45 protein-coding genes (1 of these 45 running past the window's edge) are annotated in these 49,450 nt (G+C 65.1%); 29 read left to right on the plus strand and 16 right to left on the minus strand.

What is annotated here, in order from left to right:
- The 3 genes from QX124_RS24685 to tyrS form a co-directional block, all read right to left on the minus strand.
- Positions 1-453, minus strand: the start of a protein-coding gene (locus QX124_RS24685) for a methyl-accepting chemotaxis protein (protein ID WP_315737798.1). It extends 1,245 nt beyond the left edge of the window; only the first 453 of its 1,698 coding nucleotides appear in the window; the start codon lies at positions 451-453; the stop codon falls past the left edge of the window.
- A 149-nt stretch (positions 454-602) separates the two neighbouring features.
- A complete protein-coding gene (locus tag QX124_RS24690; RefSeq protein ID WP_315798538.1) occupies positions 603-1,862 on the minus strand; it encodes an MFS transporter in 1,260 nt (419 codons plus the stop codon).
- A 55-nt stretch (positions 1,863-1,917) separates the two neighbouring features.
- The gene (tyrS, locus tag QX124_RS24695; RefSeq protein ID WP_315737800.1) at positions 1,918-3,171 is read right to left on the minus strand and encodes a tyrosine--tRNA ligase; all 1,254 of its coding nucleotides are present in this window, start codon (positions 3,169-3,171) and stop codon (positions 1,918-1,920) included.
- Between the two features lie 193 nt (positions 3,172-3,364).
- Here tyrS and QX124_RS24700 point away from each other — a divergent pair, with 193 nt between their 5' ends.
- Positions 3,365-4,468, plus strand: a complete 1,104-nt coding sequence (locus QX124_RS24700) for an anhydro-N-acetylmuramic acid kinase (protein WP_315798539.1) — start codon at positions 3,365-3,367, stop codon at positions 4,466-4,468.
- 81 nt (positions 4,469-4,549) lie between these two features.
- Positions 4,550-5,233 carry a glutathione S-transferase family protein gene (locus tag QX124_RS24705; protein ID WP_315774655.1) on the plus strand — a complete coding sequence of 228 codons (684 nt, stop codon included), beginning with the start codon at positions 4,550-4,552 and terminating at the stop codon, positions 5,231-5,233.
- Positions 5,234-5,553: 320 nt separating this feature from the next.
- Here the strand turns inward: QX124_RS24705 and QX124_RS24710 are convergent, their stop codons facing one another.
- Positions 5,554-6,201 (minus strand): alpha/beta hydrolase, encoded by a 648-nt coding sequence (locus QX124_RS24710; protein ID WP_008971476.1) that lies wholly within the window; start codon positions 6,199-6,201, stop codon positions 5,554-5,556.
- Positions 6,202-6,519: 318 nt separating this feature from the next.
- A complete protein-coding gene (locus QX124_RS24715) occupies positions 6,520-7,311 on the minus strand; it encodes a LytTR family DNA-binding domain-containing protein (RefSeq protein WP_315798540.1) in 792 nt (263 codons plus the stop codon).
- A gap of 172 nt (positions 7,312-7,483) precedes the next feature.
- Here QX124_RS24715 and QX124_RS24720 point away from each other — a divergent pair, with 172 nt between their 5' ends.
- From QX124_RS24720 to QX124_RS24755, 8 genes are all read left to right on the plus strand, one after another.
- Entirely contained in the window at positions 7,484-8,647 is a 1,164-nt protein-coding gene (locus QX124_RS24720; RefSeq protein ID WP_315798541.1) for a cysteine desulfurase family protein, read from the plus strand.
- Positions 8,648-8,731: 84 nt separating this feature from the next.
- Complete coding sequence (sufB, locus tag QX124_RS24725; protein WP_315798542.1) at positions 8,732-10,228, plus strand: Fe-S cluster assembly protein SufB; 1,497 nt, start codon at positions 8,732-8,734, stop codon at positions 10,226-10,228.
- Between the two features lie 113 nt (positions 10,229-10,341).
- On the plus strand, positions 10,342-11,094 hold the full coding sequence (sufC, locus tag QX124_RS24730; protein ID WP_315712154.1) for a Fe-S cluster assembly ATPase SufC: 753 nt from the start codon (positions 10,342-10,344) through the stop codon (positions 11,092-11,094).
- 22 nt (positions 11,095-11,116) lie between these two features.
- Positions 11,117-12,430 carry a Fe-S cluster assembly protein SufD gene (sufD, locus tag QX124_RS24735; protein ID WP_315798543.1) on the plus strand — a complete coding sequence of 438 codons (1,314 nt, stop codon included), beginning with the start codon at positions 11,117-11,119 and terminating at the stop codon, positions 12,428-12,430.
- Positions 12,427-13,674 (plus strand): cysteine desulfurase, encoded by a 1,248-nt coding sequence (locus QX124_RS24740; RefSeq protein WP_315798544.1) that lies wholly within the window; start codon positions 12,427-12,429, stop codon positions 13,672-13,674. Before sufD ends, QX124_RS24740 begins: the two co-directional genes overlap by 4 nt.
- The gene (locus QX124_RS24745) at positions 13,671-14,042 is read left to right on the plus strand and encodes an SUF system Fe-S cluster assembly protein (RefSeq protein WP_315737808.1); all 372 of its coding nucleotides are present in this window, start codon (positions 13,671-13,673) and stop codon (positions 14,040-14,042) included. The genes QX124_RS24740 and QX124_RS24745 overlap by 4 nt, the downstream gene beginning before the upstream one ends.
- 61 nt (positions 14,043-14,103) lie before the next feature.
- Positions 14,104-14,505 (plus strand): iron-sulfur cluster assembly accessory protein, encoded by a 402-nt coding sequence (locus QX124_RS24750; RefSeq protein ID WP_315737809.1) that lies wholly within the window; start codon positions 14,104-14,106, stop codon positions 14,503-14,505.
- Positions 14,506-14,622: 117 nt separating this feature from the next.
- Complete coding sequence (locus QX124_RS24755; RefSeq protein WP_315737810.1) at positions 14,623-15,174, plus strand: TfoX/Sxy family protein; 552 nt, start codon at positions 14,623-14,625, stop codon at positions 15,172-15,174.
- A 33-nt stretch (positions 15,175-15,207) separates the two neighbouring features.
- On the opposite strand, the gene QX124_RS24760 is transcribed toward QX124_RS24755, so the two are convergent.
- Both QX124_RS24760 and QX124_RS24765 read right to left on the minus strand, forming a co-directional pair.
- Complete coding sequence (locus QX124_RS24760; RefSeq protein ID WP_315798545.1) at positions 15,208-16,275, minus strand: diguanylate cyclase; 1,068 nt, start codon at positions 16,273-16,275, stop codon at positions 15,208-15,210.
- 348 nt (positions 16,276-16,623) lie between these two features.
- On the minus strand, positions 16,624-18,084 hold the full coding sequence (locus QX124_RS24765; protein ID WP_315755582.1) for a DEAD/DEAH box helicase: 1,461 nt from the start codon (positions 18,082-18,084) through the stop codon (positions 16,624-16,626).
- Between the two features lie 485 nt (positions 18,085-18,569).
- Between QX124_RS24765 and QX124_RS24770 the strand changes: the two genes are divergently transcribed.
- Complete coding sequence (locus QX124_RS24770) at positions 18,570-20,069, plus strand: caspase domain-containing protein (RefSeq protein ID WP_409997746.1); 1,500 nt, start codon at positions 18,570-18,572, stop codon at positions 20,067-20,069.
- Positions 20,070-20,077: 8 nt separating this feature from the next.
- On the opposite strand, the gene QX124_RS24775 is transcribed toward QX124_RS24770, so the two are convergent.
- The 4 genes from QX124_RS24775 to parE all read right to left on the minus strand — a co-directional run bounded on the left by QX124_RS24775 (position 20,078) and on the right by parE (position 24,340).
- Positions 20,078-20,845, minus strand: coding sequence for a glucose 1-dehydrogenase (locus QX124_RS24775; protein WP_315737814.1), 768 nt, complete (start codon positions 20,843-20,845; stop codon positions 20,078-20,080).
- Between the two features lie 28 nt (positions 20,846-20,873).
- Positions 20,874-21,059 carry a hypothetical protein gene (locus tag QX124_RS24780; protein ID WP_315712631.1) on the minus strand — a complete coding sequence of 62 codons (186 nt, stop codon included), beginning with the start codon at positions 21,057-21,059 and terminating at the stop codon, positions 20,874-20,876.
- A gap of 202 nt (positions 21,060-21,261) precedes the next feature.
- A complete protein-coding gene (locus tag QX124_RS24785; protein WP_315751666.1) occupies positions 21,262-22,038 on the minus strand; it encodes an outer membrane beta-barrel protein in 777 nt (258 codons plus the stop codon).
- Positions 22,039-22,276: 238 nt separating this feature from the next.
- Positions 22,277-24,340, minus strand: coding sequence for a DNA topoisomerase IV subunit B (gene parE, locus QX124_RS24790; RefSeq protein ID WP_315798546.1), 2,064 nt, complete (start codon positions 24,338-24,340; stop codon positions 22,277-22,279).
- 270 nt (positions 24,341-24,610) lie between these two features.
- On the opposite strand from parE, the gene QX124_RS24795 reads away from it, so the two are divergent.
- The 10 genes from QX124_RS24795 to QX124_RS24840 all read left to right on the plus strand — a co-directional run bounded on the left by QX124_RS24795 (position 24,611) and on the right by QX124_RS24840 (position 34,502).
- Positions 24,611-25,141 carry a DedA family protein gene (locus QX124_RS24795; RefSeq protein ID WP_315737817.1) on the plus strand — a complete coding sequence of 177 codons (531 nt, stop codon included), beginning with the start codon at positions 24,611-24,613 and terminating at the stop codon, positions 25,139-25,141.
- 250 nt (positions 25,142-25,391) lie between these two features.
- Entirely contained in the window at positions 25,392-26,057 is a 666-nt protein-coding gene (locus QX124_RS24800; protein ID WP_315798547.1) for an FMN-binding negative transcriptional regulator, read from the plus strand.
- Positions 26,054-27,046, plus strand: coding sequence for an N-acetyl-gamma-glutamyl-phosphate reductase (gene argC, locus QX124_RS24805; protein WP_315780621.1), 993 nt, complete (start codon positions 26,054-26,056; stop codon positions 27,044-27,046). Before QX124_RS24800 ends, argC begins: the two co-directional genes overlap by 4 nt.
- 117 nt (positions 27,047-27,163) lie before the next feature.
- A complete protein-coding gene (locus QX124_RS24810) occupies positions 27,164-28,390 on the plus strand; it encodes a threonine ammonia-lyase (RefSeq protein WP_315798548.1) in 1,227 nt (408 codons plus the stop codon).
- Between the two features lie 247 nt (positions 28,391-28,637).
- Positions 28,638-29,897, plus strand: a complete 1,260-nt coding sequence (locus QX124_RS24815) for an extracellular solute-binding protein (RefSeq protein ID WP_315798549.1) — start codon at positions 28,638-28,640, stop codon at positions 29,895-29,897.
- Position 29,898: 1 nt separating this feature from the next.
- The gene (locus QX124_RS24820; protein WP_315737822.1) at positions 29,899-30,840 is read left to right on the plus strand and encodes a sugar ABC transporter permease; all 942 of its coding nucleotides are present in this window, start codon (positions 29,899-29,901) and stop codon (positions 30,838-30,840) included.
- The gene (locus QX124_RS24825) at positions 30,833-31,681 is read left to right on the plus strand and encodes a carbohydrate ABC transporter permease (protein WP_315798550.1); all 849 of its coding nucleotides are present in this window, start codon (positions 30,833-30,835) and stop codon (positions 31,679-31,681) included. The genes QX124_RS24820 and QX124_RS24825 overlap by 8 nt, the downstream gene beginning before the upstream one ends.
- A 22-nt stretch (positions 31,682-31,703) precedes the next feature.
- Positions 31,704-32,801: a Gfo/Idh/MocA family oxidoreductase gene (locus QX124_RS24830; protein ID WP_315798551.1), complete on the plus strand. Its 1,098-nt coding sequence runs from the start codon at positions 31,704-31,706 to the stop codon at positions 32,799-32,801.
- Between the two features lie 10 nt (positions 32,802-32,811).
- Entirely contained in the window at positions 32,812-33,456 is a 645-nt protein-coding gene (locus QX124_RS24835) for a ThuA domain-containing protein (protein WP_315712128.1), read from the plus strand.
- Positions 33,453-34,502: a LacI family DNA-binding transcriptional regulator gene (locus tag QX124_RS24840; protein WP_315798552.1), complete on the plus strand. Its 1,050-nt coding sequence runs from the start codon at positions 33,453-33,455 to the stop codon at positions 34,500-34,502. Before QX124_RS24835 ends, QX124_RS24840 begins: the two co-directional genes overlap by 4 nt.
- Positions 34,503-34,511: 9 nt before the next feature.
- Here QX124_RS24840 and QX124_RS24845 read toward each other — a convergent pair whose 3' ends face one another.
- Positions 34,512-34,910, minus strand: a complete 399-nt coding sequence (locus QX124_RS24845) for an MAPEG family protein (RefSeq protein WP_315737826.1) — start codon at positions 34,908-34,910, stop codon at positions 34,512-34,514.
- A 73-nt stretch (positions 34,911-34,983) separates the two neighbouring features.
- Positions 34,984-36,789 (minus strand): class I poly(R)-hydroxyalkanoic acid synthase, encoded by a 1,806-nt coding sequence (locus tag QX124_RS24850; RefSeq protein WP_315798553.1) that lies wholly within the window; start codon positions 36,787-36,789, stop codon positions 34,984-34,986.
- 369 nt (positions 36,790-37,158) lie between these two features.
- On the opposite strand from QX124_RS24850, the gene QX124_RS31935 reads away from it, so the two are divergent.
- The 5 genes from QX124_RS31935 to QX124_RS24875 all read left to right on the plus strand — a co-directional run bounded on the left by QX124_RS31935 (position 37,159) and on the right by QX124_RS24875 (position 42,210).
- Complete coding sequence (locus QX124_RS31935; RefSeq protein WP_409997747.1) at positions 37,159-37,347, plus strand: hypothetical protein; 189 nt, start codon at positions 37,159-37,161, stop codon at positions 37,345-37,347.
- Between the two features lie 234 nt (positions 37,348-37,581).
- Positions 37,582-38,802 (plus strand): LL-diaminopimelate aminotransferase, encoded by a 1,221-nt coding sequence (locus tag QX124_RS24860; RefSeq protein ID WP_315737828.1) that lies wholly within the window; start codon positions 37,582-37,584, stop codon positions 38,800-38,802.
- Between the two features lie 39 nt (positions 38,803-38,841).
- On the plus strand, positions 38,842-40,161 hold the full coding sequence (locus QX124_RS24865; RefSeq protein ID WP_315798554.1) for a homoserine dehydrogenase: 1,320 nt from the start codon (positions 38,842-38,844) through the stop codon (positions 40,159-40,161).
- 204 nt (positions 40,162-40,365) lie between these two features.
- Positions 40,366-41,367 (plus strand): class II fructose-bisphosphatase, encoded by a 1,002-nt coding sequence (glpX, locus tag QX124_RS24870; protein ID WP_315737830.1) that lies wholly within the window; start codon positions 40,366-40,368, stop codon positions 41,365-41,367.
- 123 nt (positions 41,368-41,490) lie between these two features.
- Positions 41,491-42,210, plus strand: a complete 720-nt coding sequence (locus tag QX124_RS24875; protein WP_315798555.1) for a haloacid dehalogenase type II — start codon at positions 41,491-41,493, stop codon at positions 42,208-42,210.
- A 10-nt stretch (positions 42,211-42,220) separates the two neighbouring features.
- Here QX124_RS24875 and QX124_RS24880 read toward each other — a convergent pair whose 3' ends face one another.
- A complete protein-coding gene (locus QX124_RS24880; protein WP_315737832.1) occupies positions 42,221-43,309 on the minus strand; it encodes a methyl-accepting chemotaxis protein in 1,089 nt (362 codons plus the stop codon).
- A gap of 309 nt (positions 43,310-43,618) precedes the next feature.
- On the opposite strand from QX124_RS24880, the gene recJ reads away from it, so the two are divergent.
- Positions 43,619-45,460, plus strand: a complete 1,842-nt coding sequence (recJ, locus tag QX124_RS24885) for a single-stranded-DNA-specific exonuclease RecJ (protein WP_315798556.1) — start codon at positions 43,619-43,621, stop codon at positions 45,458-45,460.
- Positions 45,461-46,330: 870 nt separating this feature from the next.
- The gene (locus QX124_RS24890) at positions 46,331-47,338 is read left to right on the plus strand and encodes a serine hydrolase (protein WP_315798557.1); all 1,008 of its coding nucleotides are present in this window, start codon (positions 46,331-46,333) and stop codon (positions 47,336-47,338) included.
- A 121-nt stretch (positions 47,339-47,459) separates the two neighbouring features.
- Here the strand turns inward: QX124_RS24890 and QX124_RS24895 are convergent, their stop codons facing one another.
- The gene (locus QX124_RS24895) at positions 47,460-47,861 is read right to left on the minus strand and encodes a hypothetical protein (protein ID WP_315737835.1); all 402 of its coding nucleotides are present in this window, start codon (positions 47,859-47,861) and stop codon (positions 47,460-47,462) included.
- Between the two features lie 295 nt (positions 47,862-48,156).
- Here QX124_RS24895 and QX124_RS24900 point away from each other — a divergent pair, with 295 nt between their 5' ends.
- Positions 48,157-48,948, plus strand: a complete 792-nt coding sequence (locus tag QX124_RS24900; protein ID WP_315737836.1) for an NYN domain-containing protein — start codon at positions 48,157-48,159, stop codon at positions 48,946-48,948.
- A 190-nt stretch (positions 48,949-49,138) separates the two neighbouring features.
- Here QX124_RS24900 and QX124_RS24905 read toward each other — a convergent pair.
- Positions 49,139-49,450, minus strand: a 312-nt coding sequence (locus QX124_RS24905; protein ID WP_315798558.1) for a peptidoglycan-binding domain-containing protein, incomplete at its 5' end; no start/stop codon positions are given.

The raw sequence follows: 49,450 nt of genomic DNA on the forward strand, positions 1-49,450 counted from the left end.
GGGATAGAGATAGGACGTCGTGCTGCCTTCGGGTTTCTGCTGCGCAGCCTTGATCTGCGCATCGGCGATCATGACGCCGTTGGCGTCCTTGGTGCCGAGGATCTTGCCTTCCAGCTTCTCGTTGGCGGCGTTCAGAAGAAGCGCCGAATCGGACGCGTTGTAGGCGATCGGATATCCCTGGCCGTTGTTGAACGTCATCCGACGCGCAAGATAGCGGAACTTGTTCTTGGCCTCGTCCACCGACATCTTTCCTGCCGCGACCTCCGTCTGCAGCGTCTCCGCGAGGCCGTAGACGAGGTCGACCGCCGTATGCATCTGGGTGATGCGGTCCTCCAGCATGCGCGCGCGGCTGAGCCAACCGGAGACGGCCACGATCGCGATCACCGTTGCGATCGCAAGGATCACCATGCTTGCAAGCTTGGTGCGGAACTTCATGCGGCTGAGCAGTGTCACGGCGTCCTCTTCGTTGTTGTTGCCGGAACAACTATCATCAAGCTGCTTACTAATCATGAATGCGGCTCTGTCGAGCCGAGTCCACTATGTGGACTGACGCGGCAATCAGGCGCGTCCCAGCACATCGTGCGCGGATGGCCCGACCGCAACTACGTGCGGAGGGCAGGAACCACGAGGAACGGGATCATCCCGATGACGACGCTCACAAGCGCGAGCAGAATGACGGCATCGTAGCCGTGGGTGAGATCGTGGATGACGCCGCCGCTCCACGATCCCAGCGCGGATCCGAGCCCGCTGCCGATCGTGATGGTGCCGTAGATGGTGCCGAGCCGCTTGCCGCGGAAGATCTTCATCGCGGTGGCCGACAGGAGTGGCCCGCGCGAGCCGATCATGCTGCCGAAGCAGACGACGAAGCCGGTGAGCAGGAAGATGTTCGGCGAGAATTGCAACGCCCACAGCATCAGGATTCCTGCGATCGATACGGCGTAGGAGAACAGCACCGACGGCCGCCGGCCGATCAACCCATCGAGGGCCGAGACGCCGAGCATGCCGAACAGCAGCACCACGCCCGAGAAGCCCCAGGCGGTGGCGGCCTGCAGCGGCGCGAAGCCGGCGTCGATCAGATAGGCGACGACCTGCGGCGCGATCGCATACATGCCAACGGCGGTGAAGAAGAAGGTCGAGAACAACGCCCAGAAGGCGTGATGACGTAGCGCCCGCGACAAGGTCCAGGCATCGTCGGCGAGCTCGTCGGCGACGGGCCTGGTGATGTGGGGCGCGCCGGCGGCAAACAGCCGCCAGGGCAGCAGCGCCAGCGGCACCAGCAGAATGAAGGCGGCGGCGCCGAACGCCTGATATGTGCTGCGCCACCCGATCGCGTCGATCAGGAGTTGCGAGCCCGGCAGCAGGATCAGCACGCCGGCGCCGGTGGCGGAATAGATCACCGCCATCGCGGTCGGCAGCTTCTTGCCGAACCAGCGGCCCAGCAGGATCGAGTTGGGGACGTTGCCGATCAGCGCGATGCCGATGCCGACGCACAGGCCGATGCTGATCTGGAACTGCCACAGCGCCTGCGCGTGCGCGGCGGCCGTGAAGGCTGAACCAAGCAGCAGGAGGCCGAGCGCATAGACGGCGCGTGGTCCGGAGTGGTCGAACAGCCGCCCGATCAGCGGAGCGGCGAGGCCGCCGGCGAGCGCCGTCAGCGAATAGATCGAGACGACCTCGGAACGATCCCAGCCGAAGCTGTCGGAGATCGGCTTGAGAAAGACGGTGAAGCTTTCTCCCAGCCCGCGGCCGATCACCGACAGCGCAAAGCAGAGACCCAGCACCACGAACGCCATGCGCACTCGTGGTGGAGTTGTCGGGGTTTCCTCGGCTTGCGCAGGCTCTCGCGGCGCGCTGATCGTCATGCCGTCAGGGAGCGCCTTTCGGCCTTCCCTGACAAGCAGGCAAAAACGAATGCGGCTATGCAGGCTTGACCAGCACGTGGCGCTTCTTGCCCAGCGACAGCTTGATCACGCCCTCGCTGGTCAGCGCCGCCGGCGTCAGCGCCATCTTCTCGTCGGTCACCGCAACGTCGTTGACGCGCAGGCCGCCGCCCTTGATCTGCCGCCGCGCCTCGCCGTTGGAGCCGACGAGCCCGGCCTTGACGAAGGCGTTGAGCACGCCAAGGCCAGCGTCGAGCTCGGCCTGCGGCACCTCGACCGTCGGCAGGTTCTCGGCGATGGCGCCTTCCTCGAAGGTGCGGCGGGCGGTCTCGGCAGCGGTGCGCGCCGCCTCTTCGCCATGCAGCAAGGTGGTGGCCGCATCGGCCAGTGCCTTCTTGGCCTCGTTGATCTCGGCGCCCTGCAGTGCAGCGAGCTTCTCGATTTCGGACAGCGGCAGCGTGGTGAACAGCTTGAGGAACTTGACGACGTCGGCGTCCTCGGTGTTGCGCCAGTACTGCCAGAAATCATACGGGCTGCACTGGTCGGCATTGAGCCAGATCGCGCCCTGCGCGGTCTTGCCCATCTTGGCGCCGGACGCGGTGGTCAAGAGCGGCGTGGTCAGCGCGAACAGCTGCTCGGTGCCCATGCGGCGGCCGAGCTCGACGCCGTTGACGATGTTGCCCCACTGATCGGAGCCGCCCATCTGCAGCCGGCAGCCGGTGCGCCGCGCCAGCTCGACGAAGTCGTAGGCCTGGCAGACCATGTAGTTGAACTCGATGAAGCTCATCTCCTGCTCGCGCTCGAGCCGCAGCTTGACCGAGTCCATGGTCAGCATGCGGTTGACCGAGAAGTGCCGGCCGATGTCGCGCAGCATCTCGATCCATTTCAGCTGCGTCAGCCATTCGGCATTGTCGAGCATGATGGCGTCGGTGGCGCCATCGCCGTAGCGCAGCACCTTGGCAAACACGCCGCGGATCGACGCCTTGTTGGCCTCGATCTCCTCGACCGTGCGCATCGCGCGGGTCTCGTCCTTGCCGGAGGGATCGCCGACCATCGTCGTACCGCCGCCCATCAGGGTGATCGGCTTGTTCCCGGTCTGCTGCAGCCAGTACAGCATCATCATGGTCAGGAAGTTGCCGATGTGCAGCGAGCGTGCGGTGCAGTCGTAGCCGACATAGGCGGTCGCCTGGCCCTTGGCGGCGAGGGCATCCAGCCCCTCGAAATCCGAACACTGATGAATGAACCCGCGGCTCTGCAGCACGTTCAGGAAATCAGACTTGAAGCCAGTCATTGTCGGCGACTCTGAGCATTTGTTTACGGTATTGACCGCTTGTCGCGGGGACGTGCGGGAGGCACATGCCACGGATACGGGCGTTGTGGCATTATAAGATGCGCCGGGCTTGTACAAGCATGTGCACGGCCTGGGCGGGACCTCAAATCGGCCGTACTTGGCAAGCAGGGCAGGGTTTTTAGGTTCGACTGCAATGATTCTGACCGCACTTGGCCTCATGAGTGGCACCTCGCTCGACGGGGTGGACGTGGCCCTGATCGAGACCGATGGGCGGCAGATCAAGAGCCTCGGTCCCTCGGGCTACCGGGCCTATAGCGCCGCGGAGCGCAGCCTGCTGCGCGAGGCGCTCGCCGATGCGGTGCAGATCGAGCGGCGCGATGCGCGCCCCGGACGGGTGCGCGACGCCGAGCGCGTCGTGACGGTGGCGCATGCCGAGGCGGTCGCCGCGTTCCTGGCGCAGCACCGGCTCAAGCCCGAGGACATCGATATCATCGGCTTTCATGGCCAGACCGTGCTGCACCGCCCCGAACGCCGCCTGACCGTGCAGATCGGCGACGCGGCCGCGCTCGCCAAGTCCGTCCATATCCCGGTGATGCACGATTTCCGCGCTGCCGACGTCGATTTCGGCGGGCAGGGCGCGCCGTTCGTGCCGGTCTATCACCGCGCCCTGGCGCAATCGCTGTCGCGCGCGGGGCCGATCGCCGTCGTCAATATCGGCGGCGTCTCCAACATCACCTATATCGACGGCGACGACGTGCTGATCGCCTGCGACACCGGTCCCGGTAATGCGCTGCTCGACGACTTCATGCACCGGACCACGGGACAGGCATTCGATCAGGATGGCCGCGTGGCGGAGCAGGGCAACCCGGACGAGGCCTGGATCACCAGCGCGCTGGAAATGCCCTTTTTCGCGCTGCCGCCGCCGAAATCTCTCGACCGCAACGATTTTTCCGCGCTGAAGCTGGGCGATGTGAAGCCGGCGGACGGGGCCGCGACCCTGACGGCGTTCACGGCCGCAGCGATTGCCCGCATCATCCCGCTGCTGCCGAAGCCGCCGGCGAGCTGGATCGTCTGCGGCGGCGGCGCCCGCAACCATACCATGATGCGGATGCTGCGCGAGCGTGTCGCGCCGGCGAGCGTCGAATCGGCCGATGCGCTGGGCTGGTCGGCGGACGCCATCGAGGCCCAGGCGTTCGGCTTCCTGGCCGTCCGCGGCATGAAGGGCCTGCCGCTGAGCTATCCCACCACCACCGGCGTGCCGTTTCCGATGACCGGCGGGGTGATTGCGCGCCCTTGATTCATGCAATTGCATGAACCTTGACAGTTCAATGCGCGTGCATCTAGTTTGATGCATCTGCATCAAACTGTCGAGGATGTCATGGCGCCTGTCCTGAAGCTGATCAGCCACAAGCTCTGCCCCTATGTGCAACGCGCCGTCATTGCGCTCACCGAGAAGGGCGTCGCATTCGAGCGGATCGACATCGATCTCGCCAACAAGCCCGACTGGTTCCTGAAGATCTCGCCGCTCGGCAAGGTGCCGGTGCTGGTGCTGGTGGTACCCTTAGGCCAGGGCGAAGTCGCGCTGTTCGAGAGCAACGTGATCTGCGAGTACATCGAGGACACGCAGCCGGCTGTGAGGCTGCATCCCGAGGACGCGCTGGTCCGCGCGCAGCATCGGGCCTGGATGGAGTTCGGCTCTGCGATCCTCGGCGATCTCTGGGGCCTGGAGACGACGCAGGATGCCGCATTGTTCGCGGCCAAGCGCGAGGCGTTGACGGCGAAGTTTGCTCGCGTCGAGGATGCGCTGGGCGAGGGGCCGTATTTTGCCGGCGCGCGTTTCAGCCTGGTCGACGCCGTGTTCGCGCCGATCTTCCGCTACTTCGATGTGTTCGATGCGTACGGTGATCTCGGCATCTTTGCGTCCACGCCGAAGGTTCGGGCGTGGCGCGATCAACTCGCGCAGCGGCCGAGCGTGAGGACGGCGGTCAGCGCCGACTATCCGCAGCTGCTGCGCGCGTTCCTCGCGCGGCACGATGCGTATTTGTTGAAGCAGGCGGCGTAGAGAGGCACGACGTTGTCATGGAAGGTGCCGGCTCCACTCACAGCGTCATCGTCCGCGCAGGCGGACGATCAAGTATTCCGAGACGCCGGTGACGAACTGAGAAGCCGCGGCGCACTGGATCACCCGCCTGCGGACGATGACGGCGGAGAATGTGGCGGCAGTTCGTAGTTCGTAGGGTGGGCAAAGCCGCAGGCGTGCCCACCATTGTCTCCGAGCCGCCAAATGAAGATGGTGGGCACGGCGCGTTGCGACCATCCGCGTTGACGGAGCGCGCCTTTGCCCACCCTACAGACCGAGGGCTTTGCAACGACGCGCCGACCTCACCTCACATTGGCGAGGCGCATGTCCAAATAGGCGGTGATGGTTTCCATCAGTGGCTCGAGCTTGCCGTCGAAGAAGTGGTTGGCGCCGGGGATGACCTGCTGGTCGATCACGATGCCCTTCTGCGTCTTCAGCTTCTCGACCAGCGTATTGACGTCCTTGGGCGGCACCACCGCGTCGCGCTCGCCATGCACGATCAGCCCGGAGGACGGGCAGGGCGCGAGGAACGAGAAGTCGTAGAGGTTGGCGGGCGGCGCGATCGAGATGAAGCCCTCGACCTCCGGGCGGCGCATCAAAAGCTGCATGCCGATCCAGGCGCCGAACGAGAACCCGGCGACCCAGCAGGCGCGTGCCTCGGGGTTGATGGTCTGCGCCCAATCGAGCGCGGAGGCCGCATCGGACAGCTCGCCGGTGCCGTGGTCGAACGAGCCCTGGCTGCGGCCGACGCCGCGGAAATTGAAGCGCAGCACCGAGAAGCCGCGATGCGCGAAGGCGTAGTAGCACTGGTACACGATCTGATGGTTCATCGTGCCGTGGAACTGCGGATGCGGATGCAGGATCATCGCGATCGGCGCGTTCTTCTGCTTCGCCGGATGGTAACGGCCTTCGAGGCGGCCGGCCGGACCGTTGAAGATGACTTCAGGCATCAGAGAATCCTTGGCAGAGCGTCGACCGACTTCGTCCGAGCTTCATCTGGCGCCTCGCCGACGAATTCCGCAGGAGAAGTGGTGATCGAGCGCCATCCGTTCGCTTGGACGGAGCAGCGCTGGCGTGACTGGAAGTTGGCCTTCTAGCATGGAGCGCGGGGCAAAAAGCAAGGATTTTCAACGCCCGGCAAGGCGGCTGCGGCAGGGATGCAGACCGGGCCGCCGACACAGCGGCGGGGCGAAGCGGCCGCGGAACGTGATCCGAATGCGCCTGCAATTCGATGAAAATACTGGCGTTTTCGTCTGCAGCCCGGCCGTTCAGTGCAGCGACGCCGTGTGCTCCAGCTGCGCAACGGCGCTGCGATAGCGGCGGCTGCCCTGCACGGATTGTCCGCTGTCGAAGGTCAGGCCGAAATCGCCCGTTGGCAGGACCGAAAGCGCGGCGACCCGGGCCATGTTGACCAGCCGGCCGCGGTGGATGCGGACGAGCGCGAAGCGGGCGAGCTCGACCTCGGCGGCCGACAAGGTGCCGCGGATGAGATGCCGCCTGCCGTCGGCCATGGCATATTCAACGTAGTTGCCGGCCGCGGCCACCCACAGGATGTCGGCCGGCGAGATGCGGATGCGGCTCGGGCCGTCGCGCAGCCAGAGCGTGGCAGGGGCAGGAGGCTCGGATCGCCGTGTCGGCTCTCGGACAGCGCTCGCGCGATAGCCGTCGTGCAGCCAGAGCGTGCCACCGATGAGCAGCGCCGTCATGACGTCCTTGCGGAACTCGTACACGATGGTGGCAAGGGAGAGCTGGAAGTCGTACGCGCCGCCCGCGGTCCACATCAGCAGCTTGCGCAGCGTCACCATGCCGATCATGTGAAGCGCAGAGAAGGCGACGACGGCGGCGACGGCGAGCGCGATATGACGTGCCATGGCGGCCGGGCCCAGCCGGATGGAACGAACGGTGGCGACCGGCAGCGGCGCCAGCAGGATGATGACGACAATGCTCGTCATTTCCCACAGCAACTGCTTTTCCAGATCGTAGGCCGCGCCCCGCCTGACGGCATCGTGGGCGGCGGAAAGGGCGTTGACGACGCCGATGCCGAGCGAGAGCCCGGCCATGATCGCGTAGAAGGTACGATCATTCGGACGCAGCATCGAGCCGACAAGCTTGTTCATGGCACCGGACCCGCTATCTCAATCTCGCGCCCGACGATATCACGCTGGCCGTCGCGCATCATCATGGCGCGGGCGAGCGATGGTCGTTCGTGTCCCGAGTTGATAAGAACGAGCCATGGCCGACAGGATCTATCTCGACTGGAATGCGACGACCCCGCTGCGACCGCAAGCGCGCGCGGCGATTCTCGCCGCCATGGATCTGGTCGGCAATCCCTCGTCGGTTCACGCCGAAGGCCGCAAGGCGCGGCGGCTGACCGAGGAGGCCCGCGAGGTGATCGCCCGGGGGCTCGGCACCGTCGCGCGCCGCGTGGTGTTCACCTCCGGCGGAACCGAGGCCAATGTGCTCGCCTTGAGCCCAGGCCTGCGCGCGCCGGCCGGCCCGGTCGAGCGGCTGCTGGTGTCTGCGGTCGAGCATGCCTCGGTGCTGGCCGGCGGCCGGTTCGCGCCATCAGCGGTGCAGACGATCCCGGTCGACTCCTCCGGCGTGGTCGATCTCGGCCGCCTGGAAGCCCTGCTGGCCGGCGGGCCGCCGGCGCTGGTGTCCGTCATGGCCGCCAACAACGAGACTGGGGTGCTTCAACCGGTTTCGAAAGTCGCCGAGATTGTGCACCAGGCGGGCGGCGTGCTGCACGTCGATTCGATCCAGGCATTCGGGAAAATACCCCTCGATATCAAGCAGATGGGCGCGGACCTTGTGACCATCTCTGCGCACAAGATCGGCGGACCCAAGGGCGTCGGCGCTCTGGTCCTGGGCGCCGGCGTGGAGGAGCCGATACCGGTTCTCCGCGGTGGTGGCCAGGAGCGCGGTCGCCGGGCTGGAACCGAAAACGTGGCCGGAATTGCCGGATTTGGCGCCGCGGCCGGCGCTGCCCTGGCTTCGCGCGAGGTGGACCTGACCCGGATCACGGCGCTGCGCGACCGGCTGGAAGCGGGCCTTCGTCAGACCGCTGGCGTAACGGTATTTTCGTCCGAAGCGGCGCGGCTTCCGAACACGACGCTGTTCACCGCACCGGGGCTCAAGGCCGAGACGGCCGTGATCGGCTTCGATCTCGAAGGGATCGCGGTGTCTTCCGGCTCGGCGTGCTCGTCCGGCAAGGTCCAGCCGTCCCATGTGCTGGAAGCGATGGGCGCCAGTTCCGCAGCGGCCCAGGGAGCGGTGCGCCTCAGTCTGGGCTGGTCCACCACGGAGGCGGAGGTCGATCGTTGCGTCCAGGCTTGGCGAAAGCTGTCATTGACCCTACTTAAAGGAGGCGACGAAACCGTGCTTGAGCGATTCTAAGGGCGTGATTTCGTCGAGGAAACGTCGTAAGACAGTTCCAGAAGATGTCCACCGCGGTCCTTGAAACCGCGAGCGGAGGATGGAATGCCAGCCGTACAAGAGACGGTCGACCGCGTCAGGCGGATCGACGTCGACCAATATCGCTATGGGTTCGAGACTGTCATCGAATCCGAGAAGGCTCCGAAGGGGCTTTCCGAAGACACCGTCCGCTTCATCTCGGGCAAGAAGAACGAGCCCGCCTGGATGCTCGAATGGCGCCTCGAGGCCTATCGCCGCTGGCTGACCATGACCGAGCCGACCTGGGCGCGCGTCGACTATCCCAAGATCGATTTCCAGGATCTCTACTACTACTCGGCGCCGAAGCCGAAGAAGCAGCTCTCCTCGATCGACGAGATCGATCCTGAGATCCTGAAGACCTATGAGAAGCTCGGCATTCCCCTGCGCGAGGTTGCGATCCTCGAAGGCGTCGAGCCGGTGCCCGGCGCTGGCAGCCCCGAGACGCGCAAGATCGCGGTCGATGCCGTGTTCGATTCGGTGTCGGTCGCGACCACGTTCAAGGAGGAACTGAGGAAGGCCGGCGTGATCTTCATGCCGATCTCGGAAGCCATCCGCGAGCATCCCGAGCTGGTGCAGAAATATCTCGGTAGCGTGGTGCCGACCTCGGACAATTTCTATGCGACGCTGAATTCGGCGGTGTTCTCCGACGGCTCGTTCGTCTACGTGCCGCCGGGCGTGCGTTGCCCGATGGAGCTGTCGACCTACTTCCGCATCAACGAGCGCAACACAGGCCAGTTCGAGCGCACGCTGATCATCGCCGACAAGGGCGCCTACGTTTCCTATCTCGAGGGCTGCACCGCGCCGCAGCGCGACGAGAACCAGCTGCACGCGGCCGTGGTCGAGCTGGTCGCGCACGATGACGCCGAGATCAAGTACTCGACGGTGCAGAACTGGTATCCGGGCAATTCGGAAGGTGTCGGCGGCATCTACAATTTCGTCACCAAGCGTGGCGACTGCCGTGGAAACAATTCCAAGATCTCGTGGACCCAGGTCGAGACGGGATCGGCGATCACCTGGAAATATCCGAGCTGCATCCTGCGCGGCGACAATTCCCGTGGTGAATTCTATTCGATCGCGATCTCGAACGGCTATCAGCAGGTCGATAGCGGCACCAAGATGATCCATCTCGGCAAGAACACGACCAGCCGGATCATCTCCAAGGGCATCGCCGCAGGCCGCTCGCAGAACACCTATCGCGGCCTGGTGACGGCGCATCGGAAGGCGTCCAACGCGCGCAACTTCACCGCCTGCGATTCGCTGCTGATCGGCGACAAGTGCGGCGCGCACACCGTGCCCTATATCGAGGCCAAGAATTCCTCGGCCACTTTCGAGCACGAGGCGACGACGTCCAAGATCTCCGAGGACGTGCTGTTCTACTGCGTCCAGCGCGGCCTTTCGCAGGAGGAGGCGGTCGGCCTCGTCGTCAACGGCTTCGTCAAGGACGTGCTGCAGCAGCTGCCGATGGAGTTCGCGGTCGAGGCGCAGAAGCTGATCTCGATCAGCCTCGAAGGATCGGTCGGCTAAGACCACATCGGAGCGGGTCCGCGGTGCGGCCCGCGCTTGCTGACATCAACATCATCCGCCCTCGGACCCGATCGATCGGTTGCTCCAGGGCAAGCGTTGAGCGGAAACAGATCATGGCACTACTCGAAATCAACAACCTGCAGGTCCGCGTCGAGGAGCGCGAGATTCTCCACGGCCTGACGCTTTCGATCGACGCCGGCAAGGTGCACGCCATCATGGGGCCGAACGGCTCCGGCAAGTCGACGCTCTCCCATGTCATCGCCGGCAAGCCGGGCTATGAGGTCACCGGCGGCGAGATCCTGTTCAAGGGCGAGGATCTCCTGGCGATGGCGCCGGACGAGCGCGCCGCCAAGGGCGTGTTCCTGGCGTTCCAGTATCCGGTCGAGATTCCAGGCGTCGCGACCATGACGTTCCTGCGCACCGCGCTCAACGCGCAGCGCAAGGCGCGCGGCGAGGAGGAGTATTCGACGCCGGATTTCCTGAGGAAGGTGCGCGAGATCTCGAAATCGCTCAGCATTCCGCAGGACATGCTCAAGCGCGGCGTCAATGTCGGCTTTTCCGGCGGCGAGAAGAAGCGCAACGAGGTGCTGCAGATGGCGCTGTTCCAGCCGTCGCTGTGCATCCTCGACGAGATGGATTCCGGCCTCGACATCGATGCGCTGCGCATCGCCGCCGACGGCGTCAACGCGCTGCGCTCGCCGGAGCGCTCGATGATCGTGATCACCCACTATCAGCGGCTGCTGAACTACATCGTGCCCGACGTCGTTCACGTGATGTCGAAGGGCCGCGTCGTGAAGAGCGGCGGCAAGGAGCTCGCGCTGGAGCTCGAGGCGTCCGGTTACGCCCAGTTCGAAGACGCGGCCTGATCGCTGCGTGAATGGATCTGTGATGAACGTAGCTTTGGTCAAGAACGACAGCGGTCCGGCGGCGAGCAGCTTGCTCTCTGCCGCTTTGGGCCGTCTGCCCGGCACCGGCAAGGTGGCTGATATCCGGCGCGAAGCCTTCGCGGCTTTCGAGCGCACCGGTCTGCCGCACCGTCGTATCGAGGAATGGAAGTACACCGATCTTCGTGTGCTGATGCGCGAGGTGCTGCCGCTGGCAGGCGCGCCGGACGCGGCGGCGCTGGCGCGGGCCAAAGCCGTGCTGGCTTCTGTTGCCGTCGACGGTGCTCGGAAGCTGGTGCTGGTCGACGGCGTGTTCGTGGCGGAGCTCTCGGATATTTCGGCCTCCGAGGATGGTGTCAAGGTTCACACGCTGCGCGAGGCGCTGCAGAGCGCCGGCAGCGAGCGGCTGCTGGAAACGACCGTCAACGATGCCATGGTCATCTTGAACGGTGCGCTTGCGACCGATGGTGTCCTGATCTCCGTGGCGGATGGTGCAAAGCTCTCGAACCCGCTGCAGATCATTCACATCGCGACAGCATCGCAAGCATCGCGTGCCAGCCGCTCGCATCTTTCGGTGGGGAACGGCGCGCAGGCGACTTTGATCGAAAGCGCGATCGCAGCCGATGGTGCCTCAGGCTATCAGGCCAATGACGCCGTGGTCGTGTCCCTCGGTGATGACGCTGCGCTGTCCACCATTCGCCTGATGCGCGATGCGAGGGACGCCGTTAACATCACTTCAGCCAAGTACGAGGTCGGTGCGCGGTCGAAACTCAATATCTTCAACATGACAACAGGCGGCGCCGTCAGTCGTCTGCAGGGCTTCATTACTCTCAAGGGCGAAGGCAGCGAGCTGATCATCAACGGTGTCAACCTGCTGCGCGACAAGCAGCATGGCGACATGACCCTGGTTGTCGACCACGCGGTGCCCGGCTGCACCAGCCGCGAGAACTTCCGCGCCGTGCTCGACGATCGTGCCCACTCGGTATTCCAGGGCCGGATCATCGTGCGCCCCGACGCGCAGCAGACCGACGGCAAGATGATGACGCGGGCGCTGCTGCTGTCCGACGAGGCCGAGGCCGACTCGAAGCCGGAGCTCGAGATCTTCGCCGACGACGTCTCCTGCGGCCACGGCGCCACTGCCGGCGCGCTCGACGAAAGCCTGCTGTTCTATCTGCGCGCCCGCGGCCTGCCCGAGAAGCAGGCGCAGGCGCTGCTGATCCAGGCCTTCGTCGGTGAGGCGATCGAGGCGATCGAGGATGATGGCCTGCGCGAGCGCGTCATCGCCGCCGCCCAGGACTGGATGGAGGCGCGCGCATGAGCACGCATCCCGCTGTCTCAAACGGCTCCTACGACGTCGCCCGCATCCGCGAAGATTTTCCGGCGCTGGCGCTGCAGGTCTACGGCAAGCCGCTCGTCTATCTCGACAATGCGGCGTCGGCGCAGAAGCCGCGCGCCGTGCTCGACCGCATGACGCAGGCCTACACCAGCGAATACGCCAACGTGCATCGCGGCCTGCATTATCTCGCCAATGCCGCGACCGAAGCTTATGAGGGCGGCCGCGAGCGTGTCACGCGCTTCCTCAACGCGCGGCGCAGTGAAGAGATCATCTTCACCCGCAACGCGACCGAGGCGATCAACCTCGTCGCATCCTCCTGGGGCGGACCGAACATCGGTGAAGGCGACGAGATCGTGCTCTCGATCATGGAGCACCATTCCAACATCGTGCCGTGGCACTTCTTGCGCGAGCGCCAGGGCGCCGTGATCAAGTGGGCTCCGGTCGATGATGACGGCAACTTCCTGATCGACGAGTTCGAGAAGCTGCTGACGGGCAGGACCAAGCTGGTCGCGATCACGCAGATGTCGAACATGCTCGGCACGCTGGTCCCGGTGAAAGAGGTCGTGCGCATTGCGCATGCGCGCGGCATCCCTGTGCTGGTCGACGGCAGTCAGGCCGCCGTGCACCTCGCAATCGATGTCCAGGACATCGATTGCGACTTCTATGTCTTCACCGGCCACAAGCTGTACGGGCCGACCGGCATCGGCGTGCTCTACGCCAAGTACGACCACCTCGTTGCCATGCGTCCCTACAATGGCGGCGGTGAGATGATCCGCGAGGTCGCGCGCGACTGGGTCACTTATGGCGATCCGCCGCACAAATTCGAGGCCGGCACCCCGATGATCGTCGAGGCGGTCGGGCTGGGCGCGGCGATCGATTACGTCAATTCGGTCGGCAAGGAACGCATCGCCGCGCACGAGCACGACCTGCTCACCTATGCCCAGGATCGGCTGCGCGAGATCAATTCGCTGCGGCTGATCGGCACCGCCAAGGGCAAGGGCCCGGTCATCTCGTTCGAGATGAAGGGCGCGCACGCGCACGACATCGCGACCGTGATCGATCGCCAGGGCGTCGCGGTGCGCGCGGGCACGCACTGCGTGATGCCGCTTTTGGAGAGATTCAACGTCACGGCGACCTGCAGGGCCTCGTTTGGCATGTACAATACGAGGGAAGAGGTCGATCAGCTTGCACAGGCATTGATCAAGGCGCGGGAATTGTTTGCATGACCGACACGGCCGACGTCAAAACTCAGACTGTCGAAACCCATTCGGCGCTGCCGCCGGAGGAGACCGAGCGGCTCTCCACCGAGATCATCGCGGCGCTGAAGACGGTGTTCGATCCGGAGATCCCGGCCGACATCTACGAACTCGGCCTGATCTACAAGGTCGACATCAAGGACGATCGCAGCGTCGACGTCCTGATGACGCTGACGACGCCGAACTGCCCGGCGGCCGGCGAGTTGCCGACCATGGTGGAAAACGCGATCGCCAGCGTTCCGGGGGTCGGCGTGGTCAATGTGAGCATCGTCTGGGAGCCGCAATGGACGCCGGACCGGATGAGCGACGAGGCCCGGCTCGTCCTGAACATGTGGTGAGACGAGCAGGCACGAAGTTTGAATAGTAGGGGCGGATCACATACCCCGCCGGGATGACGCCATGACCAGCACGACGAATTCGACAGCGCCTGTTGCCAAGCCCAAGCCGCGGCCCCGTCCGCAGGTGATGCGGCTCACCGATGCGGCGGCCAGGCGCATCCGTGAGCTCACTGATCGCGCCGAGTCCGAGATCATCGGATTGCGTGTCGGTGTCAAGAATGGCGGCTGCGCCGGTCAGTCCTACACGGTCGAATATGCCCATGATATCCGGCCGACCGACGAGGTCGTCGAGGACAAGGGCGTCAAGATCCTGGTCGATCCCAAGGCCGTGCTGTTCCTGCTCGGCACCGAGATGGACTATCAGGCCGACAAGATGCAGGCGCAGTTCGTGTTCAACAATCCGAACCAGATCAGCGCCTGCGGCTGCGGCGAGTCGGTTCAGCTCAAGCCGGCCGAGGTCTGATCGTCCACTTTCAGCCAGGGCGGCACCGGAGCTGTCGCGTTCCGGACATTGACACGCGCCACCCTCTCGACCGAAAACTCCAGGCGAGCAACTGGGGCGTTGGCGAGAGCTGGTGCGATGGACCGCGAATTCCTGATCGATCTGTTCGCCGGTTTCGGTCCGGTCACGATCCGGCGGATGTTCTCCGGCTTCGGCATCTCCGCCGACGGCATCAACTTCGCGCTTGCGCTGCGCAGCGGCCTTTATCTCCGTGCTGATGAAACCAGCTTTGCCAGGTTCGAGGAGGCCGGATCCAAGCCGTTCTCCTACGAGACCCGCGCGCGGACCATGACGGTGCGCTCGTATTGGCAAGTGCCAGCGCATCTGTTCGACGACTCCGACGAGTTCGCGATATGGGCCCGAGATGCGTTTGCAGCGGCGCAAAGAGCGGCCCTGAGCAAGCAGACCAGGAAGCGGGCGGCATCTCGCCGCGGGCGCGAGCAGGGTCCGGCACGTGGTGGGGTGCAGCCCGGTGCGACCAAGCCAGCCGCGAAAACGGCCAAGCCGGCCAAGACGCGGAAGGTCGCCAAGACGATCCGCAAAGCGCCCGCGGCAGGTCGCAAGACGCGCAGTGCGACAGCAGCGTCGGGCCGACAGAAATCCCGCACGCCATCATCGCGGACGCGTTGATGCTGCTGCCGGCCAACGCCGGCACCGTCGCAGTCAGGCCACCCGACCTCGCGTCGTCGTCGCGTATTCGGGATCGTTCTCGCACACCACCTTGTTGCGCCCGTTGCGTTTGGCGGCATAGAGGCAGGCGTCGGCGCGTTCGATCAGCGTATCGGTATCGTCGCCGGCCCGCAGCAGCGACACGCCGACCGAAATCGTTACGCGTCCCAGGATCTCCCCGGTCGACTTCTTCTTCAGCTCCTTCGCCGTCACGGCGCGGCGGATGTGATCGGCGACTGTCAGCGCGTGCTGCAGCGAGGTGTTCGGCAGCACGACGGCGAATTCCTCGCCGCCGTAGCGCGCCGCGATGTCCTGCCCCTTGATGGCGTGCTTCAGGGTCATTCCGACCAGGCGCAGCACCTGGTCTCCGGTGAGATGTCCGTAGGAATCGTTGAAGGACTTGAAATGGTCGATGTCGAACATCAGCAGCGACAGCGGCTGTTGGGTCGCTAGCCCCGATTGCACGGTCGTTTCGATCATCCGGTCGAAATATTTGCGATTGCCGAGGCCGGTGAGCGGATCGGTCAGGCTCTCGGCCCGGATCACCTCCAGGCTATGCTGCAGCCCGCTGATCTCGTCCTTCGACAGCGTCAGCCGCTCTTCGAGGATCCGGTTGGTCTCGCGCATCTGTCTGGTCGAATCGGTGAGCGCCTCGATGATGTCCACCAATTGCTCGCGGCTGGTCGCCGACGCGAGCCGCTGATCGGCGCCCGCGAGGCTCGCATCGTAGCTCGCCGTTCTGCCGAGAGCATCGGTGAGCATGTTCACCAGGTCGTCGATCTCGCCGACGACGCGCGCGCCGACCTTGTCGATGCGATCCGACGTCTTGAGCTGCGCGAGGTGGGAGTCGTAGAGCTGATCGAGATCGGACTGCGACAGCTTGCCGTTGCGCGACAGCGTCTCGTTGATGATCTCGTTCAGCGGTGCGTTGTAGCCCGTCGCGTAGACGTACCAGACCTCGTAATTGCGCGGATTGGCCGAATGGCGAAGCGTTCTGATCTGGCTGAGCGCGACTTCGGCGAAGCCTATCGTGCGTTCGTGTTCGTCAAGCGCATTGACCACCACAGGTTCTCCCCAATCGCCCGCGTCGCCGTCGTCACAGCAATGAAATAAACAATGCCGGCCAAGCTAAAGGACGTTTGTGAACCAGGGGTAAATACGGCCGTAGTATCCCGGATACACCCAAGCCACGCATACGGGAAAGGCACCTCATATGTTCAATGAGCTACATAGGATGCTTCTGGGAACTTGCTGAAGCGGGCTGGAGCTGTTCGCTCGGGTGTGCGCCTCGCTGATAGCTCAGCGCTGTCGTCGACTTAGGTCTCATGTCTGACGGAAGCGGCAGCTGATCTTTTTGCGGACGCGACGTTCCGGGCGACCGCATTTGGAACAGCCCGGAATCTTGCTTGCTCAGGGAAGCGGTGCCCTCACCGGGCGAAGCAGGAACGCCGGCAGATGTGAGTGATCAGCGGGCTCGTTGTCGAGGTCGCGCCGCGGCCGCCGCGCTTCATTGCGAGGCTGTTCGTTACGAGGCTGTTCCTTGCGAGCGCTCGGCGCGGCAGGCCGAGGAGAATTTGCCTGTGCGGCGCGCGGCGCTGCCGCCCGCGGCTCACGCTCGCGCGGGGCTGCATCACGCTCGCGAGGGGCCGCATCGCGCTCCCGCGCCTTGCCGCGGCTGCCGCGACGCGCGGCGTCACGCGGACGGCGCTCACGCGTGTCCTCGTCGCCCGAGGATTCCTGCACCTCGTAGTCGCCCTCGATCGTCGGAATGCCCTGTCCGATCAGCTTCTCGATGGCGACCATCGACTTCTGGTCGGCCGGGGCCACGATCGAGATTGCGGTGCCGGTCCGTCCGGCACGGCCGGTGCGGCCGATGCGGTGAACGTAGTCGTCGGAATGATGCGGCACGTCGAAATTGAAGACGTGGCTGACTTCCGGAATGTCGAGGCCGCGTGCGGCGACGTCGGAGGCGACAAGCAAGGGCAGTTCGCCCTTGCGGAATTGATCGAGCGCGGCCGTGCGGGCCGACTGGTCCATGTCGCCGTGCAGGGCGCCGACGCTGAAGCCATGCTTCTGCAGCGACTTGTGAACGATGGCGACGTCGCGCTTGCGGTTGCAGAAGATGATTGCGTTCTTCAGATCCTTGGCGTCCCGCAACAGCCTGCGCAGCACCTCGCGCTTCTGATGCGCCTCGCGTCCGGATGGGACCTGCAACTGCGTCACGGTGACGGCGGTGGTGGCGGGCTTGGAAACCTCGACCTTCTGCGGGTTGTGCAGGAAGGCTTCGGTGATGCGCCGGATCTCCGGCGGCATGGTTGCTGTGAAGAACAGCGTCTGGCGGGTGAAGGGGACGAGCTTGCAGATGCGCTCGATGTCCGGGATGAAGCCCATGTCGAGCATGCGATCGGCTTCGTCGATGACCAGGAGCTCGACCCCGGTGAGCAGCAATCCGCCGCGCTCGGTATGGTCGAGGAGGCGGCCCGGCGTGGCGATGAGGACGTCGACCCCGCGGGTCAGCTTGGTGTCCTGGTCGCCGAAGGAGACGCCACCGATGAGGAGCGCGACATTGAGCTTCTGCCCAGCGCCATAGCGATCGAAATTCTCCTTGACCTGGGCGGCCAGCTCGCGGGTCGGCTCCAGGATCAGAGTGCGCGGCATTCGTGCGCGGGCGCGGCCCTTCTCGAGGATCGTGAGCATCGGCAGGACGAACGCGGCGGTCTTGCCGGTGCCGGTCTGGGCGATGCCGAGCACATCGCGGCGCGCCAGGACGTGAGGAATCGCTTGTTCCTGAATGGGCGTGGGGGTGGTGTAACCGGTGGCCGCAACTGCAGCCAACACCTTGTCGGACAAGCCGAGATTGGAAAAAGACATCGAGCCTCTATGTCGCGCGCCGATAGGCACGGGGCCTCTGTTCGACGCCGCCGTTAGGAATCGAGGGGTAAAAGGCTGTGGTCGCGCTCAACCCCGAAACGGCATGCTCTAAGGAAGCTGGGGGTTTTCTGACTAACGCCGACCCGCGGTCAATCTCTCAGGAATCGGATGCGATCCGGCCGCGCTGCTGCGGAAGATAGGGGCGAATCCTGCAAAGTCAATGGAAGAGGGGAACGAAGTACCGAAAAAGCTTAATGTTTTTGCATTATTTGCGGGCAACCTGTCGTCGAGCTGTCGTATTCGGCTGCTCCGAAGCTCTGGCCGGCCGCTGGCGGAAAGCGCTCTGGTCGAATTGTCGACGGAATTGCGGCGTGTGTTCGGCAGGGAGTTGGAGCGGCCCGCGGGCGCCTCGGGGATGAACCGGTGGCGGCGTGCCGCCGACTATCCGATGGCGGCAGCCCACGCAATGAGGGCAGGGACGGACCATGAGATCGATGCGGACGTGGCTGGCGTGCGGGCTGGCGATGCTGGCGGTGGTTCTGGCGTCGGCCGCCGCGCATGCCGAGAAGCGCGTTGCGCTCGTGATCGGCAACAACGACTACCGCTACGTTCCGAAGCTGCAGAAGGCCGTCAACGACGCGCGCACGATGGGCGACACGCTGAAGCAGCTCGGCTTCAATGTCATGGTCGCGGAGAATCTCAGTCGCCAGCAGTTCAGCCAGACACTGCTGGCGTTCGACAATGCCGTCGAGCCGGGCGACACCGCGTTCTTCTTCTATGCTGGCCACGGCTTCGAAATCGCGGGCCAGAACTTCCTGTTGCCGACCGACGTGCCGGCGGCGACCGAAGGGCAGGAGGAGCTGGTGCGCGACGCCTCGATCCTCGCGGACCGCGTCATCGAGCGGCTGCAGAACAAGAAGGCGCGCACCTCGATCCTGGTGTTCGACGCCTGCCGCAACAATCCGTTCGAGCGCTCGGGCACCCGCGCGGTGGCGGGCGGGGGTGGCCTTGCCCCGATGACGCAGTTGCCCGAAGGCGTATTCTCTGTGTTTTCAGCCGGTCCGCGCCAGACCGCGCTCGATCGGCTCTCCAACGATGACGCCAATCCGAACTCGGTGTTCACGCGCACCTTCACCAAGGAGCTGACGCAGCCCGGCGTCAATCTGGTGCAGGTCGCACAGCGCACCCGCCGTCTGGTCAGCGAGCTCGCCGAGACCGTGCGGCACAAGCAGATTCCGGTCTATTTCGACCAGATGGTCGACGATGTGTTTCTCAACGGCATGGCGAAGGGCCCGGCCGCGGTCGACAAGCCGGCCGAGCCGCAGCAGAAGCTCGCGGCGCTGCCTCCCGTCTCGGCGCCACGCATTCCGCCGGCGAACGAGAGCCTGAACGCACCGATTGCGATGTTCTCGCGCCACAATGGCGGCTGGACCGTCACGTTCTCGATCGCCGATCCGACGCTCGGTATTTCCTGGCGCATGGGTGAGGCAGGGGAGTTTCGCGAGACCGGCTTCATGGACGTGCTCGATCCGCGCACGCGCAAGCGCATGCCCAATCCCTCGATCCAGCTGTCGGCGGATGCGCCCGCGGGCACCATCCAGGTCCGCTATGTCGATGCGACGGGCGAGATGCAGGGGCCGTTCCCGATCCGCTTCGAGCCGGAGGCCGCGCTGGTGCGTGACCAGCGCAAGATCCTCGACATGACGGCGACCAGCTGGCTGTCGTTCCGCGAGTTCAACGGTCTCCTGGTCTACTACACGCACCTGATGTCGTATCGCTGCGCGATCCGCGAGGTCCGCATCGGCATCGACACGGCCGTGCCGGACAAGGTCCTGAACATGCCCGGCTGCGACATGCGCGATCCCATTGCGATTCCATCCAACGCCACGCCCTATTTGAAATTGCCGCCGGCGACGAAGTTCGTCTCGGTGGAGTTGACCTATCGCGACGGCAGCGTCTCCGAGATCAAGAGCTTTCGACGTTGAGGCCTCGGCTACGCCATGATCGAATAGCCGCCGTCGACGGGAATGGCTGTGCCGGTGACGAAGTCCGAGGCCGATGAGCTCAGAAACGTGGCGATGCCGGCGAAGTCGTCGATGTCGCCCCACCGTGCCGCGGGCGTGCGCGCCAGCACGCGGTCGTGCAGGCCGTCGATCTGGCTGCGCGCCGCGCGCGTCAGGTCGGTGTCGATCCAGCCCGGCAATATCGCGTTCACCTGGATGTTGTCGGGCGCCCAGGCGCAGGCACAGGCGCGCGTGTACTGCACGATTCCGCCTTTGCTGGCTGCATAGGCCGGCGCGAAGCTGGCGCCGAAGATCGACAGCATCGAGCCGATGTTGATGATCTTGCCGCCGCCGTTCGCCTTGAGGGCCGGGTAGGCGGCCTTCGAGCACAGGAAGGCGCTGGTGAGATTGGTGTCGATCACCTCCTGCCACTCCTCCAGCTCGAGCACGTGCGGCGGCTTGCGGATGCTCATGCCGGCATTGTTGATGAGGATGTCGATGCGACCGAGCTCGCCGGTCACGCGCGCGACCATGGCGGTGACGTCGTCCTTGTTGCCGACGTCGGCCGTGACGGCGATGGCGTTGACGCCGCGCGCCGCCAGATCGGCAACTGCCGCCTGCGACTTGGCTTCGTTGCGGCCGACCACGGCGATGTCAGCGCCGGCATCGGCAAGCCCGCGTGCCATCCCCAGGCCAATTCCGCCGTTGCCGCCCGTCACGATCGCAACCTTGCCCCTCAGGTCGAAACGGCCCGCCATGCAGTGTCTCCATTGTTGTGGTCAGAGATCAGCAGGTGCCCTGCCAGATCATCACCAGGCCGAGCGCACCCATGCCGACGCCGTAGCCTGCCCACTGCAGCTGGTTGATCATGAAGCTCGTCCGCGGCCATGCCACCACCCCGGTGCCCTGACCGACCCAGAGCAGGCCGATGGCGAGCAGAAGCAGGCCGCCGATCATCAGGAATTTCCGCATGGCCACTTCCTCCCTCATCGACCGCGTCACAGCATCGGAAACGCTGCTGCCGTCTTTTTTGTGAAGTTTTGTGACGAGGAGGCTAGCGGCCGGCGCGGCAGATGACCAGCGGCTCCAGCCGCCAATATCCGAGCCGAAAACAAAAAGCCCCGGATCAACCGGGGCTTTTCGCAGAACTATTGAAAGACCGAGTGCGTTCGGCTCAGTACTTGACGACCGGGCCGGTCCAGTTGAAGCGGTAGACCAGCGAGGTGCTGATGGTCTGCACCCACGGCTTGAAGCTGACGGAGTCCGTGCTCAGAGCATTGGTGCCATCGAAGCGGACGGCAATGTCCTTGCGGTCGTAATAGGCCGCGCGATATTCGGTCTTCATGAACCAGCCCGGCGCCGAGATGCCGAAGATGTTCAGGTTGTTCTCGACGCCGCCGCCGACGAACCAACCGTTCCGGTTGAACGAGTCGGTATGCAAGCCCGAGGCAGCACCGGTGAGGGTGGTCAGACCAGTGCCCGACCAATGCGATCCGGAGTAACCGGCATTGACGTATGACAGGACATTCGGAGCAACCAAATAGCCAATGCGAGCGCCCGCGGCCCAGGCATCCTGCATCTTGATGCGGCCAGTGAGGGCCGGCGCAATCTGGTCCTGCACGGTGCCGCGCATGCTGCCGAACTGACCATCGGCGAACACGCCAAAGACCCAGGACGGATTGAACTGCCAGTCGTAGCCGGCGCCGACTGTGCCGAACCAGCCGTCGCCGCCGACGCGCTGATCGATCGTCACCGGCACGCCGTTGAAATTGGTGTGCGAGTCTGCATCCCAGATGCCGCCACCGGCACCACCGAAGATGTAGAAGCCGGTCCAGCTCGGCGCCACCGGCATCATCGGAGCCTTCACATAGGGGCGAGCCGCCAGATCAGCAGCCGAAGCGGCACCCGTGATCGCAACCAGCGCAGTGGCAGCAAGCAAAAGCTTTTTCATATTCAATTCCCCAAGATCGTCATGTCGCAGGTGCCGGGTTGCGGCGGCGATTCCCTCGCCAGATGTGCCCGAACTATAGCCGATTGGTGCCCAAAAGCTGTTGCCGGTTGACCACACCGGAGGGGAAAGTGCGGTGCGGGACGCCTTAGCTTTCTGTAAACAACTGAAACAGAAAGAGAAAAGCAGGCCCAGGCGAGCGAATGGAACCTGCAATCGAGGCGTGAAATCGGGTCAAAAGCTAGACGTCGAGCAGCTCGTCGCTGGCGAATTCGGCCTTTTCCGAAATGAAGGCGAAGCGGGCCTCTGCCTTGGTCCCCATCAGCCGCTCGACCGAGTCGGCGGTGCCGTCGCGATCCTCAGCCAGCAGAACCACGCGCAGCAGGGTGCGCTTGGCCGGATCCATGGTGGTTTCCTTGAGCTGGGCCGGCATCATCTCGCCGAGACCTTTGAAGCGGCCGATCTCGACCTTGGCGTTGGCATTGAACTCGCGCTTCAGGAGCTCGTCCCGATGGGCATCGTCGCGCGCGTAGAACGTCTTGCTGCCATGGGTGAGCCGGTAGAGCGGCGGCACGGCGAGGTAGAGATGCCCTTCGTCGATCAGCGGCCGCATCTGCCGGTAGAAGAAGGTGATCAGCAGCGAGGCGATGTGGGCGCCGTCGACGTCGGCGTCGGTCATGATGATGATGCGCTGGTAGCGCAGATCCTCTTCGCGATACGACGTGCCGGTGCCGGCGCCGATCGCCATCACGAGATCGGCGAGCTGGGCGTTGGCGGTCAGCTTGTCCTTGCCGGCCGAGGCCACGTTGAGGATCTTGCCGCGCAGCGGCAGCACGGCCTGCTTCTTGCGGTCGCGCGCCTGCTTGGCGCTGCCGCCGGCCGAATCGCCTTCGACGATGAACAGCTCGGAGCCCTCGGTGCCGGCGTCGGTGCAGTCGGCAAGCTTGCCAGGCAGGCGCAGCTTCTTGGTCGCGGTCTTGCGCGCCGTCTCCTTTTCCTGGCGGCGGCGGATACGCTCCTCGGCGCGCTCGATGACGAAATCGAGCAGGCGATTCGCCTGCACCGGGTTGCCGGACAGCCAGTGATCGAACGGGTCCTTGACGGCCTGCTCGACGATGCGCTGGGCCTCTGCCGTGGCGAGGCGGTCCTTGGTCTGGCCCTGGAATTCCGGCTCGCGCACGAACACCGAGAGCATGATGGCGGCGCCCGCCATGATGTCCTCGGAGGTGATGTTGGCCGAGCGCTTGCCCTGGCCGACGCGCTCGGCGTGGTCCTTCAGGCCACGCAGCAGCGCGCTGCGGATGCCGGATTCGTGCGTGCCGCCGTCGGGCGTCGGAATCGTGTTGCAATAGGAGGACAGGAATCCGTCGGCGTCCGCGGTCCAGGCGACCGCCCATTCGCAGCCGCCATGGCCACCGGTGCGGCCCGACTTGCCGGCGAAGATATCCGGATGGACCAGCGTGTCGGCATGGATCGCGGCGGCCAGATAGTCCTTCAGGCCGCCGGGGAAGTGGAAGGTCGCCTCGGGCTGAACGTCCTCGATGCCCTTCAGCAGCGACGGATCGCATTTCCAGCGGATCTCGACGCCGCCGAACAGATAGGCCTTCGAGCGCGCCATCTTGAACAGGCGCTGCGGCTTGAACGTCGCCTTGGCGCCGAAGATGGTTGGGTCGGGTTGGAAACGCACCCGTGTGCCGCGCCGGTTGGCGACCTTGCCGACCTCCTCGAGCTTGCCCTTCGGATGTCCGCGTTCGAACACCATGCGGTAGAGCTTCTGGTTGCGGGCGACTTCAACCTCGAGCCGGGTCGACAGCGCGTTCACCACGGAGATGCCGACGCCGTGCAGGCCGCCCGAGGTCTCGTAGACCTTGGAGTCGAACTTGCCGCCCGCGTGCAGGGTGCACATGATGATCTCGAGCGCCGACTTCTTCGGAAATTTGGGATGGGGATCAATAGGAATGCCGCGGCCGTTGTCGGTCACGGTGAGGAAGCCTTCGGCATCGAGCTCGACCTCGATGAAGGTGGCGTGGCCGGCCAGCGCCTCGTCCATCGAGTTGTCGATGACCTCGGCGAACAGGTGGTGCAGCGCCTTCTCGTCGGTGCCGCCGATATACATGCCGGGGCGGCGCCGCACCGGCTCCAGGCCCTCGAGGACCTCGATGTCACGGGCGGTGTAATCGCCCTCGGCACCTGCCGAGCGGGCGGTTGGCTTGGCCGGAGCCTTGCCCTTTGCGGCGAACGCCGCCAACGGGTCCGTGACGCCCTTGGCTTTGGCTTTTGCAGCTGATTTCAACGGCTTACCCATGGAATCTGATGTTGCGTGTGCGCAAGATGGAACGAATCGTTGGGCCTGACTATGCCATGGACCGGCATAAAACAATGACCCGGGAAACAACGACGTTCACCGGCCCGCCACGTCTTGGCCGGTTCCGATCGCCGGATCGACGCTGTTCACGCGGTTCAGCCGGTTGTTGTGACTTGAAGTGGGCGGGTTCGGTGACGTACCAGTCTGCGCCAGGGAACCGCGAAGGCCTTCAAGCACTTAAGCGCCGCGGAGCAGAAAGGCGTCGAGCAGATGGAAGATTTTGGCCGCGCGGTTGCCGACTTCGTGCGCGACCATCAGGCCTGGGCTGCTCCGATCGTCCTGCTGCTTGCCTTTGGCGAGTCCCTGGCCTTTGTCTCACTCCTGATTCCCGCCTGGGGCGCCCTGGTCGCGATCGGCGCCCTGATCGGCGCCACCGGGATCAGCTTCTGGCCGATTTGGCTGGCCGGGGGCATCGGCGCCGCGCTCGGCGACTGGCTCTCCTATTGGTTCGGCTACCGCTACAAGGATCGTGTCGCCCAGATGTGGCCACTGTCGCGCTACCCGGAGATGCTTCCGCGCGGCGAGGCCTTCGTGCGCGATTGGGGCGTGCCGAGCATCTTCATCGGCCGGTTCTTCGGCCCGTTGCGTGCATCGGTGCCGCTGGCGGCGGGCATTTTCGAGATGCCCTACATGGTGTTCCAGATCGCCAACTTCGTGTCGGCGCTGGTGTGGTCGGCGGTGCTGCTGCTGTTCGGCGACATCATCGGGCGCATCATGGAATGGCTGTGGCATGCGGTCTGATGCCAGCCCCAAAAACGGGGGCCGGGCCGACTTGCGAGCTTGACGCAGGAACCCGGCGGCCTTATAGGCCTGCCCCCATGATCAACGCAGCGACCAACATGATCGCCGAAATGCGCCGTCGTACCCCCGCGGTACGGGCGATGATCTGCGTCTAGATCACAGCCCCTGCCGCCGGATCCGAATCCCGCGGCAGACTTTCTCCTTGCAGCGCGATTGATCAGGCGGCTCCTTCGTCCAGCAGGAGTTTCCGATGTACACGCCACCACCCTTCAAGCCCGATCGCGCCGCGAGCCTCGGCTTTGCAGACGCGCGCGGCTTCGGCATGGTGTGCGCGTCGGACGGCACCAAGCCGATCGCGTCCTCCGTGCCGTTTCATCTCGGGGCGCTCAACGACGGCACGCCGCAGGCGTTCTTCCACGTCGCCCGCGGCAATCCGCTGGCGAAGCTCGCCGACGGCGCGACGCCGTGGCTGCTCGCCGTCAACGGCGCCGATGCCTATGTGTCGGCCGACTGGTACGTCTCGCCCGATCAGGTGCCGACCTGGCTTTATCAGGCAGTGCATCTGACCGGCCCGGCACGCATCCTGTCGGAGGCGGAGCTCGCAGAGCAGGTGGATGCGGTCAGTGCCAAGTTCGAGCAAAGGCTGTCGCCGAAAACGCCGTGGACCTCGGACAAGATGAGCGCTGGCCGGCTGGAGGCGATGCGCAAGGCGATCATCGGCATCGTGATGACGATCGACCAGGTCGAAGGCAGTTTCAAGCTCAACCAGCACAAGTCCGAAGCCGACTATGCGGCGGTCGCAACCCGGCTCGGCGAGCGGCCCGACATCGGCGCGCAACAGATATCGTCTCTCATGCGGCAGGCGCGGCCCCAGGCCTTTGCCGGCGAAACCCACCCCTCAAGGAGCGTGTCATGACCGTGATCGATAGCAACTTGCCGAAAGCTCACACCGCCTCCGGGGCTGCGGCGCGCGCCGTGTTCGTCGACGGCGGCTCGGGCACGACCGGCTTGGGAATCGCCGAGCGGCTCCGGCACCAGCCGGACATCGTCGTGAAGACGATCGCCGAGGACAAGCGCAAGGATCCGGCGGCCAAGCGGGCGCTGATGGCGGAGGTCGATCTCGTCATCCTCTGCCTGCCGGATGATGCGGCCAAGGAGACGGTGGCGCTGATCGACGGCATGGGAAATGCCGCGCCGAAGGTGCTGGACGCGTCGACCGCGTATCGGGTCGCGCCGGACTGGGCCTATGGCTTCCCCGAACTGGCCGCCGACCAGGCCGACAAGATCCGGAATGCACGGAAGGTCTCCAATCCCGGCTGCTATCCCACCGGCGGCATCGCGCTGCTGCGGCCGCTGGTCGATGCCGGACTGATGCCGCAGGACTATCCGGTCACGGTGAACGCGGTGAGCGGCTATTCCGGCGGCGGCAAGACGATGATCGCGGCCTTTGAGAATGGCACCGCGCCGAACTTCGAGCTGTACGGCCTCAGCCTCGAGCACAAGCATCTGCCCGAATTGCAGCTCTATTCGCGGCTGACCCGGCGGCCGATCTTCATTCCCTCGGTCGGCAACTACCGGCAGGGCATGCTGGTCTCGGTGCCGCTGCAGCTCGACACGCTGCCGGGCAAGCCGTCTGGCTCAGACCTGCAGGCCGCCCTGGCGAAGCACTATGCCGGCAGCCAATACGTCTCGGTGATGCCGCTCGATGGTGCGGCGGCCAAGAGCGGCCGGCTGGAGCCGGAGGCGCTCAACGAGACCAACAAGCTCGAGCTCTACGTCTTCGCCAGCGACAAGCATCACCAGGCCGTGCTGGTGGCGCGGCTCGACAATCTCGGCAAGGGCGCGTCGGGCGCGGCCGTGCAGAACATGCGGCTGATGCTCGGGCTACCCGATCTCGGCAGCTAAGATCGATCTGGATCATCCGGTCGCGGAAGCGCCCGGCACGATCGGCAACATCATGCGACGGCCGGCGTTCCGCCGGCCGCGCTGTGCAACGACGCACGCTGAGGAATGGGCAGACCCATGACCCCCACCGATCTGAATGCGCTGGCCGTCACCGTGAGCGATGTGCGAGCCGCCGCGGCGACCATCCACGGCGCCGTACTCGCGACCGCCTGCAACCAGAGCCGGACGCTCGGCGAGATCTGCGGATGCAACATCTGGCTGAAATTCGAGAACCTGCAGTTCACGTCCTCGTTCAAGGAGCGCGGCGCGCTGAACCGGCTGAATGCGCTGTCCGCCGAGCAGCGCGAACGCGGCGTGATCGCGATGTCGGCCGGTAACCACGCGCAGGGTGTCGCCTACAACGCGCGGCGTCTCGGGATTCCCGCGACCATCGTGATGCCGGTGGGCACGCCGATGGTGAAGGTGGAGAACACCAGGCGGCACGGCGCCGAGGTCGTGATTTCCGGCGCCACCTTGGAGGAGGCGGGCGCGTTCGCCAGGGAGCACGGCGCGGCTCACGGCATGACCATGATCCACCCTTACGACGATCCGCTGATCATCGCGGGGCAGGGCACGGTGGCGCTGGAGATGCTCGCGGTGGTCCCCGAGCTCGATACGCTCGTGGTGCCGATCGGCGGCGGCGGGCTGATCTCCGGCATGGCAGTCGCGGCGCGCGCGATCAAGCCGGGCTTGCGCATCGTCGGCGTTCAGGCCGAGCTCTATCCGTCGATGTACAACGCCATCCGCGGCAGTCAGCTGCCGATGCGCGGCGACACGCTCGCCGAGGGCATCGCGGTGAAATCGCCGGGCCGGATCACGACCGAGATCATCCGCCATCTCGTCGACGACATCCTGCTCGTCACCGAACCGCAGATCGAGCGGGCGCTCGCCACCCTGATCTCGATCGAGAAGACGGTCGTCGAAGGCGCCGGCGCGGCCGGTCTCGCTGCCGTGCTTGCGCACCCCGCGCAGTTTGCCGGATGCAATGTCGGGCTTGTGCTGAGCGGCGGCAACATCGACACCCGGCTGATCGCCTCGGTCCTCACCCGCGAACTGGCGCGCGAGGGGCGGCTGACGCAGCTGTCGATCGACATCGTCGATCGTCCCGGACAGCTTGCTGCCGTCTCCACATTGCTGGCGGACGCAGGCGCCAACATCATCGAGGTGTCGCACCAGCGCACGTTCTCCGACCTGCCGGCGAAGGCGACCTTGCTGGAGCTGGTGATCGAGACGCGCGACCAGGGGCATCTCAACGACGTGATGGCAAAACTGGTGGCCGCCGATTTCAAGGCGCGCTGCACCTGAGCGTCAGGCGATCTCCAGCAGATCCTTCGCGGTGCGGCAGACGTCCGCTCCGCATTTTCCAGGCGAAAGGCGCGTGCGGCTGCCCGCCGATTCTTGCTCAGCCCAATTAGCAATCTCTCTGTCTGCTCGTGAAGCTGTTCGCAAATGCGAACACGTTTGAGGTTTGCTCGGTCAGAATTTCAGTTGCGCACCTCAAAAAATGAGGACAGGATTACCGCAACAAAAAAGACGGTTGGGAGGATTTCTGATGAGACTGCTCGCGAAGCTGGGACTCGCCGCTGCCGCATGCCTGCTCTGGGCCAACGCCGCGAGCGCCGATACGACCGTGAAATGGCTGCATATCGAGGTCAATCCGGCGCAGGTGAAGATCTGGGAGGAGGTGGCCCGCGCCTATGAGGCGTCGCATCCGGGCGTCAAGATCGAGATGCAGTTCCTCGAGAACGAGGCCTACAAGGCCAAGCTGCCGACCATCCTGCAATCCAAGGACCGCCCGAACATCATCTACAGCTGGGCCGGCGGCGTTCTGAAGGCGCAGATCGAGGCTGGCGTGCTCGAGGACATCACTGAGCAGGTGAAAGGCTACAGCGACAGCGTGACTCCGGCGGCGCTCGCGGCATTCACCGACAGCGGCCACGTCTACGGCTTGCCGATCTCGCTGTCGCAGGTCGGCTTCGTCTGCAACAAGGAGCTGATGGCCAAGGCGAAGGTCGATCCCACGGCGATCAAGAGCTGGAACGATCTGCTGAGCGCCGTGAAGACGTTGAAGGCGGCCGGCGTGACCCCGATCGTGGTCGGCGGCGCCGACAAATGGCCGCTGCATTTCTACTGGACGCATCTTGCGGTGCGGATCGGCGGTAAGCCGGCATTCGACGCGGCGCTGCGTGGCGAGAATGGCGGCTTTGCCGGCGACACCTTCGTCAAATCAGGCGAGCTGTTCAAGCAGCTCGTCGATTTGCAGCCGTTCCAGAACGGCTTTCTTGGCTTCAAGAATCCGCAGGCGGTCGGTTATTTCGGCGATGGCAAGGCGGCGATGACGCTCGCGATCAGCTCCGTCTACAATCTCCAGCGGGCGCTCGCCGCCGACAAGGTCGGCTTGAGCGAAGACAAGATCTGCTGGTTCGATTTTCCGGTTGTGCAAGGCGGCAAGGGGGCGCCGACGGATACGCTCGGCGGCATCACCGGCTGGCTGGTCACCAAGGGCTCGCCGAAGGAAGCGGTCGATTTCCTGAAGTACTTCATCTCGAAAGATGTGCAGACACGGCTGGCGGCAGGGAATTTCGTCATCCCGGTGGTGCAGGGCGCGGAGGCAGGCCTCAACAACTCCTTCATGAAGCAGATCGCGTCCAATCTGGCGAAATCGAACTATCACCAGAACTTTTATGACCAGAGCCTCGGCCCCTCGGTCGGTCGCGTCGTCAACGACGTCTCCGCGGAGATCGCGGGTGGCAGCATGAGCCCGCAGGACGCCGCCAAGGCGATCGAGGCGGCGCGGAAGCAGGGCAACTGACGTGGCAAGGCCATTCGCGGGCTCGCCGGCGATGGGTGTGTCGCCGGCATCGCTCTCGTCTCGCGCGGTGCGTGGCCCGAGCTGGGACGGCCGCTTCACCGTCCTGATCCTGTTCCTGCCGCCGGCGCTGCTGCTGTTCACGCTGTTCGTGGTGCTGCCGATCGGCGAGGCCGCCTGGTACTCGGGCTTCAATTGGAATGGGTTTGGCAGGCCGACCAACTGGATCGGCTTCGACAATTATCGCTTCGTGCTGGAGACACGGGCGTTCTGGCTCGCGCTTCGCAACAATGGTCTGATCGTCGCGGTCTCGCTCTGTGTCCAGCTACCGCTTGCGCTGACGCTGGCCTTGATGCTTGCGGAGCGGTTCCGCGGCGCAGTGGCGCTGCGGATGCTGTTCTTCATGCCCTATATCCTCGCCGAGATCGCGACCGGGCTGATCTTCAGCTTCGTCTATGACGGCGATTACGGCCTGGTCGCCTCGATCTGGCGCAGCTTTGGCGCCGACCCGCCGCATCTCCTGGCCTCGACCGACACGGCGATGCTGGCAGTGCTGATCGTGATCGTCTGGAAGTATTTCGGCTTCCACATGATGCTGTTCATCGCCGCGCTCCAGAGCATCGACAAGAGCCTGATCGAGGCCGCCCGGATCGACGGCGCGACGCGGTCGCAGAGCCTGCGCCACGTCGTCATTCCCTTGCTCCATCCGACGATCCGGCTCTCGGTGTTCTTCGCCATTGTCGGCTCGCTGCAGCTGTTCGACCTGGTCATGCCGCTGACGCGCGGAGGGCCCGCCGACTCCTCGAATACGATGGTGAGCTTTCTCTACAACAACGGCATCTCCCGCATGCGGGTCGGCTACGGCAGCGCCATCGGCGTCATCCTGTTCGTGATCTGCGTGACCTTTGCCTTCACCTACAAACGATGGTTCATGCGCGATGAATAGTGCCGAGGCCACCAGGGCGCCGTTCGATCCTGCCGTGCTGTTCAAGGCAGCGTTCCTCGCCATCGTCGCCATCTTCGTGCTGGTGCCGCTGCTTGCGACGCTGCTCGGTGGCTTCAAGTCGCTCGGGGAGCTGCGCGTCAACCCGTTCGGCCTGCCACAGCATTGGGAGTGGCAGAACTATGCCGACATCCTGTTCTCCGGGCGCTACTGGCAGCTGCTGCGCAATTCGCTGATCATCTCGACGCTGACGGTCGTCCTGACTCTTATCGTCGCCTCGATGGCGGCCTTCACCTTTGCCCATGTCCGATTCTACGGCAGCTCGATGCTCTTGAGCTATTTGACGCTCGGCCTGCTGTTTCCGGCGGCGACCGCGGTGTTGCCGCTGTTCATCAAGGTGCGCGATCTCGGGCTGCTCGACACCTATTTCGGCGTCGCACTGCCGCAGGTCGCCTTCAGCCTCGCCATGAGCGTGCTGCTGCTGCGCCGCTTCTTCAAGGACATCCCCTACGAGCTGCTCGAGGCCGCGCTGGTCGACGGCTGCAGCTATATAAAATTCTTCCGCTACGTGACGTTGCCATTGTCGCGCCCGATCCTGGCGACGGTCGGCACCATCACCTTCGTCAACAGCTGGAACGCCTATCTGCTGCCGCTCGTGATGCTCAACACCGATGCGCTGTATCCATGGCCGCTCGGCATCATGGTCTATCAAGGCGAGTATTCGTCCGAGTGGCACCTGATCCTCGCCTTCATCACCCTGACCATCCTGCCCACCATCATTCTGTTCCTCCTGGCGCAGAAGCACATCGTTGCTGGCCTGACATCAGGCGCGGTCAAGGGATGAACGGGACCTCACGGAGACCACAATGAGAAAAGTCGGCATCGGCATCATCGGCTGCGGCAACATCAGCACCGCCTATCTGAAGGCGGCCCAGCGCTTCCCCGTTCTGGACATCAAGGCGCTCGCCGACATGCGCAGCGACGCGGCCGAGCGACAGGGCGCAGCCTTCGGCCTGCCGGCGATGCGGGTTGATCAATTGCTGAAGCGCGATGACGTCGAGATCGTCATCAATCTCACCGTGCCGCTCGCCCATACCGACGTCAGTCTCGCCGTGCTGAATGCCGGCAAGCACGTGCATTCCGAGAAGCCGCTCGGAATCGACGTAGCGGAAGCCCGCAAGGTGATCGAGCTTGCCGCGCAGAAGAACCTGCGGGTCGGCTGCGCGCCCGACACGTTCCTTGGCGGCGGCCACCAGACCGCGCGCAAGCTGATCGACGACGGCGCGATCGGCACGCCTGTCGCGGGCAGCGCGTTCTTCGGCTGTCCCGGCCATGAGCGCTGGCATCCGGCCCCGGGCTTCTATTACCTGCGCGGCGGCGGGCCGATGCTCGACATGGGCCCGTACTACGTCACCGATCTCGTGCAACTGCTCGGCCCGGTCGCGAGCGTCATGGGCTCCACGGCGCGCCCGCGATCAGAGCGCCTTGTCACCAGCCAACCGATGAACGGCACGCTGATCCCGGTCGAGGTCGCGACCCACGTCGCGGGCACGCTGGAGTTCGAGAGCGGGGCGGTGGTCTCGGTCACGATGAGCTTCGACGTTCCGAAGCACCGGCACGCGCCCATCGAGATCTATGGCGCCGAGGGTAGCATGCTGGTGCCGGACCCGAACCGCTTCGGCGGCGAGGTCCAGGTCGCCAAGACCGGCGGGGACTGGCAGACGATGCCGTTGACGCATGGTCACGTCGACGGCGAGTTCCGCTCCATCGGCGTGGCCGATATGGCGACCGCGATCGTGAACGACCGGCCGCATCGGGCCAGCGGTGCGCTCGCCTTCCACGTGCTGGAGGTCATGGAGGCGTTCCAGACCTCCGCAAACGAAGGCCGGCGGGTCAGGATCGAGAGCCGCGTGGAGCGGCCGGCGATGTTGCCTGTTGGACGCGACACCGGACAGATCGACTGAGGACAGAGACATGCGCAAGGCAATGATTGTATGGGGCGGCTGGCCAGGACATGACCCCGATCTCTGTGCCTCGATGATCCGCGGCTGGCTCAAGGCGGAAGGCTTCGAGGTGCGGATCGAGACCACAACGGCCGCGTTCGCAGATCCTGCGATCCACGATCTGTCGCTAATCATCCCGATCTACACGATGTCCAAGATCGAGAAGGCGGAAGCGCTCAATCTCTGCGCGGCGGTGCGCAGCGGGGTCGGGCTCGCCGGCCATCATGGCGGCATGTGCGATGCCTTCCGCGATTCGGTCGACTACCAGTTCCTGTGCGGCGGGCAATGGGTCGCCCATCCCGGCAACATCATCGACTACCGGGTCGACTTGACCAGGCCGGACGATCCCATCATGAAGGGCCTGACAAGTTTCGAGCACCGTTCCGAGCAGTATTACATGCATGTCGATCCGGCCAACGAGGTGTTGGCGACCACGACCTTCACCGGAGAGCACGCCCCATGGATCGAGGGGGTGGTGATGCCGGTGGTCTGGAAGAAGCGTTACGGCGCGGGCAGGGTGTTCTATTCCTCGCTCGGCCACCGTGCCTACGAGCTCGACGTGCCGGAGATCCGGACGTTGATGACCCGCGGCATGCTATGGGCGGCGCGCGAGTGACGGCTGACGCGAACCCGTTACCGGTCCGGGCCACGCTGGAGGACGTCGCGCGGACGGCGGGCGTGTCGCTCGCCACCGTCGACCGCGTCATCAACCGGCGCGAGGGCGTGCGTGCCAAGACCGTTGCCCGGGTGGAGGCCGCTGTTGCCAAGCTGGGTTATCGCGCCGACGTCGCAGCGGCACGGCTCGCGCGCGGCCAGAGCTTCCGCTTTGCCTTCGTGCTGCCGACCGGTGGCAACAGCTTCATGACCATCCTGACCGAGCAGGTCCAGCGTACGGCGGAGTGGCTGGCCGGCCAGCGCGGCTTCATCGATATCCTCCACGTCGACGTGTTCGATCCTGACGTGCTGGCCGGTGCGCTGGAGAACCTGTCGCCGGCCTATCAGGGCGTTGCGGTCATCGCGCTGGATCACCCCAGAGTGCGCGCCGCGATCGACGAGCTCACCGCGCGCGGCGTCGCGGTGGTGACCCTGGTCTCGGATGCTCCGAGCTCGCGCCGCCTGCACTATGTCGGCATCGACAACCCTGCCGCGGGACGGACGGCGGCCACGCTGATGGGGCGCTACCTCGGCGGCCGCGAGGGGACGGTTGCCGTGATCGCGGGATCATTGTCGCTGCGCGATCACGCCGAGCGGCAATTCGGCTTTCACCAGATCCTGTCCAGCGAGTACCCGAACCTGCTCGCGCTTCCAGCCATCGAGGGCCGCGATGAGAGCGAGCGCACGCGGGAGCTGACCGCCGCGCTGCTCGCCCGCCATCCGGATCTGCGCGGCATCTACTGCTGCGGCGCCGGCAACCGTGGCATCGCCGACGCGCTCGAGGCATCCGGCCGCGCCCGGGATGTGGTCTGGATCACCCATGAGCTGACCCAGCACACGCGGCGGTTCCTGGTCCGCGGAGCGCTGGACGCCATCATCAACCAGGACCCCGGCCACGAGGCGCGCTCGGCGGCGCGCATTCTGCTCGCGCACTGCTCGGGGGAGCCGATCAGTCCAGATCAGGAGCGCATCCGCATCGATATTTTTCTGCGGGACAATCTGCCCTAGCAGATCGGCCTAGAGCCAGCCGAAGATGGCGAGCGCCAGGATGGCCTGGGCGATGAAGCCGACCACGAACGCCAGCGTCCGGAACACGGGCAGGCCGATCGCGTAGACGATGACGTGGGCGACGCGCGACCAGAAATAGACGGCGCAGGCGAGCACGGTCCATTTGGTCGAATAGTCGATCGCGTTGAGGATCAGCACCAGCGGCGCGAAGATCACGAGGTTCTCGACCGCATTGTCGTGCGCGAACATCAGCCGCGTTGCCCACGGCGCGTGCGGCTTGTCGTTGCGGGAGGGGTTGGCCATCGCGCCCGTGAGGCCGCGGACCTGGCAGCGGTTCAGGATGTAGGGAACCCACAGCAGGCCGGTCAGAATGACCGTGAGCGTCAGCCAGAACAGTTCGCGCGTCATCGAGATCCCCTCAACTGATTCCCGTCCCGTCCCGGCGGGACGGAGCGGTTATAGTCAATCGCGGCGGATCACGCTATGCGCGGACGCGGACATAGGAGCCCGGCGCATCCTCGAGCGGTGGATAGGCCTCGCTGCCGACGCCGCGCGCGGGAACCTCTTCCGGATCGAGCTGGCTCAGCCATTCGCGCCAGTCCGGCCACCAGGAGCCCTTGTGCTCCTGCGCGCCCTTGATCCAGTCCTTCAGCGAGATGTCGTGGATCTGGTCGTTGGTCCAGTACTGATACTTGCCGGAGGAGGGCGGGTTGACGACGCCGGCGATGTGGCCGGAGCCCGACAGCACGTACTTCACCGGCCCGCCGAAGAATTGCGAGCCGTACAGCACGGAGTCGGCCGGCGCGATGTGGTCCTCGCGGGTGGCGAGGTTGTAGACCGGCACCTTCACCTTGGAGAGATCCAGCAGCGTATTGTCGAGCACCATGGTGCCCGAGGTCAGCCGGTTCTCGAGGTAGCAGTTGCGCAGATAGTAGGAATGGTTGGCCGCCGACATCCGCGTGGCGTCAGAATTCCAGTGCAGCAGGTCGAACGCCTGCGGCGCCTGGCCTTTCAGGTAATTGTTGACGACATAGGACCAGATCAGGTCGTTCGAACGCAGCATGTTGAAGGCCATCGCCATCTTGCTGCCCTCGAGCACGCCCGACGCCTGCATGTCGCGCTCCAGCGCCGAGATCTGGGTCTCGTCGACGAACACCAGCAGATCGCCGGCATGGGTGAAGTCGACCTGTGCGGCAAGGAACGTCGCCGAGGTCACGCGCTGGCGGCGCTTGTCGGCGAGCCAGGCGAGCGTGGTCGCGAGCATGGTGCCGCCGACACAGTAGCCGAGCGTGTGCACCTTCATCTCGCCCGTCACCTTCTCGATGACGTCCATCGCGGTGAGCGGGCCTTCCTTCATGTAGTCATCCCAGGTCTTGGTCCCAAGCTTTTTGTCGGGATTGACCCAGGAGATCACGAACACCGTGAGGCCCTGATCGACGCACCATTTGATGAAGGATTTCTCGGGGCGCAGATCGAGGATGTAGAACTTGTTGATCCAGGGCGGCACGATCAGCAGCGGCGTGCGCAGCACGTTCTCGGTCGTCGGCGCGTACTGGATCAACTGCATCATCTCGTTCTGGAAGATCACCTTGCCCGGCGTCGTCGCCATGTTGACGCCGACCTCGAGATTGCCCGGGTCGGACTGGCGGATCTTCAGCGAGCCCTTGCCGGCTTCGATGTCCTCCGCGAGCATCTGCATGCCGCGCACCAGATTGTCGCCGCTCGACGCCACCGTCTGCCGCAGCACCTCCGGATTGGTCAGGACGAAATTCGAGGGCGCCAGCGCATTGATGATCTGGTTGACGTAGAACTCGGCCTTCTTGCGCGTGTGCGGATCGAGGCCTTCGGCATTGTGGACCAGGTCCTGGGCCCACTGCGTCGTCAGCAGATAGGCCTGCATCACGAAATCGAAGAACTGGTTCGACTTCCATTCCGGATCGGCGAAGCGCTTGTCGCGCGGGGAGGGCGAAATGGCCGGGGGTGCGTCTTCGCCGGCGAGACGGCGCGAGGCCGAGCCCCACAAATCGAGATAGCCCTTGGCGATCTTGGTCTGGATGTCGCTGGCGCGCTCCTTGTCCGACAGCCAGTAGTCGGCGACGGCGGTGAAGGATTTGACGACCTCGGTCAATTCGGTCGGTGGCCGGTCCTGAACTTCGCCTGTCTCGCGCGGCTTCAGATAGGCCGAGAGCGCCTTGCCGCTGCTTTCCATGGCTTTCGCGATGTTCATCGCGAACGCTTCCGCATCGAATGTTTTTTCTGGATTGCTGCTGTTCTGAACGTCGGTCATGGCTCAATCACACTATCGCGTCGGGACCGTCTCGTCACCGCGCGAGATCAATAATCCGCGAGTTTGCGACAAATTCGATTTCTGATTGTTGCGTTGCGAAAAAATCTCTCGCTTCCGACATGTTGATCACGTAGCTGGATGAAATTCCTGTTCAAGCCGGTAACGTTTCGAGTGACAATTGGTTGTACTGCGGCAAAATGCGCCGCGCCGCGGTCGGACTGGGCACCGCTGACTGGAAGTTGGGGACCGAGGGACGTGCGCGTGGGGACGCAGGGGCGAGGCTGGAGGTCGGGACGGCGCGCCCTTGTTGCGGGGCTCGTTGTGTTCGGCGCGCTCGCGCTTGCCGGGTGCTCCAGTCCAATCGCGGACATGCCGTCGCTCGACGCGGATGCGGTCGCCCGACCCAAGGAGCCGGGCGGGTATCTGCCCGTCAACGACGTGCCGCGCGACCGCGATGCGCCGATCATTTCGCCGCAGGAGCGCGCCAAGATCGAAAAGGAGCTGCTCGCGGCGCGTGACCGCCAGGCTTCGGCGGGCACCACCACCAGGCCCAAATGATCGGCCAGGTGACCAAGGGCTGGGAGATCGGCCGCTCTGAGCGGCGTAATTGTCTGGCGTGGCGCGGCGGCCATGATAAAACACCGCCATCAACACCTCCGCGTGTCGTTGCCAGCCAAGCCGCGAGCCCGTGCTAAACTCCTGATCCAGCACCGGTTTCAATGCATGGCCCGCGTCGCCGCAGCGCCAGCTCTGCTGGCGAATCCGCCCCCGGTTGCCGGAGCCGAGAGACCCATGGAAGATTTCTATCGCATCCGCCGTCTGCCGCCTTACGTGTTCGAGCAGGTCAACCGAGCCAAGGCGGCCGCGCGGAACGCCGGGGCCGACATCATCGATCTCGGCATGGGCAATCCGGATCTGCCGGCGCCGCCGCACGTGCTGGAGAAGCTCAAGGAGACCCTCGGCAAGCCGCGGACCGACCGCTACTCGGCGTCGCGCGGCATCGTCGGCTTGCGCCGGGCGCAGGCGGCCTATTACGACCGCCGTTTCGGGGTGAAGCTCAATCCCGACACCCAGATCGTGGCGACGCTCGGCTCCAAGGAAGGCTTTGCCAACGTGGCGCAGGCGATCACCGCGCCGGGCGACGTCATTCTCTGTCCCAATCCGAGCTATCCGATCCACGCCTTCGGCTTCCTGATGGCGGGCGGCGTAATCCGCTCGGTGCCGTCCGAGCCGACGCCGCAGTTCTTCGAGGCGGCCGAGCGCGCGATCATTCATTCGATCCCGAAGCCGCTTGCGCTGATCGTCTGCTATCCGAGCAACCCGACCGCCTATGTCGCGAGCCTCGACTTCTATCGCGACCTCGTCGCATTCGCGAAGAAGCACGAGATCCTGATCCTGTCGGATCTCGCTTATGCCGAGGTGTATTTCGACGACAAGAACCCGCCGCCGTCGGTGCTGCAGGTGCCTGGCGCGATGGATGTCGCGGTCGAGTTCACCTCGATGTCGAAGACCTATTCGATGGCCGGCTGGCGCATGGGCTTTGCCGTCGGCAACGAGCGCATCATCGCAGCGCTCGCCCGCGTGAAATCGTATCTCGACTACGGCGCGTTCACCCCGGTGCAGGTCGCGGCCACGGCTGCCCTGAACGGTCCCGACGACTGCATCCGCGAGATGCGCGACGTCTATCGCAAGCGCCGCGACACGCTGGTCGAGGCGTTCGGCCGGGCCGGCTGGGAGATCCCGTCGCCTGAGGCCTCGATGTTCGCCTGGGCGCCTTTGCCGGAGAAGTTCAAGAGCCTCGGCAGCATGCAGTTCGCGACGCTCATGGTCGAGAAGTCCGGCGTGGCGGTGTCGCCGGGCGTCGGCTTCGGCGAGCATGGCGAGGGCTATGTCCGCATCGCGATGGTCGAGAACGAGCAGCGCATCCGGCAGGCCGCGCGCGGCGTCCGCCGCTTCCTTGAAAGCGGGATCGAAACGTTGCACAACGTCGTTCCCATCGCCAACCGGCGTTGAACCCTCCCGTATTTTCCTTTCGACAGGTTCTTTGATTCCATGGTCGCACCCCTGAGAGTGGGCATCGCGGGCCTCGGCACCGTGGGTGTCGAGGTCGTTCGTCTCATCGAGCGTCAGGGGCGCGTGCTCACCGAGCGGACGGGACGCCCGGTGAAGGTCGTTGCCGTGACGGCGCGGTCGAAGGCCAAGAAGCGCGGCATCGATCTGTCCGGGATCAAATGGGCCAAGGATCCGATCGCACTGGCTGGTGATCCCGAAATCGACTGCCTGGTCGAGCTGATGGGGGGCGCGGGTGATCCCGCGCTGTCGGCGATCGACACCGCGCTCAAGGCCGGCAAGTCGGTGGTGACCGCCAACAAGGCACTGATTGCGAAGCATGGCCTGAAGCTCGCCAAGGCGGCCGAGAAGCATGGTGGCGCGCTGAACTTCGAAGCGGCCGTCGGTGCCGCCATTCCGGTGATCAAGACCCTGCGCGAGGGGCTTGCCGGCACCGGCATCAACCGCGTCTATGGAATCCTGAATGGCACCTGCAACTACATCCTGACGCGGATGGAGCAGGAGGGGCTGTCGTTCGACGAGTGCCTCAAGGATGCCCAGCGCCTGGGCTATGCCGAGGCTGACCCGTCGTTCGACATCCACGGCCATGACACCGCACAGAAGCTTGCGATTCTCGCGAGCCTCGCCTTCGGCACCCAGGTGGCGCAGAACTCCGTCTATGTCGAAGGCATCTCCTCGATCGCGCCGGAGGACCTGCGCGCGGCCGCCGAGCTCGGCTACCGCGTCAAGCTGCTTGGCGTTGCCGTGCGCACCGCCAAGGGCATCGAGCAGCGGGTGCATCCGACGATGGTGCCGAAATCCTCCTCGATCGCCCAGGTCATGGGCGTGACCAACGCGGTCACGATCGACGGCGACGGTATCCCGCCGATCACGCTGGTCGGTCCGGGAGCAGGGGGCGCCGCCACGGCCTCCGCGGTCGTCGCCGACATCGCCGATGTCGCGCGCGGTATCCGCGCGGCGCCGTTCGGACGGCCGGTCGATAAGCTGCAGGCGACCGAGAAGGCCCCGATGGAGCGGCACGAGGGCGGCTACTACATCCGCCTGATGGCGCGCGACCATGCCGGCACGGCAGCGACCATCGCGACCCGGCTCGCCGAGCAGAAGATCTCGATCGAATCGATCGTGCAGCGGCATCCCAACGGCAGCGAGCCGGTGAAGACCGCCGGCAAGTCCGCGCCGGTCCCGGTGATCCTGATCACCTATGCGACCCACGAGGACGCCGTGCATCGCGCGCTCCAGGCGGTGCAGCGCGACAAGGTCATCAGCGGCAAGCCCCAGGTGATCCGGATCGAGAAGAACTAGCGCATGATGCACAGGGAACCGCTTGTCCCTGCTCAAACAAACGCGTGGCGTTTGGTATAGGTTCATGCTCAAACCGGGAGAGTAGACAGGCGGGGAACGGCCATTCGTGCCGACCGCCTGACCCGGCTGCCGCCCAGGGGGGCGGCGTGCGAGCGGTAGATTTTGATGGCGGATGTCCGCCGTGACGTCTTGAGGAGTTGACCGATGTCGACGCAGATTTCTGTCCCGCAACAATTGCTGCTCGAGCGCATCCTGACGCTGGAGCTGGTGCGCGTGACCGAACGGGCGGCGGTATCGGCGGCGCGGCTTCGCGGCCACGGCCAGGAGAAGCCGGCCGACCAGGCCGCCGTGGATGCGATGCGCCGCGAGCTCAACAAGCTGCCGATCGAAGGCACGGTCGTGATCGGGGAGGGTGAGCGCGACGAGGCGCCGATGCTCTATATCGGCGAGAAGGTCGGCCTCAATGCCGGCCCCAGGGTCGACATCGCGGTCGACCCGCTCGAGGGCACCACCCTGTGCGCCAAGAACATGCCCGGCGCGATCGCGACCATGGCGATGGCCGATGGCGGCACGCTCCTCCATGCTCCCGACGTCTACATGCAGAAGATCGCGGTCGGCCCCGGCTACGCCAAGGGCGTCGTCGACATCGACGCGACGCCCGCCGACAACGTCCGCCGGCTCGCCAAGGCCAAGGGCGTCGAGCCGGGCGCGATCACGGTGCTGGTGCTGGACCGCCCGCGCCATGCTGACATCATTCAGGGCGTGCGCTCGACCGGCGCTGCGGTACGCCTGATCACTGACGGCGACGTCGCCGGCGTGATCCACTGCGCCGATCCCGACAACACCGGTGTCGACATGTATCTCGGCACCGGCGGCGCGCCGGAGGGCGTGCTGGCCGCGGTGGCGCTGCGCTGCATCGGCGGCCAGATGCAGTGCCGCCTGATCCTCGACACCGAGGAGAAGCGCGAGCGCGCCCACAAGATGGGCGTCGGTGATCCCAAGATGATCTACGGCATCGAGGACATGGCCCGCGGCGACTGTCTGTTCGCGGCCACCGGCGTCACCACCGGCTCGCTGCTCTCCGGCGTCAAGTTCCGCAAGGACGGCGTCATCGAGACCGAGACCGTCGTGATGCGCTCGGTCACCGGCACGGTGCGCTACATCCGCGCCGAGCACCGCCAGCTGGCGAAATTCCACCTCGACTGATCCAGCACAGTCGTTCCGGGGCACGCGGAGCGTGAACCCGGAATCTCGAGACCGTGGCGCGAGATTCCGGGTCTGCGCGCTGTGCGCGCATCCCGGAATGACGAAATTGGAGAGCGGCTCAGCATGTCCGATCTGTCCATGGTCAAGGCGCTGGTGTTCGACGTGTTCGGCACTGTCGTCGACTGGCGCACCAGCCTGATCAACGACTTTACCGCGTGGTCGAAGACCCGCGGCATCCAGGGTGACTGGACCGCGCTGGTCGATGGCTGGCGCGGGCTCTATGTCGGCTCGATGGACGAGGTCCGGAGGCATCCGGAGCGCGGCTACGTCATCCTCGACGTGCTGCACCGGCGCTCGCTGGAGACGCTGGTCGCGCAGCTCGGCATCACCGGCCTCACCGAAGCCGATCTCGATCATCTCACCCGCGGCTGGCACCGGCTGCATCCGTGGGCCGACAGTGTCGCCGGGCTGACCCGGTTGAAGTCCAAATACATCATCGCGCCGCTCTCCAACGGCAATGTCGCGCTGCTCACCAACATGGCGAAGTTTGCGGGTCTGCCCTGGGACCTCGTGCTCTCCGCAGAGCTGTTCGCGCACTACAAGCCCGATCCCGAGACCTATCTCGGTGCCGCACGTCTCCTTGGCCTTTCGCCCGGCGAGGTGATGATGGTCGCCGCGCACAACAATGATCTCGAGGCGGCGCAACGCTACGGCCTCAAGACCGCCTTTGTCGCCCGCCCCACCGAATACGGCCCGCTGCAGAGCCGCGATTTCGAGGCCACCGGCGCCTGGGATATCGTCGCCGATGATTTCGGCGGCATCGCCGACCGGCTGGGCTGCTGATCCTCCTGCCTCACGCACCCGACACGATCACGCCGTACCAGCCGAGACCCTTGTAGGTCTCGTAGCCGGGCGTCGCGTGGAACGCGACCATGCGCCCGGAGATGTCCTGATAGAAGCCGCTGCGTTTGCCATCGAGCTTCAGCGACACCCGCTCGCTGAGAATGCCCTGGCCGTCCGAGGACGCGATGACGCGCAGATTCGAATCCACCAGCAGCACGCGGGCCTTGTCGCTTTCGCTGACACGGACGCCCTGGACGATCGCGCGCGCCTGGGCCTCCCAGTCGAAATGAATGGCGAGCACGCCGAGCGGCTTGCCATGGGCCTTGCCGTCCTCGCGGACCGAGGCGCAATAGGTCGCGACCTGGGCGTTGCCGAGCAGCGGCTGGCACTCGACGTCGCCGGCGACGTAGTCGTCGCCCGAGCGCAGTCCACGCGCCTCGCGAAACCATTTGGTGTCGGCGACGCTCTGGCCGACGACGTTGAAGCGGTCGGCGCGGCCGTTGGCGATCACCTTGCCGCTCGGATCGCACAGCCACAGATCGAGATAGACGGTGTAGGCCGACAGAATCACCGCGAGCCGATCGGAGACATGGGCGACGCGCGCGGCGTCTGGGTCCGCCGCGCAATCGACCACGGCCGAATCGGTCGCCCACCAGCGCACGTCGCAGGTCCGCTCGTAGAGATTGCGGTCGATCAGCTCGATCGCATTCAGCGCCAGATCGACCATGCGCTCGCCGCGCGCCCGCTCGGTCATGCGTTCGATCGAGCTCTTCAGATTGCCGGTGCGGGTCGTGAGCTGGCCTTCCAGCTCGCGCGCGATGGTCTCGACGAGCTGTCCGACGGCGCGGACCTCCTGGGCCACCACGGCGAAGCCCGCGCCCTGGGCGCCGACCCGCGAGCTCTCGATCAGCGCGTTCAGCGCCAGCATCTTCATCTGGTTGGTGATCTGCTGGATCGACTTGGTCTTCTCGCAGGCGATCTGATTGACCTCGCCGGTGAGCCGGGCGATCAGCGCCGAGACGTCGGTCTCGTCATCCTTGGGAGTCGTTTGTGCCGGAGCGGCGGAGGGCTGCGTCTTCAACTCGGGCGCGGTCAGCATCGGCAATGAACTCCATGTTGCCGCGCCTCCTGGTCGGCACGAAGAGGGCGGACAAATCGGATGTAATAATTGATTGAAATGTTACGGAGTTCGCCTAACGGCTGTTTAATGCACTCCATTGAACGCAGCTCGAATTTTAGGCAACCAGCCGTATATGGGCGGCATTTCCCTGATTTCCTGTGAATTCCGCCAAGTTCTGGGACGATTCTGGTGGGTTTCATGGATGGAACCTGCTGAGGCAGGCCAGTTGCTGTAGATTCGACGGCGTCCGTTTCGAATCGCTGCGCTGCAAGCGAGGCCCCGCGCGTCATGGCACCATCCGCCCTTGCACTGCCCCTGAGCGCCCCGCAGGCGTTCCTGGGCGTGCGGCTGTCGCTGACCAACAAATTGTGGCGCGACCGGCTGGATGCGCGCGGCGCGGCGCGCGCGCTTGCGATGGTGCAGCGCTATCAACTGCCGGAGATGCTGGCCCGGGTTCTGGCGGGGCGTGAGGTCGAGCTCGATCAAGTCAACGACTTCCTCGATCCCACCATCCGCAAGCTGATGCCGGATCCGTTCACGGTGACGCAGATGGAGGCGGCGGCCGAGCGCATTGCCGACGCCGCGGTCAAGGGCGAGAAGGTCGCGATCTTCGGCGACTACGATGTCGACGGCGCAACCTCGGCGGCGCTGCTCGCCTGGCACCTGCGCCATTGCGGGCTCGATCCGCTGATCCACATTCCCGACCGCATCTTCGAAGGCTACGGCCCGAACGTCGACGCCATCCGCGCGCTCGCGGCCAAGGGCGCGACGCTGCTCGTGACGGTCGACTGCGGCACCACCAGCCTCGAGCCGCTGGCGGAGGCGCGGCGGCTCGGCATGTCCGTGGTGGTGATCGATCACCATCAATGCGGCGAGGACCTGCCCGAGGTTAACGCTCTGGTGAATCCGAACCGGCCCGACGATCTCTCCGGCCTCGGCTATCTCGCCGCGGTCGGCCTGACGCTGGTCACGCTGGTTGCGGTCAATCGCGAGCTGCGCGGCCGCGGCTTCTGGAGCAGCACGCGCCCGGAGCCGGATCTGCTCAGCATGCTGCATCACGTCGCGCTCGGCACCGTCGCCGACGTCGCGCCGCTGATCGCGCTCAACCGCGCGTTCGTCGCCAAGGGCCTGATCGCGATGCGCCGGCGCGACCATGTTGGGCACACCGCGCTGATGGATGTCGCCCGACTCAACGGTCCGCCCGAAGCCTGGCATCTCGGCTTCATGCTGGGACCGCGCATCAATGCCGGCGGGCGCATCGGCCGCGCCGATCTCGGCGTGCGGCTGCTGTTGGAAAGCGACGTCTCCGAAGCCGCGCGCATCGCGGCCGAGCTCGACCGCCTCAACAGCGAGCGCCGCGTCATCGAGCAGCAGGCCGAAGCGCAGGCCGAGGCCGAGGCGCTGGCCTCGCTCGGCCTGGAGGACAAGGGCGCCGTCATCGTGACGGCGTCCGAAGGCTGGCATCCGGGCGTCGTGGGTCTCGTCGCCTCGCGGCTGAAGGAAAAGTTTGCCCGTCCGGCGTTTGCGATCGCGCTCGAGCCCGGCGGCATCGGCACCGGGTCGGGCCGTTCGATTCCCGGAGTCGATCTCGGCAAGGCCGTCCGCCATGCCGTGGAGCAGGGCATCCTGATGAAGGGCGGCGGGCACGCGATGGCCGCCGGCGTCACCTTGCGCAAGGAGCGGTTGGCCGAGTTTCGCGCCTTTCTCGAAAGCGCGCTCGCCGCCGACGTCGCCGACGCACGGCACGTCAACGAGATCCTGATCGACGGCGCCATCAGCGCGCGCGCCGCGACGCCGGAGCTGGTCGCGACCCTCAATCGCGCCGGTCCGTTCGGCAGCGGCAATCCCGAGCCGATCGTGGCGCTGCCATCGCATCAACTGGTCTATGCCGACGAGGTCGGGCAGGCGCATCTGAAGTTGCGCTTCAAGTCCGGTGACGGCGCCATGGTGAACGCCATCGCATTCCGCTCGGTTGGCCAGAAGCTCGGCAACGCGCTGGTTCAGCATCGCGGCCAGATCCTGCACGTCGCCGGCACGCTCACCGTCGACCGCTACCAGGGAGTCGAGCGCGTGCAACTGCGCGTGCTCGATGTCGCCGTGCCGGATCATGGACCGGCGATGATCAGGTAGCGGCCCCAACACCGCTGTCGTCCCGGACAAGCTTCGACGACGCTCGCGTCGGCGAAGCGTCGATCCGGGGCCCATACGCAGCAGCAGATGTTGTGAGGACGAGATGGCCACTCCGATCGTGCCTCAAACGGCTCCCTGTGGGTATGGGTCCCGGCGCGGAGGCCGGGACGACAGCGGAGTGCGGGGTGGCCGTCGCGTGTCTCATTGCAGGGCAAGTCTTTGTAACCTCGCCGCGCATCTGCGCCCGAGTGATGCTGGATCAAGACCCTCATCAGAGAAGAGAGGGCGCAGGGAATGCCGGGTGAAGGCCTCACCCATGGCCCGCCTGCAAACAAAAAGCAGGCGGCAGTCACCACAGGCAAAGCCGTTTCAACCGGCATTCCCTGCGCGGAGGTCTTAACGCTTATACGCGATCTCCCCGGTGTTCGGCTTGATAGCCACCGTCGTCTCCGGGATCATCATCACCCAAAGACTTGGCGCCAGCATCGGGGCGCCAGGACCACGCGATTTCACGTCCGCAACCTGCCGTTCGTCCGCGTACATCGAGCACGCTGCGACACGATCGCGGCCACCGCATCCCATCCTCCACGTTCGTGACGATCGCGAAGCGCCCCTCTCATGAGGACGGGACCGTCATATAATTTCCGATTTTCATAAGAATAGCAAGCGAAATCTTGCGCCTCCCAAAGCGGTTTCGGTCATCCGACTGACATCGGTGCGAGACATGACGTTCGCTTGCTGTGGCGTTGAGGAGCACGCGGCGACGGGACGTCGGTGTTGCAACCTGCCGCTCGTTCTTGCCAATTTGCCATCTTGGCGCACTGAGTCATCTTCGCGACGAGGGCGGCTGTCCGACAATGTGGGTGTTCGATGCAATATCTGTCTGGTGTCTTCGTGGTGCTGTTGCTGTGCTTGCCGTGGGCGCATGCCGAACCGGGCCTGCACTGGCAGACAGCAAACCCCAGCGAAAAGCCTTGGACCGCGGCGATTTCGCAGGAGGTTCAGCAGTTCGCCGACGCGCAGAAGCCGACGGCGATCATGGTGGTCAGAGACGACGAGATCATTGCGTCGTCGGGTGACATCGGCGCCAAGGTCAATATCCGGTCCGAGCGCAAAAGCCTCATCAGCGCCCTGTACGGCTTGGCGGTCGAGGAGGGCCGGATCAACCTCGACAGCACCCTTGCCGAACTTGCGATTGACGATCGTCCCGACGCCCTGTCGCCGACCGAGAAGACCGCGACGGTTCGCCAATTGTTGATGGCTCGTTCCGGCGTCTATCATCTCGCGGCCTACGAGACGCCGCGGATGAGGGACCTCCGGCCTGCCCGCGGAAGCCATCCGCCTGGCAGCTTCTGGTACTACAACAATTGGGATTTCAATGCGCTCGGCACGATCTATCGGCAATCCCTGGGCGACGTGTTCAAAAGCTTCGAGACGCGGATCGCGCGGCCGCTCGGCATGGAGGATTTTTCGACGAAGGATGGTCACTACCAGAAGGAGGACTCGTCCTCTCATCCCGCCTACGTGTTTCACATGAGCGCACGCGACCTCGCGCGGTTCGGCGTGCTTTATCTCAACGGCGGACGCTGGAACGGGACCCAGCTGATCCCGGCTCATTGGGTGACGGAATCGACGACGCGGCTGTCGGACACCGAGCAGCCTGAACGCGGCTATGGCTACCTCTGGTGGACGTACACGAAGGGCAGTCCGGGCGTCAGCGCCTTCTTGGCCAATGGCTATGGTGGGCAATTGGTCGTCGTCGTTCCGTCGAAGCGCCTGGTGCTGGTCGAGCTGGTCGATCTCGCCGTCAACCCGCATGGCGTCCGAACCCAGCACGTCCTCGATCTCGTGAGCAGGATCAGCGCGTCGGTGCCGTGAGGAGCATGCGATGGCGATCGCGCTCGATCTGAGATCGGATCACGTCTCAGCAGGTGAGATCGAGCGTCCGTGGGATCGGGTCGCAGCGCGCGACACAGGGCTCCTCGACAACCGCGACAGCTCAACGCCAGGACGGCTTCGGCAGATGATCGGGACTGAATTTCGGCGTCGGCCGGGGCGTTTGCGGAGGTGCGGCGTCGTCGGACGCCGAGAACAGCAGCAGCGCCTCGAACGGCACGTCGGGAGCTTCCGCGGCATAGCCGGAGCACGTGACGGGCGTGCCTCTGCAGCACCCTTCGAGGCTGAGCGTCAGCTCGTCGGGGCCGAACAGCGACGGCTGTCCCGGCGCGTGACGCTTCGTCTTGATGATGGCGGTAAACCGATCGCCATGCGTCTCGTAGCTGCCGGCATAGCTCAGCACGGTATCGCCGCCGCAGACCTTGCCGCCCACCAGTTCGACGATGCCGGTTCCCTGGCCTTTGGGGGTCCTGAACCAGGCCGAATAGGTGCCTTCCTTCATCATCTGCCGCAGATCCCATCGTTGGGTCGTCCGCATCGTTGTGCGAGGCGAATTAAGAGAAGGTGAAAACAACCGTCAGAACAGGCCTGGAGCCCAAATTTGTTCGTGTACGAACGGAGGGAGCGTCAGCGGCCGGTCTCCGCGCACCCAGCCAGCCGTGCCGCGACTCGCGGAGTGCCTGGTTGCGCATCCCGTGGTCTTGCCATTCGTCTCAAGAAAATCATTCGGCTGGATGTCGGCCCGCGCATAAGGGCGCGTATAAGGGAATGAGAACTGGGCCAACTTTGAGGACTATCCGATGCCGTCCGAACCTCGCTCGCCGCGTCTTGCCGTTCTGATCGATGCCGACAATGCCTCGGCCAAGATCGTGGACGGGCTGTTCGAGGAGATCGCCAAGATCGGCGAGGCGAGCGTGCGCCGGATCTATGGCGACTTCTCCAGCCCGCGCTCCAGGCCCTGGGCCGACACGCTCGCCAGACACGCCATCGTGCCGCAGCAGCAGTTCGCCTACACCACGGGAAAGAACGCCTCCGACATCACGCTGGTGATCGACGCGATGGACCTGCTGCACAGCGGACGGTTCGACGGCTTCTGCCTGGTGTCCTCGGACAGCGACTTCACCCGGCTCGCGGCGCGCATCCGCGAGCAGGGCATCGACGTGTTCGGCTTCGGCGAGCAGAAGACGCCGGAGAGCTTTCGGCAGGCCTGCCGCCGGTTCATCTACACCGAGAATTTGCGCAGCGACGCCGCGACCAGCAAGGACGCCGATACGGCTGCGGCACCCAAATCTCTTTTGCCCATCACCGCGGCGACGCCGATGATCAAGAACGTCATCACGCAGATGGAGAGCGAGGACGGCTGGGTCGCGCTCGGCGAGGTCGGCAAGCAGCTCTCCAACCTGGTCTCCGACTTCGATCCGCGCACCTATGGCTGCCGCAAGCTGAGCGATCTCGTGCGCAAGACCGGCGCGTTCGAGATCGAGGAGCAGCCGAAAGGCGGCTCGGTGCGCATCCGCGTCAGGGCGTCGAGCGCGTCGCAGCCCAAGGCGAAGGCGCCGAGGGGACACCGCGAGGCGGCGGCCAAGGCGTGACGCAAGCTGAGCGTCGCCGTTGCTCGCAACATGACGGACACGTAGGGTGGGCAAAGCAGCCGCCGAAGGCGGCAGCGTGCCCACCGTCGGGCGGCGTGCTCAGCGGTGAGGTGGTGGGCACGGCGCCACGACCAGCTCTCCGGTGGCGAGAGCACGGCCGCGCCTTTGCCGACCCTACATTTCTTCGCTGCTAGCCGCCCTGCCTGAGCTTCGCCAGCACCTTCAAGCCGCCATAGCCGTCGGCCGGCTGGAGGCCGGCCTTGGCCTGGAAGTCGCGGATCGCCTTCATGGTGTCGTTGCCGACGCGGCCGTCGGTGCCGCCGGTGTCGAAGCCGGCGGCCGTCAGGCGCTTCTGCATCTCCTGCACCTCGGCAAGCGTCAGCGCGCGCTCGGAGCCGGGGAAGGGCTGCAGGAACGGCGGGGCGCCCAGGATGCGGTCGCCGAGATGGCAGATCGCGAGCGCGTAGCTCATCGCCGGATTGTAGGACTTCACCGAATAGAA

It is taken from the genome of Bradyrhizobium sp. SZCCHNRI3043 (assembly GCF_032377735.1).
Taxonomy (GTDB): domain Bacteria; phylum Pseudomonadota; class Alphaproteobacteria; order Rhizobiales; family Xanthobacteraceae; genus Bradyrhizobium.

What these genes read in the sequence shown, in the direction of transcription:
- QX124_RS24690 (WP_315798538.1), bottom strand. Translation starts at nt 1,862, where the DNA reads ATGACGATCAGCGCGCCGCGAGAGCCTGCGCAAGCCGAGGAAACCCCG.
- tyrS (WP_315737800.1), bottom strand. Translation starts at nt 3,171, where the DNA reads ATGACTGGCTTCAAGTCTGATTTCCTGAACGTGCTGCAGAGCCGCGGG.
- QX124_RS24700 (WP_315798539.1), top strand. Translation starts at nt 3,365, where the DNA reads ATGATTCTGACCGCACTTGGCCTCATGAGTGGCACCTCGCTCGACGGG.
- QX124_RS24705 (WP_315774655.1), top strand. Translation starts at nt 4,550, where the DNA reads ATGGCGCCTGTCCTGAAGCTGATCAGCCACAAGCTCTGCCCCTATGTG.
- QX124_RS24710 (WP_008971476.1), bottom strand. Translation starts at nt 6,201, where the DNA reads ATGCCTGAAGTCATCTTCAACGGTCCGGCCGGCCGCCTCGAAGGCCGT.
- QX124_RS24715 (WP_315798540.1), bottom strand. Translation starts at nt 7,311, where the DNA reads ATGGCCGGGCTCTCGCTCGGCATCGGCGTCGTCAACGCCCTTTCCGCC.
- QX124_RS24720 (WP_315798541.1), top strand. Translation starts at nt 7,484, where the DNA reads ATGGCCGACAGGATCTATCTCGACTGGAATGCGACGACCCCGCTGCGA.
- sufB (WP_315798542.1), top strand. Translation starts at nt 8,732, where the DNA reads ATGCCAGCCGTACAAGAGACGGTCGACCGCGTCAGGCGGATCGACGTC.
- sufC (WP_315712154.1), top strand. Translation starts at nt 10,342, where the DNA reads ATGGCACTACTCGAAATCAACAACCTGCAGGTCCGCGTCGAGGAGCGC.
- sufD (WP_315798543.1), top strand. Translation starts at nt 11,117, where the DNA reads ATGAACGTAGCTTTGGTCAAGAACGACAGCGGTCCGGCGGCGAGCAGC.
- QX124_RS24740 (WP_315798544.1), top strand. Translation starts at nt 12,427, where the DNA reads ATGAGCACGCATCCCGCTGTCTCAAACGGCTCCTACGACGTCGCCCGC.
- QX124_RS24745 (WP_315737808.1), top strand. Translation starts at nt 13,671, where the DNA reads ATGACCGACACGGCCGACGTCAAAACTCAGACTGTCGAAACCCATTCG.
- QX124_RS24750 (WP_315737809.1), top strand. Translation starts at nt 14,104, where the DNA reads ATGACCAGCACGACGAATTCGACAGCGCCTGTTGCCAAGCCCAAGCCG.
- QX124_RS24755 (WP_315737810.1), top strand. Translation starts at nt 14,623, where the DNA reads ATGGACCGCGAATTCCTGATCGATCTGTTCGCCGGTTTCGGTCCGGTC.
- QX124_RS24765 (WP_315755582.1), bottom strand. Translation starts at nt 18,084, where the DNA reads ATGTCTTTTTCCAATCTCGGCTTGTCCGACAAGGTGTTGGCTGCAGTT.
- QX124_RS24770 (WP_409997746.1), top strand. Translation starts at nt 18,570, where the DNA reads ATGAGATCGATGCGGACGTGGCTGGCGTGCGGGCTGGCGATGCTGGCG.
- QX124_RS24775 (WP_315737814.1), bottom strand. Translation starts at nt 20,845, where the DNA reads ATGGCGGGCCGTTTCGACCTGAGGGGCAAGGTTGCGATCGTGACGGGC.
- QX124_RS24780 (WP_315712631.1), bottom strand. Translation starts at nt 21,059, where the DNA reads ATGCGGAAATTCCTGATGATCGGCGGCCTGCTTCTGCTCGCCATCGGC.
- QX124_RS24785 (WP_315751666.1), bottom strand. Translation starts at nt 22,038, where the DNA reads ATGAAAAAGCTTTTGCTTGCTGCCACTGCGCTGGTTGCGATCACGGGT.
- parE (WP_315798546.1), bottom strand. Translation starts at nt 24,340, where the DNA reads ATGGGTAAGCCGTTGAAATCAGCTGCAAAAGCCAAAGCCAAGGGCGTC.
- QX124_RS24795 (WP_315737817.1), top strand. Translation starts at nt 24,611, where the DNA reads ATGGAAGATTTTGGCCGCGCGGTTGCCGACTTCGTGCGCGACCATCAG.
- QX124_RS24800 (WP_315798547.1), top strand. Translation starts at nt 25,392, where the DNA reads ATGTACACGCCACCACCCTTCAAGCCCGATCGCGCCGCGAGCCTCGGC.
- argC (WP_315780621.1), top strand. Translation starts at nt 26,054, where the DNA reads ATGACCGTGATCGATAGCAACTTGCCGAAAGCTCACACCGCCTCCGGG.
- QX124_RS24810 (WP_315798548.1), top strand. Translation starts at nt 27,164, where the DNA reads ATGACCCCCACCGATCTGAATGCGCTGGCCGTCACCGTGAGCGATGTG.
- QX124_RS24815 (WP_315798549.1), top strand. Translation starts at nt 28,638, where the DNA reads ATGAGACTGCTCGCGAAGCTGGGACTCGCCGCTGCCGCATGCCTGCTC.
- QX124_RS24825 (WP_315798550.1), top strand. Translation starts at nt 30,833, where the DNA reads ATGAATAGTGCCGAGGCCACCAGGGCGCCGTTCGATCCTGCCGTGCTG.
- QX124_RS24830 (WP_315798551.1), top strand. Translation starts at nt 31,704, where the DNA reads ATGAGAAAAGTCGGCATCGGCATCATCGGCTGCGGCAACATCAGCACC.
- QX124_RS24835 (WP_315712128.1), top strand. Translation starts at nt 32,812, where the DNA reads ATGCGCAAGGCAATGATTGTATGGGGCGGCTGGCCAGGACATGACCCC.
- QX124_RS24845 (WP_315737826.1), bottom strand. Translation starts at nt 34,910, where the DNA reads ATGACGCGCGAACTGTTCTGGCTGACGCTCACGGTCATTCTGACCGGC.
- QX124_RS24850 (WP_315798553.1), bottom strand. Translation starts at nt 36,789, where the DNA reads ATGACCGACGTTCAGAACAGCAGCAATCCAGAAAAAACATTCGATGCG.
- QX124_RS31935 (WP_409997747.1), top strand. Translation starts at nt 37,159, where the DNA reads ATGCCGTCGCTCGACGCGGATGCGGTCGCCCGACCCAAGGAGCCGGGC.
- QX124_RS24860 (WP_315737828.1), top strand. Translation starts at nt 37,582, where the DNA reads ATGGAAGATTTCTATCGCATCCGCCGTCTGCCGCCTTACGTGTTCGAG.
- QX124_RS24865 (WP_315798554.1), top strand. Translation starts at nt 38,842, where the DNA reads ATGGTCGCACCCCTGAGAGTGGGCATCGCGGGCCTCGGCACCGTGGGT.
- glpX (WP_315737830.1), top strand. Translation starts at nt 40,366, where the DNA reads ATGTCGACGCAGATTTCTGTCCCGCAACAATTGCTGCTCGAGCGCATC.
- QX124_RS24875 (WP_315798555.1), top strand. Translation starts at nt 41,491, where the DNA reads ATGTCCGATCTGTCCATGGTCAAGGCGCTGGTGTTCGACGTGTTCGGC.
- QX124_RS24880 (WP_315737832.1), bottom strand. Translation starts at nt 43,309, where the DNA reads ATGCTGACCGCGCCCGAGTTGAAGACGCAGCCCTCCGCCGCTCCGGCA.
- recJ (WP_315798556.1), top strand. Translation starts at nt 43,619, where the DNA reads ATGGCACCATCCGCCCTTGCACTGCCCCTGAGCGCCCCGCAGGCGTTC.
- QX124_RS24890 (WP_315798557.1), top strand. Translation starts at nt 46,331, where the DNA reads ATGCAATATCTGTCTGGTGTCTTCGTGGTGCTGTTGCTGTGCTTGCCG.
- QX124_RS24895 (WP_315737835.1), bottom strand. Translation starts at nt 47,861, where the DNA reads ATGATGAAGGAAGGCACCTATTCGGCCTGGTTCAGGACCCCCAAAGGC.
- QX124_RS24900 (WP_315737836.1), top strand. Translation starts at nt 48,157, where the DNA reads ATGCCGTCCGAACCTCGCTCGCCGCGTCTTGCCGTTCTGATCGATGCC.